Raw genomic sequence first — 57,671 nt, 5'->3', positions numbered from 1 at the left:
CGATTTTCTTTGCGAAGGAACCTTCCGTTTACAACAACCTTGGACAGGCACATCTGTATGCCGAAGCATACGCCGAAGCGGTCGCCAACTTTAAAAAAGCGATTGAGATGGCACCCGATATAGCCGAAGGTTATATCAACTTGACAACTGCGTATCTCCGGCAGAATTTGCCTGCCGATGCCCGTGTATCGTGCCTACATGCGCTTCAAACTTTCCCGAAGGCAGCTCTGCTCCACTATAACCTGGCGTGCGCTTATGCCTTAGAGGGTGAGTCCAAAAAAGCAGTAGACTCACTCACACAAGCGGTAGATTTAAACCCGGAACTCAAGTCTCTTGCGCAACAGGAGGACGCTCTTAAAGGAATCGTCTCTGAACTCCCCTGAATCCTGTGTGTTTTCAATATCGGTTAGGGAATTTGAACAATATATCCACTTATAGATTTAAACCAATTATACGCCTATTTCTACCTATTTGCAACGAAAAATGGGCGAGAATAAATCCCACCCATCTTGGTTATAATAGACAGCGGACATGTGCAATCTACTGCTGTCTCTTCAAATTACCCCACGTCGTTGCCAGTTTTCCGCGGGCGGAGACATCAAGCGTATCGTTGATGATTTTCTGGAGGTCCGCTTTAGAAAGCGCATAGTTGGCTAACATCAACTCATCAATACGTCCTTGAAAGAAACGCGGGCAACACCCGTTATTCTCACCACCGAAGCGTAAAGGTTTATCCGCTCGACTCAAACCAGGTCCCTTCTGTGCGATAGATGTACCGTCGGATTCCCCATTGATATAGAAACCGGCTTTGCTACCATCCCACACAACGGCAACATGGCTCCACTCTTTCGCTTTTATTTTTCCGTCAGAAATATGGTAGCCAGGATTGCTGGTCTCGTAGAAATAGTAGGCAAGCTTCCCTTCACCCGGTTCAATTTGCAGATAATAGGTGTTTTTGTAGAAGATGGTGAATTTGTTCTCCTGTCCACCCCCCGGTAGTTCTTCAGGATAAACCCACGCCATCATCGTAATGGCTTCATCGATATCGAGCTCATCGGAGTGTGCGACTTCTATAAAATCCCCTTTACCGACCTCGCCAGCCATTTCTACCGCACTTCCTGAGATACCTTCAGCCCATTTTATATCGCCAGTAAATTCGCCGACCAAACCGGCAGTTTCATCTTCCGTCTTATTCCCTTTACCTTCATCGAAGTGCCAGACGTATAACGTCTCGCCGTGTTGTTTCACATTACCTTTTCCACCGGCAGCGAATCCTACTTGGCAGATGGCTAAGCTGAGAAAAATGCATAGCATTAGATACACTTGGGCTTTCATCAGTGATTCCTCCTCATAGTCAAAAATCAAAAGTTTGCAAGTTCAAAATTTGCAAGTTCAAAGTTGTAAGAGACTTTTGGTGCATCATAGACCTCTTAACAACTTTCAACTTTAGCTACACTTTCAACTTTACAACTTTAACTTGCCCCACGTTGTGGCAAGTTTGTCATTAGGAGAGACAGCAAAGAAAACGCCGTTTTCCATGTCCTGATTAATTTCATCAACAGTAAGGGCACGGTTGTAAATTGCTACCTCATCGACCAAGCCAATCATCCCTGGCAGTCCTGTTTGTGCCTTACCGATACGGAATACCACCTCAATACTATTAATTTTACCCTTCGGTGGCGCGAATGCGATATCTAATTTGCCGTCAATATATTGGCGAATCATATCGCCATCGAAAGTAGAAGAGACGTGGTGCCATTCTTCTAATCCGGGCTTAATGGTCTGTTTATTCCGTGAACCTTGCCACCCGCCGATGTTAATCCATGTCTCAATTTGCGGGGCACCCGTAAACTGCGCGCTCCATTGGAGACAATAGCCACCGACATTTGCTCCGCTCCTGCGTCCCATCAGGTTAGAGTCACCTTGAGATTCTTCAGGGAAAAACCAAGCCTGAATTGTGAGTTCATCGGTGATGTCGAGTTCGGGAACCGCGTCAACCTCTACAAACTGCTGGTCGTTTTCAAGATGGACAGCACCACCAAGTTTGCCATCTTTCGACCAGACTGCACCTTCAAGAGTGCCTTCGATGTTATTTCCACTCACGTCTTTCACCTTGCCACCATTGTCTTCATCAAAAGTGAAGTACAACATCAATGCCTCGTCATCATTTAATGCCCATGCGTTGGCACAGAGGCTCAGAGCGATGAGCGAGAAAACGGTGATAACAAATTTCATAACAGTGGAACTCCTTTTTTAATAGTTGTCAGTTATTAGTTGTTGGTTAATGGTTAAGTGTTTTGAAGTCTGTGTTCTCTGCGAATTCCGCAAACCTTTTTGTGCAGAGAAGCTGCGGAATTCAAGATAGATGTAAAGACCAGAGCACTTAACCAACAACCAATAACCAACAACCAATTAGAAACTCGAAATCTGAATTTCCTTTGCCGTGATAAACTCAAGCAGTGCGGGTACACCTTCCTGTGTTTTCTGGATCCCGCGTTGGATAGCCGGAATAATCTGATCCGGTGTTTCAACCCGTTCACCGTAGCCACCGAACGCCTTCGCCATGTCTGCGTAGTGACCTGAGATGTCTGTACTACGGAATTTTTCGGTAGAAACGGGCATAATCGGAATCTCAATCGCCATAGAAAAGTTGTTAAATAGCACCGATAAAATTGGGATTCTCTCACGCACAGCAGTCTCGAAATCCATACCTGTAAAGCCGATAGCGGCATCACCCCAGACGTTAACACAGAGATGATCCGGTCTCGCCAGTTTTGCACCCATCGCGAGACCCAAACCATAGCCGAGCTGCGTCGTTTTGCCCCAACCGATATAGGTCAGCGGTGCGACCGACTGCCAGAACGGCGACATTTGGTCGCGTGGACTTCCCGCATCGTGTGTGATGATCGTGTTTTCGACATCGACAGTCTGTAGCAGGTCTCGGATGACGCGGTACGGGGTCATCGGCACTTCATCGGAGGTCAGTTTAGACTTCCACTGTTCGAGCCACTCGGCTTTAACTGCCCTAATTTCTTGCTTAACAGCATCCGCGCGACTCTCAGATGTGCCATTGGTCCGGTCTCGGACGGCTTCTACCAATCCATCTAAAATTAAACCGGCATCGCCAACGAGGGCGGTTTCAACCGGAACGTCTTTGTTAATGTCTGCTGGGTCTAATGTGGCATGAATGACGCGTTTGCCTTCAGGAATCCTGACACCAAAACCCGTCCGCGTGAAGCTGCATCCGATACCGAATATCAGGTCCGTTTTTTGGAGGAAATGATGCACGGGTTTCGGAATCGCGCGCCCACCGGAACCCAATGCTAACGGATGATTTTCAGGAAACGCACTTTTACCACCTAAACTCGTCGTCACAGGTGCACTGAGCAACTCGGCTAATTCTTTCAAAGAGTCCCACGCTTGAGCGTAGTGGACACCTTGTCCGGCGTAAAGGACAGGACACTCAGCATCGAGGAGTGCCGCTGCAGCGGCTTCAATTGAAGCGCTATCAGGTCCGTAACGCACAGTAGGTACTGGTTTTGGATCAAAAGAATCTGAAATTTCCTCATTAAATAAATCTGATGGGAATTCAACAAGCGCAGGACGCGGTCTGCCGTTCCGGACTTGCGTAAAGGCGCGGCGCATAGCTTCCGGGACAGCTTCGGGCATTGTTACTTGCTCGCACGACTTCGTTACGTGCCGATAATTCAAGGCGGAATTGAAATTCGGTTGAATCTGTGTGATACTTCGGGAATAACCACCCGGCAAAACCACAATCGGAGCAGAGTCCCCGTAGGCTTGCGCGACACCACCGAACGCATTTTCGGAACCGGGTCCGCTCTGCATGCAGAATACGCCAATCTTTTCCCCGGAAGTCATTCGGCTCATCGCGTCCGCCATGTGAAGTCCAATCCGTTCCTGTCTGACGATAATCGGACGGATGTCTAATTTCGCTGCTGCCTCGATTATCGGGTTGACAGGATAGGCGAATAGGTACTCTACCCCTTCGGCTTTAAGGACTTTGGCAACTGCATCAACAACTTTCATATTTTTCTCCAATCCGTAGTTACGATTTTGTGATCGGCTTGTATGTATAAAAAAGATTTATGCGTTAGGATTCGTTGGCACACCCCTATCCATTACAAGTGGAAAATGGTCGCCTGCTAATTTATCGCCGTCATCAACGGTGACAAAAGGTTTCATAACGTGGTTTCCGTTGGCATCGTACTGTGTTTCGCCTGTCATGTAATGCACCGCAATCGCACGGCGGGGATTTCCGCTCGTGTTGTCGTGCGAACCGTGCCACGTTAGGGAGTGATGGTAATGGGCATATCCTTTCGGTACAGGACAGAATTCCTCCTCTAATTCGTTATCTTCAAAATGGTCCGGCATTGAATGGATGTCTTTGATGGAATGCAGAAACGGGATCTGATTACCCCAGTGATAGGAGCCGGGGACCATGCGCATACACCCGTTGCTTTCATCAACATCATCCAACGCAACCCAAGCCGTTACCTGACTCGTTTTTGGCGTAAGAATCGGCCAATACGGCGAATCTTGATGCCACATATTGACACCCCCGACTTTAGGGGGTTTGTATTGGATCTGATCGTGCCAGACGCGCACCTCTGTTGCTGCTGTTAGTTGCCCAATTTCTTCGACAATGACGGGGTTGTGAACGAGTCGGTGATAGGCAGGACTCGCCTCCCAAATATTAACGATTTGCCAGACCGGACTCTCTTCCCTGCCACCGAGATTGACAATGTGAACGGGCTGCGGAATATCGACTTTCTCGTAATCGTCAATAACGCGGGTCAGTTCTGACCGTAGTTCCTCAACCTGTTCATCGCTCAAAACACGGCTTCCAAGAAGGAAGCCTTTTTTTTTAAATGTGTCAACCTGGGTTTGGTTGAGCATACCTCTTCCCTCCTATAAAAAAACTTATATGTTGGGCTTCGTCGGTTTTCCAGCATCCATCACAAGTGGAAAATGGTGCCCCGCTAATCTATTACCGTCATTGACAGTAACGAAACGTTTCATGATGTGGCTACCACTTTCGTCGTAGACAGTTTCGCCCGTCATATAATGCACCGCAATCGCGCGCCGCGGATCGCTGCTGGTGTTGTCATGCGAACCGTGCCACGTTAAGGCGTGATGATAATGGACATGCCCCTTCGACACAGGACAGAGTTCTACGTCTAATTCTTTCCCTTCAAAGTGGTCCGGCAATGAATCGATGTTCTCGACCTCACGCAGAAACGGCATCTGGCTGCCCCAATGATAAGATCCAGGGACCATGCGCATACACCCGTTGCTTTCATCAACATCGTCCAACGCAACCCAAGCCGTTACTTGACTCGTTTTCGGCATGAGAATCCCCCACAACGGTGAATCTTGATGCCAACGGTTCACGCCACCAACTTGTGGTGGTTTGTATTGGATTTGGTCGTGCCAGACGCGCACCTCTGTTGCTGCTGTCAGTTGCCCAATTTCTTCGACAATGGTCGGATTGTGAACAAGTCGGTGATAGGCAGAACTCGCCTCCCAAATATTAACGATTTGCCAGACCGGACTCTCTTCTTTACCACCAAGGTTCGCAATACGTACCGGCTGTGGAACCTCAGGTTTTTCATAATTATCAATGACGCGCGCCAACTCCGAACGCAATTCGTCAACTTGTTCATCGCTTAAGACGCGGTTTCCGAGGAGAAACCCTTTTTTTTGAAAGGTGTCAACTTGGGTTTGGTTGAGCATATCTTTTTGCTGTTCCTTGTGGTTTGTTTGAACGGATTGTCGGGACTCTGACTTTAGGGACCGACGATCCTATTTTTCAGTTCCACCCACTCTTCATCGCTGAGTTTCGGGGGCCACGCAATCCGCTTGCCGATGAGTGCAGAGCGATATGCCGCCATAATTAGGTCGAAACCGAGCAGTGCGAATTCTAATCTGTTGCGGTGGGGTTGATTTTCATCATCCAACCAAGTCGCGATGGCTTGTGTAAAGTCACGCTGTCCGAATTTGTCATCTTCACCGAAGTGGGTTTTCTCGACGAAGTGTTCTGCCATACCATCAAATTGGTATCCCCATGAGCCGTTTTCTCGCCACCACATTCTGCCTTTCGTTCCCCAGAAATCGAGGTTGCACCGTGGATTACTACTGGGAAAGTCGATGGTTCCGAATGCTGTCCGTGCGGATTCAAAGTGGACGCGCGCGCCGTTCTCAAATGTATAAATCGCCATTAAATCTTCAGGGCATTGCCGGTACGGAATGTGATAGGTTTCTGCACCCTGAACGGCACCCCAGACGTGTGTGATCGGAATGTCTTTAAGGGCAAAAAGCACGACATCCATTAGATGGGTATCCATGTCAGTGATGTCGCCTTCGGTGCAAGCACGAATGAAATGTATATCGCCGAGGCTATCGTTCTCAAAGAACTCCAGCAGTTTTTCGGCAAAAGGCAGATACCGCCGTTGATGATTAACGATAATCTTCAACCCTGTTTTCTCGTATGCGGCGGCGAGTGCCTCTGCTTCACTGGGTCTGAGTGCGAGCGGTTTCTCTATCACCAACGCCTTAACACCGGCTTCGGCGGCAGGCTCTACCCAGATATGTCGTGGGACTGTTGGCTCTGTTACGGCGTGGACGATATCGGGTTTTTCCTTTTCTAACATCTCGACGTAATCTGTATACCCCGGGATGTTGAGTTCTTCTACCGCTGTTTGTAGTCGTTCCTCGTCAATCTCGCAGATGGCAATTACCTTCATATTTTCGATGCCTTCATAACGTCGGGCGTGGTGGACACCCCGCCTTCCGCCAACAATTCCAGTTCGATACATCGCCATAATGTGCCTCCTCATTGAAGCGTGCAATTGCGGATTTCCCAAACTTGCCATTATATTAACATGCTCGCGAATTTGTGTCAACTGTTTGGGTTGTAGAAAAGGTTGTTGTCAAATTCGTCCCCTTCTGATACAATGCAACGGACTAAGTTAAGGCACTTCTAACTGGAGGGATATATGAAGATTGATAAAATTGAGTCGTTTTTTATTGGGAACGGCTATGTAATTCGGATTCATACGGATACGGGTATCAGCGGTGTTGGACAAACCGCTTGCTGGGGCTATCCAGAGGCTGTTGATAGCATTGTGAGTACGTTTAAGAAATATCTCATCGGGCAGAATCCGCTGCGGATTGAGCATCATTGGCAGTACCTCTACCGTATGGGACCCTTCCGTGGGACCGCGCTGAGTGGTGCTATCAGTGCAGTAGATATTGCGCTGTGGGACATCAAGGGCAAACATTTTGGTGTACCCATCTGGGAACTGTTAGGCGGAAATTGCCGTGACAAAATCCGGCTGCACCTCCTTGGTGGCGGAAGCACACCCGAAACAATGTATGAAGCAGCGAAAGCGGCTGTTGAAGAGGGTTTCACGGCACTCAAGTTTGATCCCTTGGTCGGCGGCTTCCAAGATATGGGAGTCGATCGGCTCGTCAAGACGGCACGCGATATCGTTGCCGCTGCGCGTGAAGGTGGTGGACCCGACCTTGATCTAATTGTTGAAGTACATCGGAAACTGACACCGATGAATAGTATTGTCTTAGAATCGGCGTTGGCACCGTTTAATCTCTATTTCATTGAAGACCCGATTCAGATAGACACTATCGCAACGCAAGCGGAATTAGCGAAACGGATGACAACACCCCTTGCTGTCGGTGAACGCAATGTAAGTATCTGGGAATTCCGTGAACTTCTTGAAGCAGGTGGACCACAATACGTGCGTCCGGATGTCGGTCTGGCAGGCGGTATAACACAGTGCAAGAAAATCGCCGCACTTGCTGAGGCATATCACAGCGCAGTTGTTACACATAACTTCTTGGGACCGCTCATTACTGCTGCGTCGCTGCATTTAGATACGAGTATCCCGAACTTCATCACACAAGAATATACGAAGGCAGATGAATCTGAGAAATTCGCTGTCTATAAAGTAGCGTATCAGCGAGAAGGCGGTTATATTCCGATCCCTGAAGCTCCAGGTCTGGGTATTGAGTTGGACGATAGTTTAATCGAGGAAACCCCATATCAGCCGATGAATACCGGCACGACACTTTTGCGTGAGGACGGCTCTGTCGCTTACGCTGTGTAGTAGTGGTAGGTGCGGTTTCCAACCGCACGAACCTTATTTGATGAAACAAGGTGGAGGAAATCGAACATGAACGCTGAGGAAAAATATCTATTTGATCTGAACGGTTACCTTGTTATCAAGAATGTGCTAACACCCGAAGAGGTAGCCCTCGCCAACGCAGCAATTGACAAACACAGTGATCAGGGGCGTGTCCGTCCCCGCGATCAGGCACTTGATGGCGGTTCGCCAGAATTAAAAGGTGAGCAAGGGAGAGGCGAACTCGGCGGTATGCTCCACTGGGAAGAACCGTGGTGCAACCCCTTCCGACACATGCTCGCACACCCGACACTCATCCCGTATCTGAATGTAATATTGGGCAAAGGGTTTCGGATGGATCATCAGATGTTCCTACTTTCAATGGACAAGGGGGCGGAGGGGCATACTTTTCATGGTTCCTCTGGACCCGGTTTTGACCCGAATCAGTATTATATCTTTCGTGATGGACGCATGCATAATGGTTTGACTGTCGTTACGTTCCAGTTAACCGACGTGCCGCCGGGAGCAGGTGGGTTAATCGTAATTCCAGGGAGCCATAAGAGCAACTATCCGTGTCCTCGGGAGATGCGACTTTATCAGAAGCATCAGGAGCATATCCGACAGGTTGTCTGTGAAGCCGGTGATGTGGCGATCTTCACGGAGGCAGTAACGCACGGGACACTGCGGTGGACTGCCGAGCATCCGAGACGTTCAATCTTGACGCGCTACACAGCAGGCAATATGGCGTATGTTCCCGCCTATCCGGTCCCCGAATGGGCAAACGAACGTCAACGCGCCGTGATGGAGCCACCCTATCATTCTCGCCTAAATCGTCCCGTATTAGAGACATAGGTGTGATTCCAACCTTGGCCAAAGCCAGTAGCACTGCAACAACGGCGCAGTGCAGTTCTGGAAGTGTCACCCACAACGCTACATAAAACCTTATCACACGCTTGTCACCAGTTTAAAAAAAGGAATATCCGATATGTCTACTTCAACGAGTGCAATCTTGGGTCTAATTTTTTTAGGACTCGCGAATGCCTCTGTTTTTTTAATGTTTAAGTTATGGGGCTACCCGTTCGATAAAGAGACACATACCAGTGAGGCTCCACCTTCATTGATGCTGCTCCATCGACTCATCGGTTATGCGTATGCGATCCTTTATGTATTTATGATGTGGCACATGGTGCCGCGTTTGTGGAACTACCAAGTCGAACTACCGCCGCGCACCGTTGCACACCTAATGCTTGGTATTACAATTGGTGTGTTGATTCTCGTCAAGATTGCTATCCTCCGATTTTTCCGACATTTTGAGGAATCCATGCCCTATATTGGCACGTGTCTGCTGATCTGTACCTATCTGTTAATCGGGCTGTCGGTGCCGTTCACGTTTCGTGAGGCAGCGTTGCGGACGCAGACAGGGGCATTCAGCGAAGAAGGCATCGCGCGAACCCGCAGATTACTCGAAAATGCCGGATTGCCAGCAGAGGCTCCGCTTGATCAGCTCGCATCGAAACGGAAATTACGCGAGGGGCAGCACGTCTTACAACGCAAGTGCGTCGTCTGCCACGATTTACGCACTATCCTCGTGAAACCACGCACACCCACAGACTGGGTACGTCTGGTGAATCGTATGGCGATAAAACCGATGATTGGTGAACCTATTTATCAAGAAGAAGAGTGGACGGTCTCAGCGTATCTTATCGCGATTACGCCGGATATCCAAGTTTCCGTACGGGAACAGCGACAAGAAGAGATGCGCGCAGTGGAAGCGAAAGAGGCTGTTCAGATAGCGACAGGCGCTATGGAGGCGGAAGCGACAACAGGTATACCAGCAGTCGCTTACGATGAGGTAGAAGCGAAAGTCCTCTTTGAGGACAAATGCTCGCAATGCCACCCCATCACCGATATTGAAGACTATCCACCTCGTTCTGAGGAGGAGACAACTGAGGTGATAGCACGAATGATAGAGCATGGACTCTATCTCGAAGAGGAAGAAATTGAGATCATTACGCGTTATGTCAATGAAAATTATCTCGAAGAGTAAGTTAGGAGGATGGACTCACTGGGCATAGCTGTAGTTGCTTTCTTTTCTCTACACTCTTCTTATAGAATTCGTAGTGTAGCGCGTTGTGCCTCGGACAAGTCCTAAGAAAATGACAAAAACAAAGATCGCTGACCTCAGCGAACTCAATGACCGCGAACCGGCTTATGCCTTGGTTGCAAATGTTGACCTCGTCGTTATCCAATATGACGACGAGGTTTCTGTCCTCTATGGTAGATGTCATCACCGTGGGGCATTGCTGGCAGACGGTTATATTGATGGAGAGAATCTGATATGTGGTGTTCACTATTGGGATTACCGCTACGATACGGGTATTAGCGAATATCACAACGAGGAACGCCTTGCTAAATTTACAGCGTGGATAGAAGACGATGCTGTCTATGTTGATGAAGACGAGATTCGAGAGTGGGAACACCGGAACCCGCAACCCTACCGTCGTGATGCGTATCAGGGTACCTATCAAGACATCTATGGCACATCCGAAGAACCTTACGTCGCTCAAATTCGGGAATTGGCAAGCCACGGGCTGAGTAAAGTCGGACACCACGGGCAGACCGAAGCAATGGGAGTGCTACGAGAGGAACTACCGAATTGGGACGCGCTTCAGTTTGTAGTTGCGCAGCTTCACAAAACGCCACATCTTGACGACGCACCGGTTGGGACTGAATTGGTTATCGGTCCGCGGGCGAAAAAATCGCTGAAACTGGAAATTCCGATTTTTGTCTCCGATATGAGTTTCGGTGCCTTGTCAGCCGAGGCGAAGATCGCACTCGCGAAGGGGGCAGAAATGGCAGGGACGGGGATCTGCTCCGGGGAAGGCGGAACGTTATTGGCGGAAGCGGAATCAAACAGTCGTTACTTTTATGAACTCGCTTCAGCACAGTTCGGATTCGCTTATGATATACTCGAACACGCCCAAGCGTTCCACTTCAAGGGTGGACAAGGCGCGAAAACAGGAACGGGTGGACACCTCCCGGGGAACAAGGTAACAGCGGAGATCGCAGCGGTGCGTGGGTTGCGTCCGGGGGAACCCGCGATTTCACCGGCACGATTCCCCGATTGGGAAACGCTTGACGATTTCGCCAAATTTGCGGAACGGGTGCGGAAGGAGACCGGCGGTGTTCCGATTGGGTTTAAACTCTCAGCACAGCACATTGAAAAAGACATCGAAGCCGCACTTCACGTCGGCGTGGATTATATCATCCTTGATGGCAGAGGCGGCGGGACAGGGGCTGCACCGCTTCTGTTTAGGGACAACATATCCGTGCCAACGATGCCCGCGTTGGCACGTGCCAGAAAATATCTTGATGAGACAGGAAACAGCGATGTCACGCTCATTGTTACCGGCGGTTTGAGAACCGCAGCAGATTTTGCCAAGGCGTTGGCACTCGGTGCCGACGGTGTCGCGATTGCAAACTCAGCGATGCAAGCCATCGGGTGTATCGGGATGCGGGCATGTCATACGAATAACTGCCCCGTCGGCATTGCAACCCAGAAGGCGCATCTGCGCTCTCGACTACAGGTACAGGTCGCCGCACAACGTCTGAATCGCTTTCTCGGTGCTTCTGTGTCGCTGATGCAAGTATTAGCGCGCGCTTGCGGACATACCCATCTGAATCAGTTCAATCCTGACGATCTGACAACGTGGGCGCGCGATGTCGCCTATTTGACAGGTGTTAAATACGCTGGCGTTTTGCCGTTGTGAGTAAGTGTTAATGATGAACCGGCGCGGTTGGGAAACCGCGCCTACCAATTGACGGAAGACTATAACCGAATTTTCTTGAATTCTTCAATCTGTGCCGTGATTGCACGCTCTGTCGGGAGACGTTCAGCACTTGATGCCCCGTAGAATCCGACAACACCTTCAGTATTTTCCAGAACGTATGTTGCATCTTCGGGTTCCGCAATGGGACCGCCGTGGCAGATAACAAGAATCTCTGGATTGACCGCTTTCGCTGCGTCGTGAATGGCTTGCACCCGTTCAGCGGCAGCTGCAAGCGTGAGAGCAGTTTGTGCACCGATAGAACCTTTCGTCGTCAGTCCCATGTGTGCGACGAGGATATCTGCCCCGGCATCCGCCATTTGTTCCGCTTCGGTTTCGTTGAAGGCGTAAGGGGTCGTGAGCATGCCCATCTGACTCGCTGTCCGAATCATCTCTACCTCAGGCCCGTATCCCATATCGGTCTCCTCAAGCAGTTGACGGAACGTCCCATCAATCAGTCCTACCGTCGGGAAGTTCTGAACCCCGGAAAACCCGATTGCGTCTATCTGTTTCAAGAAGACATCCATCAAACGAAACGGATCCGTGCCACAGACTCCCGCGAGAACGGGTGTATCTGGAACAACGGGTAGTACTTCGCTCGCCATTTCGACAACAATCTGGTTTGCGTCGCCGTAGGGCATCATGCCAGCGAGTGAGCCTCTCCCCGCCATTCTGAATCTGCCGGAGTTGTAGATAATAATCAGGTCAATCCCACCAGCTGCCTCGCATTTCGCGGAGATCCCTGTGCCTGCACCCGCTCCAATAATGGGTTTACCAGCGTCAATATTGGTACGCAATTGGGCTAAAATTGCTTCGCGTTTAAATTTCATCTTTTATATCCTTTTGAATCAAAAATCTCTGTCTATCAATGTTGGTAGATATGCGAATTATACCAGTATTTTAGATTTTCTGTCATTTTATTTTTTTCTCGCCAGCGGAGTGAAACCTTTTGAATTTGACACTCTGTCTATAATGTGGTATACTCTCACGAAACTTTGCCTGCTTGGTCTTTGCGTCGAAATGGATATTATTAAGTCGAAATGGATACAGTGTTATTTGATAGCAATTTTGCTTACAGGCTCCGCCTACGCGCCGGCAGCGGCTTACATAGAAGGTCCTTGGCTGTGGATGATTGCAAAAGGCGCGAATATTAAGACCGACTACCTCGCCATAACCAGCCAAGGCGCGATTACCGAACGTTATGTTGCTGAACACGGTATTAATGAACACGATACCGTGGGACAATTGCGATGGACACGCGGACGCATCCGCCCGACTGTCGATTGTCTGTTCTGGATTTTGGGATGCTATGCTAACAATGTCAACGAAGTCGTCAATGAGATAGGCCTGAGTGCGGAGCGGAATTTGGACTACCATACGGCGTACGCCTTGATTAACGTTATTTCGCCTCGCAACCAGACGAGCGTTCAGATGGGTGTAGGGAGTGATGACGCCGTCAAAGTCTGGCTCAATGGCGAAGTCGTCCATATCAACGATGTTGACAGAGGCACGACAGGAATTCAGGACTTCTTCCGTGTGAATCTCAACGCCGGGGATAACCTCCTCTTGGTCAAGGTCAGTGATAATGAGCGGAATTGGGGGATGTTCTTTGAGATTTATCTGAACACCACGCATTTCACGACAACGCTCCCGAGACGCCGTAGCACCCCGCCGACTGTCTATCCGAAGGTCACCCTTGCAACACAGCTGTTCGATAGGTACGGACAAACGTTTCAACAACCGGAAGTTCAAGGTGTGCTGCCGAATATCCTTGCGTGGCTTGAGCCCCCTGAAAATCGTGCGCGCTTGACCCCCGAATTCGTTGAAATTATGGTTGATAATCCACAACTCCTCAGAGCCTTCGGCGTAGATGCCGAGTCTGTCAATTATATTAAAGACACACCTGATATTAGAAATTTCTTCAAAGACCCAGACTTCCAAACTTTGATTCAAGATGCAGCAGCCCTCTCAGAATTTGTGATGCTCGTTCGGGAAGGTCCCTCGGTGCAAACACGAAGGCCGGAGGATGTTAACCGTGATGGGGTTGTGAACATCCAGGACCTCACCTTCGTTTCGACGCATTTCGGGAAAACCGGAAAGCGCAGTGCCGATGTCAACGGTGATGGGGTTGTGAATATCATCGATCTGACGTTGGTTGCTGGGGCGATATGAACTTTTAGATGGCAATTTGATATAGTAACGTGAGCTTGAAAATAAAATCGTAGGTCGGGTAGAGCGGTAAATACACACGAAAAACCTTAGAATTTGGACAAATAGGTCGTTTTCTAAGGCATTTTCTGCCTAAACAGCGATAGCGAAACCCGACATTCCACTTTTATCAAACTCACGTTATAGTACGGAAGATATTGATACTGGACCGGAGGTGTCGCAAGATGGATACAATCCAGCTGCTTCGTGCGGTAGAGAAGAGTAATTCTGAAAAAGTAAAGATGCTACTCAAAAAGGGCGCAGATGTCAATACGAAAGGCGATCTGGGTAATACCCTGCTGCACATCGCAGCGTCGTCAGATGCCCGTGAAGTAGCAGAGATATTATTGAAGAATGGCGCAGCTATAGAAGCAAGGAACGATCGCGAGCGAACCCCCTTACACATTGCGGCAGAGGTCAATCCTTCCCGGGTAGCAGCACTCTTGTTAGAACACAATGCAGATATAAACGCAAGAGATAAAAATGGGGATACACCTTTACACGCCGCGACGTTTTTGGAATTGGAATGGGAAGATGGCCCTCGTACGGCAGAAGCGTTGCTCAAATACGGCGCAGACATTAGCGCAAGGAACAATGCTGGTATTACGCCATTGCAGCGGGCGATAGAGCAAGATGCCTCTGAAACGGTGAAGTTGTTGATTAACTACAAGGATAAAATAGGTAAAACTGCGCTGCATCACGCTGCAGCAAAAAATGACGCTGAAACTGTAAAACTCTTATTGGCACACAAGGCAGCTATAAACGCAAAAGATAAATATGGGAACACGCCTTTGCACGATGCCGCACGGCAAAACGCCTCTGATACAGCAGTCATCTTATTGGCACACGGTGCGGATATAGAAGCAAAAGATGAATTATTTGGGAAAACACCTTTACACACTGCGGCATGGGAAAATGATTCTAAGATGGTGGAGGTGTTGCTCAAGTCCGGAGCAGACATCAAGGCACGGGACAATGACAACAGAACCTCTTTGCACCGCGCGGCAATCAGAAATGCAGAAATCGCAAGGATCTTATTAGCACACGGCGCAGATATAAACGCGAAGGATAAATATGGGGAGACACCTTTACACCGTGCTGTAGAGCAAAACGCCTCTGATATAGTGGAGGTATTGATTAACTTCAAGGATGAGACGGGTAAAACTGCGCTGCACCACGCTGCAGAAAAAGATGACGCTGAAACTGTAAAACTCTTATCGGCACACGGCGCAGATGTTAACTACAAGGATAGAACCGGTAAAACCGCATTGCATCACGCTGCAGCAAAAGATGACGCTGAAACTGTAGAACTCCTCATCAAAAACGGCATACGTATCGACGCGACAGATTTTGCTGGGGCAACCGCACTGTATATTGCAGCAGAAAATAATGCCAGGGCAACCGCACAGATATTACTGGATAACGGTGCGGATATAAACGCAAAAAGCAATAGGGACATCACACCTTTACACGCTGCAGCACGACAGAATGCCTCTGAAACCGCAGCCATCTTATTAGAACACGGAGCAGATATAAACGCAAAAGATAAAAACGGGAACACATCTTTACAAGAAGCGGCACGGCAAAACGCCTCTGAGACAGTGAAATTATTGGTTAGTTTCACGGATGAAACGCGTAGGACTGCACTGCACCACGCTGCAGCGAAAGATGACGCTGAAATTGTAGAACTCCTCATCAAACACGGCATAGGTATCGACGCAAGGGACTCTGCGAGGGCAACCGCACTGCACCTTGCAGCAAAGAATAATGCAAAGGCAACCGCACAGATATTATTGGATAACGGTGCAGATATAGAAGCAAAAGATAAGGGTGGGAACACGCCTTTACACGTTGCGGCACGGCAAAATGCGTCTGAAATCGCAGCCGTGTTATTGGAACAGGGTGCGGATATAAACGCAGAAGATGAAGATGGGTATACGCCTTTAGACCGAGCCGTAGAGGAAGATGCCTCTGATATAGTGAAGATATTGATTAGTTTCAGAGATAAAACAGGTAAAACCGCACTGCATCGTGCTGCAGCAAAAGATGACGCTGAAACTGTAAAACACCTCATCAAACACGGTATAGGTATCAACGCAACGGATTTTGCTGGAGCAACCGCACTTCACCTCGCAGCAGCGAATAATGCAAAGGCAACCGTACAGATATTATTGGAACATGGTGCGGATATAAACGCAAAAAACAACATTGGTGTCACACCTTTGCACCTCGCTGCACGGCAAAATGCCTCTGATACAGTAAGACTCTTATTGGAACACGAGGGAGATATAGAAGTAAAAGATGAAGAAGGGGACACGCCTTTGCACCACGCTGCACGGCAAAATGCGTCTGATACAGTAGAACTCTTATTGGAATACGGGGCCAATATAAACGCAGAAGCTGAAGATGGGTATACGCCTTTACACCAAGCCGCATGGCAAAATGCCTTTGAAACCACAGTCATCTTATTGGAACATGGTGCGGATGTAAACGCAAAAGATAAATATGCCGATACACCTTTACAAAACGCTGTATGGAAAAATGCCTCTGATATAGTGAAGATATTGATTAGTTTCAGAGATAAAACGGGTAAGACTGCGCTCCATCGTGCTGCAGCAAAAGATGATTCTGAAACTGTAGCAGTGCTAATCAAACACGGTATAAGTATAGACGCGACGGATGCTGCTGGGGCAACCGCCCTTCACATAGCAGCAGAAAATAATGCCAGGGCAACCGCACACATATTATTGTCCCACGGTGGGGATATAAACGCAGAAGATAAATGTGCGGAGACACCTTTACACCGCGCGGCACGGCGCAATGCGTCAGAAACGGCAGTGTTCTTATTGTCCCATGGTGCGGATATAAACGCAGAAGATGAAGAGGGGTATACACCGATACACCGAGCGATAGAGGAAAACGCCTCTGAGACAGTGAAGTTATTGATTAGTTTCAAGGATAGAACGGGTAAGACTGCGCTCCATCGTGCTGCAGCAAAAGATGACCGTGAAACTGTAGAAACTCTCATCAAATACAGCATAACTATCAACGCAACGGATTCTGCCGGAGCAACAGCACTGCACCTCGCAGCAGCGAATAATGCAAAGGCAACCGCACAGATATTACTGAAACACGGTGCCAAGATAAACGCAAAAAACAACAGTAATGCCACGCCTTTACACCGAGCCGTAGAGGAAAACGCTTCTGATTCTGATATAGTAGAGTTATTGATTAGTTTCACGGATAAAACGGGTAAGACTGCGCTGCATCAGGCTGTAGAAAAAGATGACGCTGAAACTGTAAAACTCTTATTGGCATACGGTGCGGATATAGAAGCAGAAGATAAATATGGGTATACACCATTGCACCAAGCTGCGTGGCAAAATGCGTCTGATATAGTAAAACTCTTATTGGCACGCGGTGCCAATATAAACGCGAAAAACAACATTGACATCACACCTTTACACAACGCCGCACGGCAAAACGCCTCTGATACAGTAAAACTCTTGTTGGCACAAGGGGCGGATATAAACGCAAAAGATAAATATGGGAACACACCTTTACACAACGCTGCAAGGGAAAATACCTTTAAGACAGCGGAAGTGTTGCTCAAGTCCGGAGCAGACATTAATGCAAGGAACAATCATGGTACTACACCATTGCACCGAGCTGCCCGTCAAAACGCCTCTGATATAGTGGAGTTATTGATTAGCTTCAAGGATGAAACGGGTAAAACCGCACTGCACCACGCTGCAGCAAAAAATGACGCTGAAACAGTAGAAGTCTTATTGGCATACGGTGCGGATATAGAAGCAGAAGATAAATATGGGTTCACACCATTGCACCGAGCTGCGTGGCAAAATGCGTCTGATATAGTAAAACTCTTATTGGAACACAAGGCGAATATAAATGCAAAAACCAACATTAATGCCACTCCTTTACACAACGCCGCACGGCGAAATGCATCTGATACAGCACAGATATTATTAGCACACGGTGCCAATATAAACGCGGAAGATAAATATGGGTATACGCCTTTACACCAAGCCGTGCGTCAAAACGCGTCTGATACAGTGAAAATATTGATTAGTTTTACGGATAAAACGGGTAAGACTGCGCTCCATCGTGCTGCAGCAAAAAATGACACTGAAACTGCAAAACTTCTAATCAAACACGGTATAAGTATAGACGTGCCAGATTCTGCCGGAGCAACAGCACTGCACCTCGCAGCAAAGAATAATGCCAGGGCAACCACACAGATATTATTAGAACACGGAGCCAACATAAACGCGGAAGATGAATATGGATATACACCTTTACACGAAGCCATAGAGAAAAATGCCTCTGATACAGTAGAAGTCTTAATGGAACATGGTGCGGATATAAATGCAAGAAATATATTTGGGTATACGCCTTTAGACCGAGCCGTAGAGGAAAGTGCCCCTGATATAGTGAAGCTATTGATTAACCTCAAGGATGAAGCGGATGAGACTGCACTCCTTCTGGCTGCAGCAAAAAATGACGTTGAAACTGTAGAACTCCTCATCGAAAACGGTATAAGTGTCTACGCGACGGATTCTGATGAAGCAACCGCCCTGCACCTTGCAGCAGAAAATAATGCGGGCGCAACCGCACAGATATTACTGGATAACGGTGCGGATATAGAAGCCAGAAACGATCTTGAGCAAACTCCCTTGCATCGGGCGGCACAAGAAAATTCCTTTGATACAGCAGTCATCTTATTGGACCATGGGGCAGATACAAACCCAAAAGATAAATATGGAGACACGCCTTTGCACGATGCCACATGGCAAAACGCATATTATACAGCAGTCATCTTATTGGAACGTGGTGCGGATATAAACGCAAAAAACAATAGTAATACCACTCCTTTACACCGAGCCGTAGAGAAAGATGCCTTTAATATAGTGGAGCTATTGATTAGTTTCAAGGATGAGACGGGTAAAACCGCACTGCATCAAGCTGCAGCAAAAGATGATGCTGAAATTGTAGAACTCCTAATCAAACACGGCATAACTATCAACGCGATGGATGCTGCTGGGGCAACCGCCCTGCACCTTGCAGCAGAAAATAATGCCAGGGCAACCGCACAGATATTATTGGATAACGGTGCGGATATAGAAGCCAGAAACGATCTTGAGCAAACTCCCTTGCATCGGGCGGCATAGGAAAATTCCTTTGATACAGCAGTCATCTTATTGGACCATGGAGCCGATATAGAAGCAAAAGATAAATATGGAAATGCCCCTTTACACGCCGCGGCACGCAACAATGCCTTTGATACGGCAGAAATATTACTGGACCATGGTGCCGATATAAACGCAAAAGATGAATATGGTAATACGCCATTACAAATAGCGGAAAATAAAAACGCTCAAGAGACAGCAAAAATATTGGTAAACTATAAGGACTGGGAAGGAGAAACACAACTACACTACGCAGCACGGCACAATAATTATAAAGAAGCGAAAATGTTAATCAAGTACGGCGCGAATGTCAACGCAAAAGATGATGTAGGTGATACACCGCTACATATTGCAGCACTGTACAATACGTGCGAAGTTGCGGAGGTATTGCTCAAAAATGGGACAGAGGTCAACACCAAGGATAATGGGGGCGATACACCGCTACATATTGCAGCACAGCAGAATAACTATAAAACTGCAGAAATGTTAATCAAATACGGCGCGAATGTCAACGCAAAAAATGATGTAGGTGATACACCGCTACACGTTGCAGCGTTTTTAAATGCATATAAGACAGCGGAAGTATTGTCTAACAATGGCGCAAATGTGAATATAAAGAACCTTGCTGGCAACACGCCGCAATTTTTTAAAAAGAATGATGGCGACCCTCATTGAATATAAAGAACCGGCAACACGCCCTGGCACATTGGAATCGAGAAAGATGCTTCGGGGACAGTGAAGGTATTGCAAGGATGAAATGGGTAAAACTTCACTACATCGTGCAGTAGAGAACAATAGCAGGAATGTGTAAAAACTGAAACGGCAAAGTTGAGCATCAGCAGCTTTGCTTTGAAACTGTCTTTGCATTCAATGAAACATAGGTTTCGATATCTTTGAAATACTGCTAATTGTTTTTGACAATTGGGTTTTTGCATGATATAATAACTTTGTTGGTTTGCTTATTGGCAAACGTCGTGCTTAACAACCTTGCTTCATGAGACACAGTTCGGACACGAATGCAGAAACGTATCTACATTGAGACGACAATTCCGAGTGCCTACTACACGTTGCGAATGGACGCAGGCTCGCTCGCTCGACAACGGTTAACTCGGCAGTGGTGGGAGGAATATGCAAATCAATTTATTCTGACTTCCAGTATTGCTGTCGCTACCGAACTTAGGCGAGCGAGAAGCAAAGTAACGCAAGAGCGGCTTAAGTTACTTGAAGGTGTTGAACTGTTCGCTAGTACCAACGAGATTCAGCGAATTGCACAAGTCTATATTGATAAGTTAATAATGCCTCAAGATCCGCTTGGAGACGCGCTTCACCTTGCAATTGCCTCGTTTCATAAAATTGACGCATTACTCACATGGAATTTAGCACATATTGCTAACCCGAACAAATTTGATTTCATTACGCAGATTAATCGTGAATTGGGATTACCGATGCCCTTATTAACAACGCCTCTGAATTATTTAGAAGGGACAATCTAAAATGAAGAATGCTCACCTCATCAATAACGAAGAAATGAGCGAGGTCGTTAAGGAGGTTCGCGAAATACGCCATAAAATCTCTGCAGAATGTGGACATGATCTCGAACGGTTAATTGCTTATCACCGAGAAATAGAGAAGGAATTGCGGAAGTCTGGCAAATATAAGTTCGTCGAGTCTTCGAATGATAAACCTGAACCTTTAAAGACTGAAGCCGCGGATTAAGAAAACTGCAAAGTCAATCAACGCCGTGCATGCTGTGATTCCGCAGGCGCGCTATACACAACGTTAAGATGTGGCGTCTCTAAACGGACATGTCCCTCAAGGCGAGAGGTTAGACAACTCTCCAATGCACCGCTCACCAATAACGTCCGTTCCGCGGTATAGGGCGCAATACCCGTTTCAAAGAGCTCCTCAATCTTGGCAATCAGACACGCCGAATAAGTGACATTCGGCGTCGGCGTTAAGAAAAACTGCGTGGACACCGGCACCGATTTGTCCTTCAGTTGTGCAGCGAAGCAGTAATCTCGGACTGCACCGTTGAGCATCAGAAGCGTCGCCTTCAAACCGTCGTTATATTCAATAAAATAGGCAGACGGATTTTCAACGAGTCGGTAGATTTCGCCATTAGCAATCATATCCTGCGTTCTGCCGTCTTCATCTGTTAAACCACACGGCGTATCACTTCTCGAAAGTGCTGCTTCCAATAATTCTATAGACCAGCGTCTGTCTTTCCCCGCCTCCCAGACAGCGTCACCCTCAATCAACTGCACCGCAGCGACTCCAGTTTCGCCGCCCTTTCGGCGTTCTACCATACACTGCATCGCCTCCAAGGCGTGATAGTCCATCGGATCCGAACCGCCAACGCCTACCATAAGTGCCTCTTCTATTTCACATTCCAAGGGCAATTCAACATCCGGCAACCGCCACGTGACGGGCAACGATGAACCTGCCAAAACCCCAAAAACGAGACGATGTCCATCGTCCACCATCTCTTTTGCTTTCTCAAAGCTGTAGGAGAGATGTTTATCGTTGTAGATAGGCACGGCACGTCCATCTTCCTCAAAAACCTTGACGCACGCTTTGAAGAATTCATACCGTGGATAGAGGACTTGATCTTTCTCATTGCGTGGATATTCGCCGTGTTCACCGATGAGTAGCACGGCATCCACCGCAAGTTCATCACCCCCACATCGGAGTGCTTCAGCAATCGTAGGATAGACGGAGAAACCGAATTCTCTGGCACGGTCAAGGCTCTGATCGCCTTCTGGTTTCTGGTCAACAAACAGAGAGACAACTTTCATATTCGGACGGTGCCATCTACCCTCGGTTGGGTAGCCGACGAGAAACCGGTCGGCGAAGTGTTGCGCGTGCGATAGATAACGATAAATCGTAGCAATAACTGCAATGCGTTTCATGCGCTTAGGTCCTCCAAAAGGTTGACGTTTCGGTGGATTGATAGGCGATGTCTAAATGGAGTGTCTCCTGTCGTGTGCCTTCGGCAAAGAGGCTGTCAACGCCTGCTGCGACGAGTCCCGTTGTCAATAGCGTCCGTTCAACCGGATAGGTCGCTTCGCCTGTCAGGAACATCTGTTCGATGTTGTGAACCAGTGGCGAAAAGAAGTTCGCCAACGTCGTCCGTGCGGGCGGCATCGGGAGATACATCTGTGTTGAAAGGATCTCATCGTCCGACCCGATATAGGCGGCAAAGTTGAAGTCCTGCACCAATCCGTTCATCAGAATCATCGTAGATTTCAAGCCATCGTTGTGTTCATATTGATAGGCGATCGGATCTTTCACAATCTCCTTCAATTCGTCGATATTTGGAAACGGATTGTTAAAACCGGGACGCGAAGGTGTAAGTGTATGGCTCCGACAGAGTGCACTCTCAAAAAGTTCACGTGACCAGCGTTCAGTGTGGTGTGCTTCCCAGAACGCATCGCCGCGGTATGCCTGCAGCCATTTGACACCGCTCTCGCCGCCTTCGCGCCGTTCCACCATACACTGTAAAGTCTCCAGGGCGTGGAAATCGTAACTATCCACGCCACCGTAACCAACGCATACCGCTTCGGATACCGATACACCAAGCGGCATGTCGATAGACGGCGTGCGCCACGTAACCGGTAGTGAGGAACCTGCCATGAATGCGAAGTCCATGTTTTGAGAGATGTCGTACATCTCTCTCGCCCACTCCCAATTCCATGAGAGGTGTTTATCATTGAAGGCTGGCACCCCGCGCCCACTCCGTTCAAACACTTCAGCCATCTGCTTGAAATGCTCATAGCGCGGATAGAGGCGTTGTCCTTTTTCGTTGGTTGGATATTCACCGTGTTCACCAATGAGTAGCACACCGTCAACAGCCAATTCCTCGCCGCCAAGGGTGAGTGCTTCCGCTATTGTCGGATACCCCTTTACGGATGGGAAACGCTCCAACCGGTCGCGGCTGAGGTCATTGTCGTTGATCTGTTCGACGTGGAGGGAGACGAGATCCATCGACGGATAGTGGTGTCGGCTGTTCCACCCGTAGCCTTCCAAGAATCGGTCGACGATGTGCTGCGCATGTGCGTATTTGTGATAGATCGTCGCAATCGCTGCGATTTTAGGACGTGTGGTCATTCTTCCCCCTTGGACTTCATAGTGATTCAGTGCTCTTTCTGCAATCCGAACAAAAGCATCACCAAATTTTTACAAGTTTTCCAACTATTTGCAAAACTTGAATTATCGTTGCATCTGGCATGTCACCTGCGTACTTGGCGCGTCTTTCCCACCAATCCAGACTCTTAATGTGATCGGCTTGGATGACTCCGGTGAGTTCAAGAATACCGGTATTATCCCTGTTGCGAATTTCTACCCCTGGGGGGATTGACACATCAAGGTCTACACGATAAGGCTTCCGACTCGTTGTAATGGGACACATGATCGCCAACCACAATCTGCGATTGTAGAGTTCTTCAGATACGACAAGGGCCGGACGCTCTTTTGCTTGCTCGTGTCCTGCTTGTGGATTGAAGTCAATCCACACTACGTCACCATGTCGTGGAACGTACATAGTTAATCTCACCATACTTCTTTGCCTACTGGCGGTCCCGTATTGACTTCAGCGGAGGCACAGGGTTCTGGTTCTCTGGTTGTAGGTTCTGGTACTTTAGCTAAGAGTTCCTCTAATGTATAATTCGGAGGCGGCACGGGTCCCCGCCGTTCTTTCTTGGGTGGAATGTTGCTGTTTGGTGTTTCAACCTTATCGCTCCATAGGTCGAGTTTTGGCTCCTTGCTTGTAATTTTCGCGGGTGGACAATTCGATTTTTTCATGAGTTAGCCCCTTTCCCATCCTCTGGCGGCGTGCTATTGTTTTGCAGTGAGAATAAATATGTCGCAACTTGTGTTGTAGTATAACAATATCACAATTCTGAAGGAAAACGCAATATTTTTCGGTTTTCGGTTGATTGTTGGTGTTCAGGTCATTGTGCTTTCAGCGGTCAATGGATAGTATCCAAACTTACGAACTTTGACAAGGACGGACTTTCCTCCCTCACCTGAGGACATGGACTTCCAGTCCGTAAATTTTATAATAATGCGGCACAAGAATCTGCCTACGGCGACGGTATTATTGAATCGACATTTAGCGGCTTCTCAATGAGTACAACCGGTGCTTGGCAACAGTCGCAATCCCCCGGTGCAACGGCGCGGATGTAGCACGTATCGCAGTAGTAGTAGAGCTCATGTACAACGCCATCCTTAATGGAAGAGAATCGGATAACCTCCAGCAGTTGCGTATTTGGAAAGACGCGCCCGTTAATGATTAAGTCTTTCTCATGCAGTCGCTCGTCAACAAAGAATGCCTCAGCTAACGATGTACGCAAAAGCGTGTAGTATTTGCCTGCCTCCGTCTTGACCCCATATAAATGCGGATGGGTTTTAAAGAGTTCGACATTGTAGTGCGCGTGCATCTCTTCCGCTAAGCAGACAATATTTCCTCGGAGTTCAACTTCCTTTGGTTTTTGCTCTTCCGTTGGCGGTGTGGCTCCGCTCATCAATAGACTCAAGATGATGAGAAAGGGAACCAATATTTGAAAATTACGCATCGTTTGCCTCCTTCTTTGCCCAGCGATTTGGACCCGGTCCGGGTTGATGTTCGTCGCGAATGCGTTTAAATTCTTCAGGTGTGGTGACAACGTCTTCTGGATGTCTTTTGCTCCGTGCGAGAAAACCTGCTTCCGGTTGATAACCGGTCGGTTTCGCAGCGTCCTGATAGCGCGAATCTACACTCCATCGAACCTGATGGCTAACGTTTGGAATGGAGCGATGGGGGGTGAGGTTGGTAAGCAGGAGGACACTGCCGAACTTGACAGGAACCACAACCGGATTGACTTCGGGTAATGCATCATCCGGTATTTCAAGATAAAAACGTTCAGAATGACGATGTCGGAACACGCCGTCCCGATGAGCGTGCGGGATGACTTCCATGCATCCGTTTTCAACAGTCGCATCTATCAACGGAATCCAGATTGTGAGTTGTAAAACCGAGTCACATTTAGGCTCCATATAACCCGCGTCCTGATGCCATGGGACGAGCGTGCGATCGTGTTCAGGGAGTTTCGGACGCACTCGGTATGCCGGATGACACATAATCTCGGGTCCGACAAGCGATTCGGCAATGTCCAGCAGTTTTGGATTGATGAGTAGGTCGAAGAGTGCTGGACCTGTGTGTGCACCGCTGAACACTTTCTGAAACACAGTCGAAGATTGTGCCGTAATTTTTGCCAAACGCGTATCAAAGCCTTCTGTTTTGAATTCGGAGTCGATTTCACCTGCAGCATACAGTTCTGCTGCGCCGGTATCGACAATTTCTTCAAACTCGGCAATGAGTGGATTTAAATCGTCGGGTGCAAGGGCACCTTCAAGTAACAGATAGCCGTTTTCGTTAAAATCGTGGATTTGAGAGTCAGTTAGTACTTTCATAATCTATCTTATATTTCGACGAGTTCAATCAGGATGCCGTCTGGATCCTTTGCGCATGCGACACCTACCGCATCAGGCGCGCTTATGGGTTCGGATAAGAATTCGACACCCTTCTGTTTTAGGTTTTCAATGGTCTGTTGAATATCGTTAACGAAAAAGGTGAGCCAACGGACACCTGCGGAGAATGCGCCTGTCGGTGTCGGTGGTGATGATTCGATGTCCATCAGTTTTATGAGTGTGTTGCCTGCCTTAAGACGCACCTGACGAAAGCCTGTCGGTGCGAGCCCTACGTCGCGCGCGAGAGCCTCTGGAATCTCCAATTCCAATACAATCTCAAGTCCCAACTTGTTGTGATAGAAGTCCAGCGATTCGCTGAAATTGCTACAGGTAATAGCGATGTCAATAGTCGGATGCGATAAATTTAGCACAGATTTTTAACCTCCTACAAGAACGAAGATTGCTTCTCGGAATTGACCGAGCGGACGCGCGTTATAAGTGAGGTCTACGGGGATGACAATTCTTCCCAATGCTTCACAGTGCCGTGGAATCGGAATTGAGAAGTCGATGTGTCCATCTGTTTTCGGTGGGATAGTTGTGTGTGCAGGGTCAATTCCCACATCCCACGCTGGCGGCAGCATCGGTTGAGCAGTTGCTGTACGCGGTTCAGATGAGTGGTTCGTTATCTCCACGCGTAACTGTGCCGTTTCCCCGGGTGTGATTTCCTGTTCATAAGGATAGCAGCGGACCCAATGTTCGTCCATACCGTAGTTGGCATGGTCCCACGGAAAGAGGACAGTGTAGCATTTTTCACGTTCAGCGAGTGTGTCCAACATACATTCAATTTCGGCATCAGTAAAATCGAACGCAGGATTGACATGGCAGTTGAAAATATGCGTGGGTTTGAGTTGCTGAATCAGGCGTATACATTTTTCATAGCCGACATCCTCACCGAGTAGGTTCCGGTTGCCGGAACAGTAGTCGTCAATTCCCGACATTGTGAAGGAGTCACCACCAAAGAACATCCGTACGCCGTGTCCCTCAACGAGTAGACCGGCGTGATAATAGGTCTGTCCCGGAAAATGGTAGGCGGTCATCGTGAACTCGTTCCACTGCCACGCATCGCCGTCGTGGGTGATGCGATCAACTCGCGTGACGGCAGGTGAAATGCAGGGGAGGCGGAATCCTATTGGATTTGTGATAACCTCTGCGACGACTGAATCTGTTATCGTTTCACAAGGAAAAGTCGCTTGGAATTCGGGAATAGCGTCAACATGGTCATCGTGATAGTGCGTTACCCAAAACTGTGTGACCTCTGAAATGTCGCCACCTGTTTGCAACTGCTGGATCTGTTTGATGACATTCGGTGAACCGCAATCCATCACGAACGCCTCGCCGGTTTCGGAGATGATGAGCCACGTCGTCCCGAAGTGACGCAAAAATTCGGGAGGCGGCTTACCTTCTCGGATAGGCATGTGTCCGGTGCGTCCCTCGAACTCACTAAAGAGTTTCGGAAAGTAGTGCCGAAGTGCGGAAATCGCGACGTATCTATCGTAGCAGTCTGCTAATCGATGAAGAAGTACGTCAATTGCCTTATCGGGATCTCTCATAACAACGCCGTGTGTCGGAATGAGTGCTGTCGGCGATGCGTCGCGAATCTTTTCAAGGCTCTCCGTTAGTTCATTTCTCGCGCCGAGAAACCCGTGATAATCGCTCGTCTGTTGTCCCTTTTGCAAACTGTAGAGTTCCCACAATTGCCCTTCGTCGTAAATGAGATCGCCAGAGAACGCGAAACGTTCACCGTCAACAGCGATAAGGTAGGTGACACTTCCATCAGTATGTCCGGGTGTCTCAAGGACTTTCAATGAGGCTGCCCCCCACTGAATCTCTGTCCCTTCGATGTATGTATCGGCTACACGGATGGCGTTGGCGAGCATGAGATTGTGTGGATGGTAGTTGTAGAGGTGCCATCGGTATTGCGGATCGTTCCAAAAAGTCTTGACCTCGCTGAACCACGCCGCCTCTTTCGCTGGGATGCCGACACGGGTGTTATCAGGTATCGAAAACCCTGATGTGTTATCACGATGGTGGTGAGTGAAAAGCACCTGATCAATACCGGTGATACCGAGTTCTGTGAGTGTCGTGTGGAGGGTTGTACCACTTGGGTCAATGAGGAGTGCCCGATTTCCGTCGCGGAGAATGCCTGTGTTGACATGTCCGTGATGGACGTATAGGTGATAGCTAAGTTGGGAAAATTGGGTCTCCATTGGGTATCCTCATTCTCGGAACCGATCTCATAGAAACACTGCCGGTGAGACTTTAAAAGTCTCTGCTAAAGTGTGAATGTGCGTGACTGTCAAATCCCGTTCACCTTTAAGAATCTCCTTGACAGCATCAGGAGAACCGAGTGCAGGCAGGTCTGAGGGTTCAAGTTGGTGTTCTTCCATTAAAAACTTAAGCACTTCAACACCACTACACTCAGGGATTGGATGATGTTTCTCCTCGTAGGCGTCGACAATTGTGCCGAGTGTATCAAGGAGTTCATAAAGTGGGTGTTGCTCGTCGGTCCCCACTTCATCAATCAACGCGTCTAATGTGGCAATAGCTTTATCATATTCTTTTTCATCACGAATCGAAAAGAGAGGTTGAACGATACGCCAGTGTATCTGAATATCTTCTGCAATAACGCTCATGTTTTCCATTCTCCTCTGTTATATTCATCATGTGTTAGCACATGGCGAACATAGACTTTTCCGCGATTGAAATGAATGGAGACAATCAATCGATATTTATTGCCGCCGATGTTAAACACAGCCAAATTGTCAACAAAATCTACGCTTGGAAACACTGCGCGCAATTCAATAAAATTTCCAAACGAACTCTTGGTGATAAGTGTGAACCAACGCCTAAGCGGCGTTTGACTGTTAGGATGTTTTTCCCAGAATTCGCGCAGTGCCTTTTTGCTAATAACGTGCATCCTTTTTCCAAAGGTTACGCCTCTGCGAATTGCGGTCTGCCGAGGGCATCCGTTCTACCTTGTCGTTTGTAGTGCGGCAAGTGTCCATTCGCATCGGCTAAAATCCGCTCTTTCGCAAGCGCGATCCGATCAGCACCTTGGTCAACGATATTGTGTTGACACGCTACATCTGCCTCAAGGTCAAACAGTCGGACATCGTCCTGGAAGTCAACGCTGGAGAAATACCAGCTCCTCGCGTCTTTATACCAAACGGAGTTGACATAGCGACAGGTGAGGTACTCACGAGATTCCCAGCCGTTTTTTCCTTCTACGAGTGATAATAGGTTCTGCCCTTGTATTTCACCGGCAGGTTCAACTTGGCTGGCTGCCATCACAGTAGCAGGCACATCGAGCGTATAGACGAATTCATCGCAGGTCGTACCGGCATTGACACCTGACGGATGGCTAACCATCATCGGAATATCCATTGTGCCCGGATACATGAAGTTAGCGGGTTTTCCTGTGGCTTTGTCTGGATTCTCTGCAAAGTTTGTCCCATGGTCTGCAAGGAAAATGATGAGTGTGTTCTCGCGCAATCCAAGACGATCAATGGTATCCACCAATTTTCCGAACCATGTATCCACGAGCGTTACCAAACCGGCGTAATTGGCTTTAACGCTTGGGAGTCTATCTTCAAGTTCCTTATCGTTGAGTGAACCGTAGGGAAGATTGAGACAGATAGGCTCGCGATCTTCGCGTTTGCCGTAGAGATCGTAGTAGTGGATGGGTGCTTCCCATGTCTCGTGCGGTGTGAAACTATCGACATAGAGATAAAATGGCGTATTTTTATGGTTGTGTTCGACGAATTCGATGGCGGAGCGGAATAACCTCGCGGCGTGCCACGTCTCCTCCGGACGTTCGGGTTGGACGTTCACAATATGGGCGCGAATGCGTTCTGGATTTCCACGGTAACGAGAGATGAGCGCGGGATCAGCGTGTGCAGCGCCCCGATACCTATCCTCGGCTTGACCCCGGACGAATTCCCACTGCTGGAAGCCTCGCGTAAAGTTCATACCCGGCACGAAATAGTGCGGGACATCGGCAAAGAAGCCGGTGTGATACCCGTTTCGGACAAGTGATTCAGCGATTGCGGGTTCGTCAGCAGACATGGGTTGCCAGCCGGGGGTATAAACGTTGTCCCACGGCACGGGTGTATAAGTGCTGAAGGGATAGGCACGTCTACCGGTATGTAGTGTACGGCGCGTCGGGATTGTCGGTAAACATTCCGGATGCGCGTTTGTAAATCTGACGCTCTGTTCGGCAAACTGTGCCAAATTCGGTGTATGAATCCAATCGTTGCCATAAGGACTGAGATATGCTGTTCGCAGTGTATCCGAAACAACCACTACTATGTTCCAACTCATCTATTAACCTCCACGGGATAAGAAATGAAGTGTCTCTTAAATCTTGGCCAGTGCCAGCAGCCACGCAACAACGGCGCGTGGCGAACCGTACCCCCGCCCAGGGCACTTGAACGACACTTGGTGCTAATTTAAAAAACCGAGTAATCGAAAACGAGAACATCCTCAACGAGCGGACGAATATGTTCGCTTGCTATCTGACGGTGAAAAGGATGTGGTAGATAGGCATCGCGTGCCGCTTCGTCTGTAAAACGGACGATAAAACCGTACGTATACCCTTGACTTTTCCCTTCAGGACTGTTGTTTGTGCCAGCAGTTATGGATTCAATACCCGGAATTTCGTCAGCCATTCCTAAGAGGGCATCGGACAAGGTCTCCAACTGCGCTTCGGTAACCTCCAATTTTAGTTTCAGTAAGACGATGTGTTCAACCATTATGGTTTCCTTGTTTCTGTAGCGAAAATTTGTTTTGGTAAATTGAAGAAAATTGTTGTATAATCAATAAGTATGACATAAATGTTGTTTTTTTTCAAGTTTTCCACGAGGTTTGCAAACGAAATTACGGAGGAATATCAAAGATGAGACGTGCTTATGTTTGTGTAGCTGTTTTGTTCATCGCGACTTCGTTAACTGTATTCGCGCAGCAAGTGGTGGTAACGGAGATAGAGGACAATAAAGGGGGTATCTATAAAGCCGTCGAGTTAGAGGAAGGCGGAAAATTTTTCCACGATCGCGACTATACGATTACGCATATCCCGAAAGAGTTTCTCGGATTCACGCAGGTTTCCACGTCAGCGGACTGCCCGGGCGGACAGGACTATCAGTTGACGTTTAACATCGACCGACCGGCGTACGTCTATCAAGCTTGGGATAGCCGACACACACGTCCGGAAGACCGCGGGCAAGACCCGAAAGGCTGGTTTACAGACGGGTATACCGATACAGGCGAAATACTGATGCTTGACGCACCGCATGCGCCAACCGAGTACTTTATCTACAAATCCAATGAACCCTACGATGGAACAGTCGAGTTGCTCGGTATTGACGAAGTCATCGGGGATCCAGTCCTCATGTGGACTATTTTCCTTGAAGAGACTGTACTTCCTGTGGACCCAGAAGGGAATCTAACAACGACTTGGGGTGAAATTAAGGCGGATTAACAGGGATCAGTTGTTGGTTATAATCAACGGTATGAATGCCGCATGGCATTCCCTGGGTTATTGGTTGTCGGTTAAACTTCCTTGTAGATGCTTAGTGTTTGCATGCCACAAAAGTTCTGTACCGACAACCATTAACCCTTTAGAGCGCGCTAATAGATAATACATGCCCCACCCGCACAGACGCTTCCGGCTTGTTGGGTTACATCACCGGCGACATTATCCACTTCGCTCGCTTCAAATTCAGCGACAATCGACATTGTTTTCTCTGTTGGTTCTGATAAACTGAGCTGGAGACTGTCGTTCTGCGTGAAGGACACAGTGCACCCTGAAAACACAGCTGCAACACAGAAGAGAATCAGTATGGAAAATAGACTCACTCGTTTATATTTCATTTTACACCTCAATGCTCTGAAGATCCGCTTGATCAAGTGTATTTGTACCTAAACCGAGCGCGCTTGCTGTACTGATATGATTGGAAAATTTAGACACAGAGTCTAACTCCATTTCCTCGCGTTTTTGGTTAACGGTCTGGAGAACCAGGACATCGAGGATGACAGGATCTGCACTCACAAAAAGCGTTCCATATTTCCACGTACTTTCAGCGTGATAGGTAGGTCCTTTGTCGAATGATGCGGCTAAGCCGTCAACAATGTTGAGAACCAGTTTCTCTCGGATCACCTTATGTTCCAGAATCTCACCGATCGCTGGATTGCAGTAAAGCGGTTTACCGTGAAATCTGCGTGTGTTATCAACACTCCCGAACGCCAGATTCTTTAAACATCCGCTTATTCCTGCCATTTCATGGTGTTTCAAAACGGGAACGTTAATCAGCACATCGACCATCTCGGTGACGATTCGGGAGTATCGAGAAAAAGTGCTCCCGTTCTCTCGACGCGTGATACTGTCCTTTTCGCTCTCATAGAACACCTCATCGTCGTATCCAATCCCTTCCGTGTCGGAAGCGACGGTTCGGACCTCAGTATCATCTCGTCTGATCGGGTAACCGGCGTTCAAGAGGTGCTCTTCAAACCGATCCCAGATGATAACCTGTTTGCGGAGGACACCTGCACTGTATAATCCCTCAACGATTTTGTCAACGATGATGGCGTGTGTGCTAAGTTCGGGACCACCGAGCGGGTTGATTTTTATGCCGACAATATCATCAGGGAGGACGATATCCCGCCATGCCTCTTTAGCAGAGGAACGTCCGGTGAGTTTCATCATCGCCTGATCGACCAGTTCACTCGCTGCATCTTCATCGAGTTGGTCGTCTTTCCAGACCTCTTTACCGACTGCTTCAACGACTGGGGTGAGCGGAATTGTCTGTGTGTTTTCAGGTTGTAATTGTCCGCTGCGGGTCTGGGCAAGTGCTGGGAGCGTGCTGAGCGTACCAATGCTGCCAACACCTGCAGCGAGCCTTAAGAACTCTCGGCGGTTCAGTTTGTCTCGGTCGTGTTTCACCTCTTGGCTGTCGGCGATGATATTTGCGATAACGAGATCGTGAGGTTTCATCAAAGTTTACCTAATTCTTGGAGGATTTGTGCCACTGGGACTTTATCAGCCTTATTGTGAATGGACTTCCAAGTGATGGTTCCATCCTGCTTGAGAACATAGTAGGACGTACGAGCTATTCTCGGATTGAAGAGATCGACGACGTTATAGTCAGAAATGGTCGTCACGTCTGGATCGGACAAGAGCGGGAACTTGACCCCTTGGTTTTGAGCGTTTTGCTTAGTTGCGGCTTCGCCATCAGAACTGATTGCGATGACTTCTGCACCAGCGGCTTGAATCGCTGCATAGTTCTTTTGCAACTCAACGAGTTGATCTCTACAGAAGGGTCACCAGACACCGCGGAAGAAGCCGATCATTACGTTTGTATTGCCGATATAATCGCCGAGCGTGTGCAGTTTGCCGTTGCCATCAGGTAATTCAAAATCGGGTGCTTGGCTTCCAATGCTCAGACCTTGACCGGGATCCAATTCCTCTACTTCCGGCAGCGGGATGAGTTTGAGGTCGAGTTCAAACGTCTCAGCTTCAGATATCGGTTGCACAGCCACTTCGGTGTTTTCGTAATCCGCGTGTTCAATTTTCAAAGTGAAGGCTTGTTCCACAGGGAGATTTTCAAAGGTAAAAACGCCCGCTGCTGTCGTGAGTGCTTCGTAGGTTTTACCGGTTTTATCGGTGAGTTGGAGATGTACGTCGGAGATCGGCGCGCCGCTTGCTACATCGGTTAGCATTCCGCGTAGGTGTGAGACGGGAGTCGCCAACGCCACAAGTGTTACCTTATCTACGGAAACAGTTTGTCCAGCGATGGCTGTGACATTAATCTCTGTGGTTTCGTAGCCTTTCGCTGATATTTGCAAAGTATAATTCCCGGCTTCAAGCGATCCAAGTTCGTAGGTTGCCTCGGTCTCAGTTTGCGTCAAGAGTTGTCCGTCTTTTAGTAAACGTACCTGAATCGCTACGCCTTCAATGGATTGTACCTCTCCACGTAATATGCCTGTCGGTGTTTCGACCGTGGCGGGGTCTACTGTTTCCTCAACGGGGTTTTCTGTCCCGCAATTCAATCCCGCGAATAGCAGGAGTGCTAAAGCGAGACATACGTGTATCTGTTTCATTGTTTTTCCTCTATTGGCGTTTAATTCTGCTCCACGTCGTCGCCAATTTGTTTACAGGGTCAACTGCGGCAGCGGTTTCAACGCCATTGTTCATGATGGCTTCCATATCTTCTTCTGATAAAGCGACGTTAAAGAGGGCGACATCGTCAATGATGCCAGCAGTAAACCGTTCATAATGCCGTCCGATGTGGAACACGCCATCACTGGTGCCATAACCGTCTTTTTCGTTAAAATCTGCTTCGGCTTCCATTGTGCCATCTATCCATATTGAGGATTTACCTGTGTCGGCATCGGCGCGACCCACGATGAAGTGCCATTTGTCGTCGCCAATAACGGTTGTGCCATCTGCTCGGAAACTCGTTGAGGCACTATCACGCAGATAGAGCGTTACCTTATTGTTGGTGCCATTGTCCCAGAGTAAATACCAGGGGAGTGCTTGTGATGTATCTTCATAGTTCTTTCCAACGAGTGCGCCACCCACTTTCGTGCCTTTGTAATGGAGGGTGATTGTAAATGATACGCCTGCTTTGAAGCCGACGGTTTGCGAATGCGGCACCTCAACCCAATTGTCAACACCATCCAATTCGAGTGCCTTGCCGAATTTTCCGTCTACCCATTTCGCGCCGTGAATTTCGCCATCGTTTCCTTGATCTGACGAATCGACGGCAACGCCGCCTTTCCCCTCGTCAAAAAGCCACATCCCCATAATATTTTCCGGGTCAATCTCGGCGAGGGTCGGCAGTGCTATCAACAAAAAGACCGTTATAAAACTTGCGAGCGTTACGCGTACACTATTAAATACAAACATTACAGTTCCTCCTCAAAATCGCTGTCAGTTCACACTACAGATAAGCAATTTCTGTGCCATCTATTTTTCTTTCTCAAACGTGAGATTTTGCACGAAATCGAACAATTCTCGTACCAGCTCGCACGAAAACGGGCAGTTACGAGTGGCTGAAATATCGAATGCACATTTTTGTTTTATAGTATACCACGTATAATACGCACCTGTCAAATGGAACATTAGTTGAGGGTGTGTAAATGTTTTGGCGGCGCATTGTCAGAATGAGGTTTTATAGGATTATACAAACGTGAATATGGTGTTAACTTAGCAGGATGTTTTTCAGGTGATCCACCTTAAAAATGTTACACCAGTGTAACATTTGGTGTGTAGCGTGTAACGTTAAATAACATAGTGGCCGTAAGGGTTTGTTGATGTTTAATTTTTTCTTCTGAAAAAATTAATTTGGCGAAAAGTGTAACATTTTTTCGTTAGCGGTCAGCGATCAGCAGTTAATAAGAAACTTCTATAGTCCGCTGAAAACACTTGTGTCGGTTTCCGCGCCAGCACTTTGTAGATTGATACAATATTCACCTCTTTGGAAAATCTTATACTATATTATACTATTTTTACCAACTGATGTCAAGTGAAAAATCGATTTTTAGTGATTAGTAGTCTGTCAACCTTCAAATGATGGGGAAACCCCGGTTCGTAGTAGTGCGATTTATCGCACGTCAGGAACGGGCAATGAATGGTTTCCCTACTACAAACTGCCTCTCAGTTTAGATGTGACAGACTATTAGTGTTCTGTCAACTTTCAAATGATGGGAAACCCCAGTTCGTAGTAGTGCGATTTATCGCACGTCAGAAACGGGCAATGAATGGTTTCCCTACTACGAACGACCTGTCAGTTTAGATGTGACAGACTATTAGTGATATATTGGCAAGGTTGTTGATGGTAGCGTTTAGGATTGATGTGAATTTCCGCAGATTGACAATGCCGTTATCTTGTGTTAAAGTAATTTCTACTTTACCAATGTCTAAAATTTCTGGAGACAGACACACGAAAAACGCGGCGCACTCTTCTCATTCTGTTAGTGGACTTTACCGGAGCCTTCTGTTCACATTAATTTTTCTGTTGATCGGAACGGCTAACGCTGCATTTGAGAATATTGAACTCATGGCAGGACCGATGGGAATGGGGGGTGCTTATGCAGCGGTGACAGATGATACCAGCGCACTGATATGGAATCCAGCGGGGCTGGCACGACTACCGGCTCGGGAAATTGGTATCGGCTATCTTGATCTGTACGGTCTGCTCAATTATAGTTTCATAGGTGTCGCGCATCCAATTCAGAACGGACAGACCCTCGGCGCAGCAATCCTCAGCTCCAGCGATACAGAAGGTCTTTCTTATGAACGGATTATGCTCCTGTCGGCTGCGACTCGCCTGTGGAAAGCATTGAACATTGGGGTGAGTGCTAAATATTTTACCACATCGATTAATCTTGAACGGATGCCGTTGGGACAGGGCAGCGGTTGGGGTGTAGACTTCGGTGTCCAGTCGGCTTTTATGAGGGACAGAGTTCGGGTTGGCGTGATATTTCCGAACCTACTTTCAAATGTGTCGTATCGCCGACTTGAAGAAGCTGCCTACACCGAATCCATCTTACGTGAATGGCGTATCGGGGCTGCTGTAGAGATTGACGTACCAAACAGAGAATCGGATACTGTATTGGCGGCTTTTGAGGTAGCTAACGGGATGCCGCTTATCGGCGGTGAATACCGCTATGATACAAAGCAAGGCGCATTTGCCGTTCGGTTGGGTTGGCGGTTTATCAGTGGACTTACCGCAGGGTTCGGCTATCAACGCGGCAATATCGGGTTAGACTATGCCTTTGTGAGTAGGAGACACGTAGGTTCGCAGTCTTCGCTGTTTTCAGTTCGGGTTTTCTATTAAAAAACGCCTTGACATTCTCCAAAATTTCGTGTAATCTGTTAAGTATACAGACTTCATAGAAATAAGGACAATACGTTAATGTCTGAATCAAACGCAACAAATGAAGCACTTAATACCCTCCGCGAGAAACTCCGTGATATGTTTCACTTCGCCCATAACGACCTCGACTTCGGTATTTTCCGTATTCTTAAAATTAAGCGCGATGAGGTCAATCAATTCATTGACGAAAAGTTGCCCAGCATAGTCAACGAAGCACTTGAGGAAGTTGCCGATACACTTTATGAGAACCAACTTACCGAGGTTAGGGAATATGTCTCTGAGGAAGGCGGACGTAGACAGAGGGAATGGCTTGAGAATATCAAGGAAAATTCCCAGCTGCTGATAGACTTCCTCCAGACTGAAGATAAAGAAGAACTCATTGCTCCATTGGAAACAAACTTAGACGAACTCAAATCTAAACTTGCCTTCCGCGTCTATAACCATGTCCACAGTTTTTTTGAAGGCTACTACCGAGACGGTGACTTCGGCTATAACGATAGAAGTACTGCACTCTATAAGGTGGATTACCCCGACGAAGCAGACTACAACGGAGCAGACACACTTTTCCACTGGAAATGTCGTGATAGTTACTACGTCAAAACAGCAACGGGCTTCAATAGCGTTCCCTTTGAGATTGAAGGGAAACGGATTGAATATCGGTTGGAGGGAAGGGCAAGTTCCAGTATTGCACAGAACAATAACCGCGACGATTTCAAACACTTTCGCTTTGATAGGATTGATCCTCCCAAACCTGACGATACTGAGCCAACATGGCGCGTTATCCTTCACTTGGCAGAGACTTCAACACCAAAAGTTGAGATATACCGTGAAATGAGCGCACAGATTTTTAATGAAACGAACGATGTGGATATTTATCTCCACGAATCTGTCAAGAGAGGTGCGGGACTGGGTAAACCGATCTTTAAGGACCTCGCAAACACTTACGACAAAGTGAACGATGGCAGATTACAAGGCATCAAAGCGTTGCACATCAACTTAGAAAATTATGCCGATAAGTTAGCAAGCCATCCTGACTTTAAAGCACTTGGAAAAAACAAAGCAGAACGGCAGGCAAAACTTAAAATCAGCCCTAAAGTCCAAAGGTTTTTCACGCTCGATAAAAACCTAAATACTTTCTTCGTCGGTATGGATTCCGATTACTTTATCCACAAGGATTTGGATAGATTCCTGAAAACCGAGCAACGCCGTTATATCCAGAATACCATACTTGGTGATTTGGATACGCTTTTGAACCTGAGTCCTGAAAACCCCGCGTTCGCTATAGCAAAAGCATTTCGCAGCGTCAGTAATGAAGTGATTGCACTGCTCGTTGCTGTTGAGACTTTTCAGAAACAACTGTTTCTTATGAAGAAAAAGGTGGTCTCTACGGACTATCTCATCTCTGTAGGTAAAATCTCAGAGGCAACAAAAAATAACACTGTCCAACGCGAGGCACTCGTCTCACAAATTCTGGAAAACGAAGCACAACTCACAGACTGGCGTGAAACCTTCGGCATTGACATTACAGAGCAGCTGCCGTTGCTCGAAGGATTGTATCCGACATTACCGTTAGATACACGATATTTTAATGAAACCTTTGTTGACGAACTTCTTGCACTTTTTGACGATTTAGAATCACAAATTGGTGGTGTGTTACTCAACAGTGAAAACTTTCAAGCGTTAGACCTACTGCTGGAGAAATACCGTGGTACCATAAGATGTATCCACATCGACCCACCCTATAACACGAACACAAGCGGTTTCCTTTACAAAAATGATTATCAGCATTCCAGTTGGTTAACAATGATGCAAAGTCGATTGTCCCTTGCCGAGCAGTTGATGGCATCCGATAGCTGCATTCTCTGCCATATTGATGAAAACGAATATGAAAATCTATTTCAAATATTCAGTACCCTACCCATGAAGAACCAAGGAACTATTGTTTGGGATAAAAGGAACCCTGTCTTCGGAACAAACACGATAGCCACACAGCATGAATATGTTGTATGCTATTCTAAAGGAACTGTAAAACTCAGAGCTATACCCACTAACCGCGAAGCGATTCTTAGAAAGGCTGCCTCATTAATAAAACAGCATAGCGGTGTCACGGAAGATTGCCGCAAAGAATTTAGAGCTTGGATTTCAAACAAGCCTGAGTTGAGTGGTGGAGAGAGGGCTTATTCAAAAATTGACGATGCGGGACAGGTTTTTTCGGATGTTAGTATAGGAGCCCCGGCTTTGCTGACCGACCCTAAATTCCACGAACCATTGATTCATCCAATCACTCGTAAACCTTGTCCTGTTCCAGCGACTGGGTGGAGTAGAACTCCGGAAAACATGCAGAAATTTTTGGATGAAGGTCGCATTGTTTTCGGTTCCGATGAAACCAAACAACCCAGACTCAAAATTTATTTGAAAAACTATCTGGTCGGAGAGTTATCCTCAGTCTTACCTACAGGTGAAAGAGGTAAAATGCAACTGGACGCATTAGGGTTAAATTTCCCATACTCTCATCCTATTGACTTATATGAAAAACTCGTTTATGCAGTTACAAATGATGGTAAAGGAGTCGCGCTTGACTTTTTTGCAGGTAGCGGTACAACAGGACACGCTGTCCTTAATCTCAACAAAACTGATAATGGTAACCGTAAATTTATCCTTGTTGAGTTGGGTGACTACTTTGACAGCACCTTGAAAGAACGGATTCGTCGCGTTATGTTCTCTGAAAATTGGAAAGCTGGTAAACCGGACGGAAAAAAGAAGATTGATGGCACCGTCGGCATCGTCAAGTATCAGAGGGTGGAACAGTATGAAGACATCCTTGACAACCTCACTACTTCGCCTCCAGATTACGACGCTAAAACAGAACTCCCAGTTAAATATCTCTATCGTCCCGAAGAACAGCATGTCCGCCTGATGATGGATATGCGTTCCCCATTTTCCAATCGAATCACTTACGGAAAAGATAGCACAGAAGGTTTTGTAGATGTTTTGGAAACCTATTGCTATCTCAAGGGACTCCCAATTCAGCATCGTCTGCGTTTTGATTTTGGGGACCAAACCTATCGGGTTATTCAAAGTGGTAAGCGAGCAGTTGTATTCCGCAACGTTATTGAGGATATGGATGATACACCACAGTTGTTAGAAATTCTTGCAGATGAACGGTTACCGGGTGTCACGCAGTTAGATATTAACTACGATACAAATCAAAGCGCATTGCTTGAAGGTTCGGACTTACGACAGATTCATATTATCACGACTGCGGATTTTGACACAGGCGCGGTGTGGGATACTGTTGAAACGTAAACAGCATTCAGCAATTTTGAAAGGAACTAAAATGTATGAATTCACAGAACTTGAACTTTGCCAAGAAGAATTCAACAACTTACTTTTCATGAATCCTCCAAGAGAGTGGCATGCGGAAGAATGCCCGGAACTGCCTTTTGAAGAAGAACACGAATTTCTCTTTGATCTCTGCTCTAAACCTCTTCAGGAGGTTGTCAAAAAGGTTATAGAAAGGTCGGGGATTAAGGGGCCAAGAATAGACCCTACTGAAGTTTTTGAAAGTATGCAGGATGTAAAAGCCAGAAACGAGGATGTCCCATGGTTTGAATTTCATGCACTTCTCAGCAAACATTTTAACAAAAAATTGATGGACAAACTTTGGATTCGGAATCTAACCCATTGGCAAAACGAAAGTGGTGAATGGATAGGCGAAAAAACTGAGAATACCAAATGTTCATTCTACATCACAGATGGCAATCATCGCGCGCTTGTCTATGCTATGCACATAGCATGTTCTAAAGACACTTATGAACCTGTCAAGGCTCTGCACGCAATGTCATGGGACATTGCAAGCGGCTTCCTCGGTTGGCAACCCCAACCAGCACACGCTTTAGAGCACAATGGAAAACTTAAAAGAAAAGGAAAAAGTCACTATTACAAAGACCAACTCCACATGCATATCAGATTATTAGGCAGCTCTTAACTTTACGAAATTTTGCCCCTAATAAGCCTTGACAATTCAACCTATCGGAAAGGGAAAATTGAAACTGAGATTGAAAAGGGAGGTAAACTATAATGAAAATTGACATAGATATGAAATCAGACGATTTTCAACAACTTGAGGCGAGCATAGTAGCTAAGTACGCGAGCGTTAGCCAAAAGGCAACTCCGAAAAAGGCTGTTAAGATTGATAAACAGATTCAGGATTTTGCGATCAATTTTAGTTCAGCGTATCAAAAATTTAAGGAACTGTTTCTCATAGCGCATTATCAGCGTGGTATGTACTTAGCATTTGCGAACATAAAACCTGATAACCTTACTTATTTTGCCGCCGAAGATGATTTAAGTAAGTCTTATAACGAACTTGTTGATCTTGATCGACCTCTGTGGATACATCTAACATTATCAATTTTCGATGCTTTATTAGTGAACTTACGAAAATTAATAATAGATAAATCTTCGGGAGCTGGAAAAGCTATTTCTATGAAAAACATCGTAACCCAAATACGTAACCTGCATACGAATATCAAAGCAGACTCCGAAGAGTTTAAACTCTTTTTACAACGTCTTGATTCGCATATAGATAGGGCAGAGTCACCGCAAATGCAAAATCTATGGGATTATACCTATTCTAATGTCGTCCATCTTGATGACAAATATAAATATGATGACTCTAACTCTTTTATTATTTCTAATTTAAGAACTTTGATAGACACTGTGAACGATTTTATGGTTGATATATGTGAGTTTTATAATTATAGTGAATCTGGACATCTCCTAAACACAAGTTATGGTGACGCAGTCCGCTGGATGTGTGCCCTTGGATTTTTTATTGAGAATTCCCTGCGGAATGTGAAAGATGATATTAATGCTATTGCTTTCGCTTACTATTTGCATCCTGATTATATCAATCTAACGCCCGAAGAAGCAAGTTCTAAGATACTCAAGAAAGCAATTCCTTCGGATGAGTTTCTGTCGCTAAGAATGAGCATAGAATTAGAACTTACACAGCGTATCGCAGAATTGAGAGATGAATTTTTAAGGCAAAATACTGGGAATAGATTTCCTAATAACTGAAACTGCACGCTGGAGACAGCCGAACTTATGAGGCATAGTCAGGCAGTAGAAACGAGCTCTGAATTGCATCTTTACTTGAAATCCCACCAAAACGCGTGGAAGCACACATGGGAGTAAAACGATGACACCAAAAGAGCGGGCTATCCAAAGTTTTCAGGAGAATCAAAATCTCATCTCCGCTATCAATACTTTGTCAATTCATATCAAATTAAAGATAGCGGGGCATTCCGATTTGAATACGGAAGAGAAAATACAAAAGTCGAGGGAAGAGTTATGCGCGTTTTTGAAAGAACTGAATCCACAGGTGCAGCGCGCTGAAGTAGATAATAAGCCCCTTTTAGGCGTTGATCCGCGTCGGCGGCAATTCGTCAGGCACCTGGTTGCCGCAAAGCATAACTCCCGAATCAGTTCACCATTTCTTCTTAATAAGCTTGAGGAAAGTAGGCAACTTTTGCACTCTGATGTGGAAACTGACAAACAGGCTATTCTGCTCTTTTTGGAAGAACTTCGGATGCTCCTTGAAGAACATATAGCCAGCGATACAGAAATTCTCTTAGGAAGAATTTAAAGGACTTATGGCACTTTATCAAGATTACGAGACAAAAATCCTAACCGAAAACGGGATTGACATTCAAAATGACGGGACAAAGCGGGACATTGAGTTGTACGACCCGGACCAAACGTTACAACTGCCTGTCGAGCCGTTAGAACGGATTCAGGATTTCTTAGACGATTACAATTATCTGACGGGACAGACCTTTAAACTCCGTTACTATCAGGTGTTGGCTCTACTTTTCACTGAATGCTTTTTTGCCAACCAACAATCGGATGGATATAATGAAAATAGGGGACAAGAGACACAACGGATGCTGGCGTATTGGATGGCGACAGGCAGCGGGAAAACGCTCGTCATGCATCTCAATATCCTCCAATATCTGCATCACTTCTGTAAAAGAGACAATACCTGTCTTCAAATCTTCCTAACGACCCCCTTGGCAAATCTTATCAAACAGCATGAACGTGAATTGAAACCCTACGTTGATAAACTCAATGAAACCTATAATAACCGGATTGAACTCATAATTAACACGACACAAGGGCTTTTGCAGAAAGAAGACGACTATTTCCATTTGCCAGATGAAGGAGAGATTCGCCGGCTCATTTTAGTAGATGAAGCACACATCGGCTTGACAAGCCAGCAATCTGGTAAATTCAGAGAACTTCGGCGGAACCGTCTTAATGTAGGAAATTCTTTCCTATTTGAATATTCCGCCACTTTCCACAACCTCGCTACAGAATTGCAGCCCGAATATGATAGCGCAATCATCTATCGATACGATTATGCTCGCTTCTATAACGATGGATACGGCAAAGACCACTTCTTCAAACCTATAGCAACGGATGCGGTGGCTGCCGACGAATCCGAGAAACAAATTAAAGACAACTTAGACGAATGTCTTCGAGTAATGGAGGAAAAGTTACAGGTCTTTAATAGCGTCCAAAAGGATGAACAATATGACGATGACCTGACTGCACATCGTCCCTTGATGGCGTTTATGGGGCATACGGTCGAAAACCCAAAAAAGGAAGGCAAAGACGATGAAGTCTCTGACATCCAGAAAGTTCTTGATTACCTTGCATCGCTAAGCGAGGCGGAACGCCAAAAATTCCGATCCATTTTTGGCGGTGACATTATCGGTCCCCTGACTGTTGCACGTAATCCAGCCAACAATAGCGAACTACTTCTCTCTTACGGAGATGGGGAAAAATGGGGGATGATTAACGTCGGGGATGCTACGAGTTTTTACAATAGCATTGAAAACAACCGTATTGAAACGCGCGTTGAGGCGATTGAAAATCCAAACCTTCACTTTGAAAATCTTGATAACGAAACCAGCCCGATAAATGTGTTGATTGGGAGTCGCAAGTTTGCAGAAGGTTGGAACTCTTACCGTCTTTCTGTAATTGATCTGATTAACTTGGGAAGTGCCAAGGGTAACTTGATTATACAGATTTTTGGGCGCGGGGTTCGGCTGCAAGGAAAAGGGGGCAATGGAAAACGTCGGTACATTGAACACAATCCTAATTACTATCTTTTACGAAAAAAAGATAAACAGGATGATATTCGGCGGTTGGAAACGTTAACCATTTTTAGTTTACGGCGAAGCTACCTTGAACATTTCCTTAAGGAGGTCCACGCTGGTGGTATTCCACTTCTGCATACTTTTCAGATTGAGGTAAATCCGATGTTTTTTGAAGTAGATGGCAATACATCAGTTCACTTTAAGGATTATGCCTACAAATTACCCATCTTTAAACAGGGTGACACAAAGGGCAGCGGCATCAAGCAGGTTATCCTTAACGGAGAACAAATCCATTATTCTTACCTCGATGATGGGACCGAAAGGTCTGGTAGCATCAATAATTGGCGGAAATTAACGTTAGACTACCGAACAGATAAAGAAAAAAATGCTCCGAATGTTTACGAAAACCTTCGGGAAAATAATGAAAGATATAGTTCCTATCTGAATAGGGCAAAGCTTGCTACTGTTATTCATCGTGAAGCAGCGGCGAATCATCTACAACTTTATAGCAAAGAGAATTGTGAACCTACTATTGTTGATTTCCTATCACTCGTCGGGGAAATTCGTTATCGGAAACAGGATCAAGACCCAATTGCATGGACAGATCGCCTCAATCGGCAAATTGTGATTGATGTCAGTCGTAAATTGCAGGGCCGTATAAACGCTCATATCAATCGGGCAAACTATATCTATGAGCCACTGAATCAGGATGACTTTATCTACGAGTACACAGTAACAAAAGAATTTAAGGATTCTCAGAAATACGATGAGTTTCTTGCGAAAATCAAGGAAGCGGAAAAGGAAAATGACCCATCAAAGGCAGCGCGTATAGACCCAGAAGCATCGATTAGGCGAGAATTGGGACGTTTGTTAAAACCCGGACATCGACATATTTACAAACCGCTTATACGTCCTCAAGAAGAGGTGGAAAGCGAGTACCGCGATGTAAAAGTATTACCGGATAGACTAAACGCTGGAGAACGTAAATTTGTTGAGGACCTCACAGATTATATCAAGGTAAACTATCGGCGGAATGAAAGATACGAATTCTATCTGATGCGGAACGCGCAGAAGATCGGTATCTATCTGGAAAGTGACGCAGGGAGTTATTATCCCGACTTTGTGCTATGGGTACTTGATAAACAGCAGGATATAACGCATATTCTCTTTGTTGATCCAAAAGGGGAACGTGCGATTATTGGCGGAACAAAAGGTGATTATAAGAGCCATCCCAAAGTCAAACTCGCTCAAAAATTTGAGGATAAGACGCTCGTCACACTCGAAAAGCAACTGGAGGCTAAAGAAGGTCGGACATTTCGTCTCAATTCGTTTCTACTACTGAGAGATAGTTCTGAGTTAGGGAAAGACCAATCCCATGAGTGGGTCCAAGAAAATATGCTTGCATATAACATCTTCCGGTTGGACTGGCACGAAAAAACAGAAGATGGCTCCACCAGCCGACTTTTCAGAGGGCAGAAATCGTATCTGGATTTGATGTTTGAGAAAGCCGGAATTCGGTAGTTTTAACGTTGATTTTCTCGGACAACCTATGATAAAATTTCGGCAAGAGATCATTGATAGGGGTAGAAACAACGCTACTGTAATCAAAAAGGAGGCAACACAATAGACAATTCGACGACTATCCAAGAAATTGTAGAGCGGTTAGAAAAACTTACACTTGGACAACAGCGACAAGTTTTAGATTTTACATTAGAGTTGTCTGGGGAATCTCCAGAAGGTATACCCCTTCAGGAACTGCTTGAATTTACAGCAGGTCTATTCCCGCCTGAGGACTTGGAAGAAATAAAACAGGCGATTGAGGAAGGCTGTGGAATGGCATCGTTATCTCAAGGACAGCATACCAAAAAGCGTTGATTTCTCATACGACCTATGATAGAATCTTTTTAAGGGATCAGTAGGTACAAAAACACCATCCCTTAATCAAAAAGGGGGCAATATGATGGATAATTTAAAGATGGAACTTTTAGAACAGATAGAAAAACTCACACCTTTGCAACAGAAACAAGTTTTGGATTTTGCCTTGGAACTTTCGGGCGAACTGTCAAAGCGTTATCCTGGAGAAAAATTGCTTAAACTTGTAGGCACAATTTCGCCTGAAGACCTTGAAATTATGAAACAGGCAATTGAAGAAGGGTGTGAGCAGGTCAATGAATCTGATTGGTAAATATCTGCTTGATACAAACATTACCATTGCGTTTTTTGCCGGTGATCCAGGGGTCCAAGAAAAAGTGAGAACTGCCGAGTATATAGCCGTGGCTCCCCCTATCATTGGTGAGCTCTGCTTTGGTGCACAGAAATCTAATGAAGTTACAGAAAATCTCCATAAAATAGACATATTAGTTCAACAAAGCCTTGTTTTTTCTTGTGATTTGGAAACAGCACAGTGGTACGGAATCATCAAAGAACGGCTGGAAAGAAAAGGCCGCCTTATCCCAAACAACGACATCTGGATTGCGGCAATTGCGATGCAACATGATTTGATTCTCGTCACACGAGACACACATTTTGATGAAGTCGAAGCCCTACAGACAGAGCGTTGGTGAACACTATACCAACAGAAGATACGGATCTTGAATATAGCCAGCAACCGTCTGCAGGAACTGCGCTGCAGGCGCACCATCTATCACACGGTGGTCAAACGTCAGACTGAGCGTCAGCATACTCCGAATAGCAATCTCATCTTCGTGAACAACCGGCTTCTTCAGAATCCGTCCTACCCCAAGAATAGCACTCTCCGGTGGATTGATGATAGGCGTGAACGCATCAATCCCGAAATTTCCGAGATTTGTAATCGTAAAAGTCCCGCCTTGGAGTTCTCCGGGTGTCAGTTGATTGCTCCGTGCCCCTTCAGCAAAATCTCTCACCTGTGTCGAAATCTCTGATAACCTTCCTTTATCTGCGTTCCTGACAACTGGGACCACCAGACCGTCTTCCAGAGCGACTGCCACCCCAATGTTAATTTCCGATAATAAATGAATCCCGTCATCTGTGAGTGTGGCGTTGAGGCGCGGATGTTCCTGCAGCGCATTTGCCACGACTTTCACGAGCAGATCTGTATAGGTAAGGCTTACCTCTCGCGCTTGTAGTTTATCGTTAAGCATCTGGCGTAGTTCGACAAGGCCTGTTGCGTCAACCTCCGTGTGGAGCGTGACACTGGCGTTCGTCTGGACACTCAGCGTCATCCGTTCTGCGATGATTTCACGGATACCGCTCATAGAGATAACTTCCGTTGCTTGTTTCGGTGTTGCTGTCTCTACCACAGGCGCGGTCGGAGTCGGCACTGCACTGGCTGCTTGCAACACATCATCGCGAACGATTCTGCCATCAGGACCAGAACCCATAATTGAACTCAGATCGAGTCCGTGTTCTTTCGCTAAGCGGCGTGCGAGCGGCGATGCCTTAAGGCGTGAGGTTTCGGCAACAGGTGCTTCTCCTCTCAAGTCGATATACCGCTGTACGTCGCTTTCAAGGATACGTCCACCGGGTCCAGAGGCTTTGACCTCTGTGAGATCGATAGCGAGTTTTTCAGCGAGTTGACGTGCTGCTGGCGAGGCTTTTAGCGCAGGAACGGGGTCGTCCCGCCTTTCCGTTGTTGTTGAGGGGGTTGCTTTGGGTTGTTCGGGTTGTGTTGGCGTTGGTTGTGCTGTGGTGGTGCCTACTTCAACGCGTGCCACCTCTTCACCCGGTGCCCCAATAATTGCTAAAATGGCGTTGACAGGGACGTTGGCGCCCTCTTCAGCAAGCAGCTGGGCAATCACACCGTCGGTGGGAGATTCTTGTTCGTGGACGACCTTATCGGTTTCAATCTCAAGTAAGGGTTGTCCTTGCGCGACGGTGTCGCCTTCCTTGACGAGCCATTTACCGATTTTTCCCTTCGTCATTGTCTGATCCATCTGAAGCATTCGCAATTCAATTGCCATATTTTTAATTTTCCTTGCGGTTCGATAAGGTTGGTTTTGCGTGAACGATTCTCTCCGTATATCCAGCCCGGCGCGATGCTTGGGCTTCCGCGTGCTTTTTAATGCTTACGTCGAGTTAATGGAGGACCACCGACAGCCATTTTGGTCAATAAGACGATTATGAGTGTGCCTCAATCAATTCAATCAGCAGCTCGACATTCGCGTCCTTTTCAAGGATAAGTGCGAATTTCTGGTATTCGTCTCCTTTGAAGATTGCCTGAATAAACGGACTGAATCCGATCAGAAGTTGACTGCCCAAGAAGTTAAGCGGTTTGCCGGTCTCTAAGAAGAGAATTGCGGGTGTCGTCAAACCGCGGCGCACAATCCATGTCGCTACCTTCTCAAGGAGCGCGCGTTGTTCAGATTCAGGAATATCCTCAAGGACGACGGGTATTTCGTTATTTGGGTTGAGCATGATTTATGTCTGTTGAGGCACAGTCTGACTGCGGGTCTTAAAGTTCCAAGTCGCTAAGGTAATCAGCAATCTGTTTCGGCTGCCCATCAAGCGTTGTCTCCATCGCAGCGATGACCAGAACGAAACTTTTGATGTTATCCTCAATCCGTGTGTCGGAGGGTTCACCACCGTCAAGCCAATTCAGGAATTCGTCAAACAGATGCTGATGTGCTTGATAAGGGATTGCGGGTGCTTCGTAGACTTCCGCTTCACCACCGACGCGATGGATCGTCATCTGATTTCCACCGGCGATTTCAACGGCACCCTCTTCAAACTCAGCGCGATAGTGTTCATGGTTCCAACAGTTGACGATGCCCGCCGATGAACTATTACCTTCGTAAGAGGTGTGTACACCGTTGTCCATCCGCATTATATAGAAACCGCTGGAGTAGTGTTTGAAGCTCGACCATTCTGGATTCCATCCGAATCCTATCAGAGTTTCACAGTCTCCGCCAGAGAGAAACCGAAGCATGTCTAAATGGTGGACAGAACCTTCAAACAGGAGCCCGAAGTCCATATCGTGTCGCCATGCTTTGCCCCACGAGAGATAGCGGCGGTAATCGCAGGCGTATCTGCCGACAATGTGCTGCAGCCGTCCCAATCTACCTTCGTCACGGATGCGGATTAATTCCTGTTTATTGTCGGCGTAGCGATAGTTTTGGATGATGCCACACGGCAATCCGGTCTTCTGCGCCGTGTGCACCATTGCTTTCGCTGCCTCCAGTGTGTCGGCGATCGGCTTTTCGCAGATAACAGGCATCCCGTTTTCCATAGCCGCAATCGCGGCAGGGCTGTGGAATTGCGGTGGAACAGCGATACCACAGAAATCGGCTTTCACAGTCGCACACGCTTCATTGAAGTCTGTGAAAAGTTGTGATTTGCTGAGTCCCAATGTTTCGCCTTGTGCTGCGAGTACATCTGTGTTCACATCTGCTAAGCCGACGATGTCGATTCGGTCGCTGAAATTGCTTGTGAAATTGTGAATCCAGCCACCTGCCATACCACTGCCACCAATCATCAAACATGTTCGTTTTGCCATTTTTTTACCGATTGCTCCTGGGCGTTGCCTCCGTTGTCGGCAACGATCTAAAATTAGTAAAGAACCTATTTTAGGTTATGAACAGTTTTTTTAAAGATTCAAAATCTGCAAGGACAACGGACACAGCAGCTCATATTGAATCGTTTAGAGATTTTTGCATCAGGCTGCCGCGCAAGACATAATCGTCTTTCCCACGTCGAACGCGTTCAAGTTCGGCTTCCGTGACCTCACGTCGCACTTTTGCAGGGACTCCCATTGCGATGGATCCGGGTGGAATTTCTTGCCCTTCGCGTACGAGCGTGCCAGCGGCGATAATGGCACGCTCGCCAATGACCGAGCCTGTTAAAAGAATCGCGCCCATACCGATGAGTGCCTCGTTGCCGATGGTGCAGCTATGGAGAATCGCACCATGCCCGATTGTGACATCATCACCGATAAGGCACGGAATTTCTTTGTCCATGTGTATCACCGCACCGTCTTGAACGTTGGTACGGCACCCAATTCGGATTGGCTCTAAGTCGCCACGGAGGGTAGTGTTGAACCAGATGCTCGATGCTTCACCAATTGTCACATCGCCGATAATCATCGCCCCCGGCGCGACAAAAACAGATGGATGTACATTCGGTGTTATGCCTTCATACGCTATTAACATTTTGTCTACTTTCTGTTGCATAGATTGACTATTGTGCGACTAACAATTTACCGAGATTGCTTATACCCCATTTGTAAGACAGCGCGAACGCACTCGCGAGGAGGAGTATCAGGGCAATAAGCACGATTAGATTTTGTGTATACCACGCTATTATAGGTGTGATGATGAGTATTATATCAACAATGAGTGTTACAGTGAAGGTTAAAATTCGCAAGAACGGTTTCGGCGGCTGTGTCAGTTCTGCCATCCACGAGAATGTGCCAATCATTGTATTCACTGCGCAGCCTGCTGGAAGTGTTATGATAGGGATGAGTAGCACCGGTATCCAATTGTCCCGTGGAATTTGGAGTAGGTAGATGACGATTAGGGACCAGAATTCCGCATAAATTAGGGCACAGAGAAGTGCTGTCAGGAATTTACTTGTGAATACCAGTCTCGGTGTGACAGGAGCAGATTTCAGCATCCACCATGTTTTTGCTTCGTCCCGAAGTCCGTTGCAACTGATACCGAAGGTGATAAGAATGCTATAAAGGACGATTTGAACGGTAAGAATCTCGGCTGCGTTTGCTTCTGCGCCACCGCCGCGGACGAATAAGATACCGATGTGAACGACCAAATAGAGCGTGAGCATTCCGATCGCAATCAGGCGTCCGCTATGTCTGACGAAGATGAGAAAATCTTTTAGCATCATGGCGCGTATCTTGCCGCGTCCAAGTATCAGTGCTGTTCCTTTTAAGTTCGAGGTTGTGGCATCCGAATCGCTTCGTGCAGGTTTCCGCTTGGCTTTCAGTTGCCGGATGTTTTCCCAGCCGCGCTGATAAATTTGTTGTGCAATAAGCGTTGCGAACCCGACAGAGGCGAAACTCACCGCGCATCCACCCAGGACCCATCGCAATCGGGTTCCGATTGTGGATTCAGGGGTCCAACTCAACAAAACCCTTCCCATCCATTCGTGTGGATACCATATAGCAGCCGTGTCCGTTGTTCCAGCAGAAGCCCAATTGAGCAAATATTGTTTGACTGGTATTGACTCAAGTCCGGTGAACAATACTAACGATATGAGGAAACCCATCGTCACGCCTATCGCAGTACCGAGGACCTTAAGTGTGGCGATTAGACCACCCGATGAAAAAAAACGGGCAATCACCATCATGCTAATTGTGACGTAGCTTGCACTGATTATCAGCAGACACAGGCATGTTGGAAAGAGTCCTATGTAAAAGTGCCACGGGAGTCCAAAGATAACGCCGAACGCAATCCAGGGTGGTCCTAAGAAGCAGAGGATGCTGAGGAGGCGTGTGATGATGAGGTAAATGAACTTGTAACCGAAGGTTGCGACCGGTTGGATTGGCGCAGCGTGTAAGAGTGCTGTTTCTGGTGCTTCATACAAGATTTTTAGCGAACTTTCCATCAACTCCTTTGCGACAATGATAACGCCGAAGGTCATGAATCCATTAATTACACCCAACACGAGTGTCGGTTCAGCCTCGGTCAACCGCAGGTGGCTGAAAAGCGAGCCACCCAGCACCGATAATGCAACGACGAGGACGAGGTAGCCGATGCCTTTCAAAATACCCTTACGCCATGCCTCTCGACTGTGTTTAAGACTATTCAACCACCCTTGGCAATCCGCTTTTAAGAGGATTTTAATATCTTTTAACATCTAAATCTGGGCACCGTTCCATTTCATTCGTTAGAAAAATCTGATGTGAGGTCAAGAAAAATGTCTTCGAGTGTCTCGGTGTGGTGCTGATTTGTGTCTATCGGTTGTGCGTGTAGTTCCCGTTGTTTCTGCTGTAATTCTGCGAGCGTTCCGACGGCGATCAGCTGACCCTTACTGATGATACCGACCCGATCGCATAAGCGTTCAGCGATTTCGAGGATATGTGTCGTCATAAAGACGGTACACCCTTGCTCACAGCGTTCTCGTAAAATTTCTCTGACAGTGCGCGCGCTTCTGGGATCTAATCCGCTGGTGGGTTCATCGAGAAAAAGGATCTGTGGGTGATGCACAAGGAGCGAGATAAGCAGAATTTTCTTCTGCATACCGTAAGAGTAAGCCTTGATCTGGTCATCAGCGGCATCGGCAAGTTCAAGTTGGTCGAGCAGAGATTCCATCTCATTTTCGGCTTTTTCCGGCGGCACTTCATATAAATTCGCGACCATGCGGACGAACTGTCGACCCGTTAGGGCTTCGTAGAGTTGTGGTGTGTCCGGCATCAATCCGAGAATTGCTTTTGCTTGTAAACTCTGTTTCTGAATGTCGTACCCACCGAGCAGAGCGGTGCCAGATGTAGGACGGAGTAGACCTGTGAGCATATTGATGGTTGTTGTTTTTCCTGCTCCATTAGGTCCCAGAAACCCAAATATTTCACCGGAGTTTACCTGCAATGTCAGAGCATCTACAGCACACAATTTGCCGAAATATTTCGTCAGGTTCGAGGTCTCAATCATTTTTCTTACTACCCAAGATGTCTTCTTTGAGTTTTGCGAGTTCCTCGTCCAGATTGAAGGCATCACCTTTTGTTTTCTGCTGGGTTTCAATTTGGCGGTTCTGTTTTTCCCAAAGTTCTGCTGCTGCTTCAGTCTTTTTTATTTTCTGTTCAGTCTGTTTGAAGGTGTTGGACAGATGGGGTTCTATTTCAGCGATCAATTTGTGGAGTTTAAGGCGCGTCTCTGCCTGTTTTTGATGGTGATGTAGCGTTTCAGCTCGCTGGACTGTGTTTTGGAACTGTTGATAAAAGTCGTTCAACGCCGTTTTGAGAGAATCAATGATTGTGTGTTGGGTCTGGATTTGGCGTTCATAGTCGTCTGCACGTTGCAATTGTTGTTGTTTACGTTGTTGTGCATCTCGCGCTGCTTCCATGTCTCCATTTTGTAAAGCAGCGTCTGCCTTTTTAGCCCATACCTCGGCGGTATCAACTGCCTTTTGGCAGGCTTGTTTGAGTCTTTGCTCTTCAGCGATTGCTGCGGCGACAAGTTCCTTTGCCACGGCAATCCGCTTTTTCATATCGACAACGGTTTTCTCAAGTACCGATGCGCCACCATCAGATTCCTCTACGAATTGCGTGATGCTGTCTCGAATCTGTTCCGAAATTTCCTTGAGTTTTTTCATTTTCTGTGCCTCCGTCCGTCTATTATACACGGTTTTTCGGTGCGAATCAAGCCAATGGGTGCCTTTTTTAGGAGCCATTTAATTTCCTATACGGAGGTTCCGAATCCCGTCTCTTCTTGTAGGAGCGAGCTCCTGCTCGCGACTTTTCCCTCACGCTTATAGAGACTTCGCTTCTGTAAAAGATAGGAGAGAAGTGCTATTTTGATTTTTTCCTGAGTGGGCGGAATTGGATGTGTCTACAGAGCCTCGTAATTAGCATTGACAAGTTTGATGTCATAAAGTGCTAACCTATCCATGATGTGTCTGATTGCGGGTATATTGTTGTCAATTAAAATTGATGATCGGTTGTGCAATGCTGCGGACTCGCCGAGTGTTCCACTACCAGCAAAAAAGTCTAAAAGCGTGTCCTCTGGGGATGAATGTACATTGACGATGCGATTCAAAATTCCGAGCGGCTTTTGCGTTGGATACCCCGTCTTTTCACTGCCGTTTGTGCTGACGATCGTATGCCACCAGACATCCGTTGGGGTTTTACCGCGAGCCGCTTTTTCTTTACCGACCAAACCCGGTGCCATATAAGGAATCCTATCCATCTCATCGAAGTTGAAAGTATAATGCTTAGGTGTTTTGGCGTACCATAAAATGTTGTCGTGCTTAGCTGACCATCTCGACTTTGATCTGCCCCCGTAGTCGTAAGCCCAGATAATCTCGTTCATAAACGATTCACGCCCGAAAATCTCATCGAGCATCACCTTACAATAATGCACCTCTCGGTAGTCAATATGGAGGAAAAAGCTGCCGTATGGATGTAGCACACGATATGCTTCTTCAAAACGAGGACGCAAAAACTGCAAATAAGCGTCTGAACTTTCAAACTTATCGGCATAGTACGTAGTCTTGCCTTTGTGGGTTCGGTATGTTTTGCCTTGGAAACCGACTCGATCACCTTGCGCATCGGATTTGACATGAATTTCCGTACGCTGTTGGAATTTACCAGTGTTAAACGGCGGATCGATGTAAATTAGATTGATGCTCTCGTCAGGAATATAGTCTTGGAGAATTACGAAATTATCGCCATAATAGAGGTGGTGTTTGGGCATACTGAGATCCTGCTCCTATTCAGATAGCGCGTGCGCGATTGCTTTTTGTCGGAAGCGAAAGGGTAATGTATCTGGGTTTTCTCATAAGATTATAGCAGACTTATGTTAATTTATCAAGTTTCGGAGATTTTAGCGCGGAGGCATTTAATTTTTAGTTGTCTGAATCAGGATTGTGGGACGACAGGACAGGCGAGGGCCCTGCCTTCACTGTATCACTCGTGCCGTCAAAAATGATGTGTATAATCCGTTGTTTTATTACCCATGCGATCCGTCCCCAAGCCCCCTTTTTCTTATTAAGATCCTGAAAAGAATCTCTTTCTCCTGTACCCAACGAGACTAAGAGCACTTGCGTGCCTGGGTATTGAGTTCTGGCTTCGACAAAAGCACACATTGCGGGGTGATTGGCATAGAGACCGCCATCGACAAACTTCCCTTCAGATATCTTCCCTTCCTCCAACATGACAGACTTTATTTTGTGAGGTCTAAAATAAGTGGGAGCTGCCGAAGTTGCGAGTGCCACATCTGCCATTAAAAAGTCATGCGTCTTTTTCTCTTTAGCCTTTCTTCCACTCTTGCAGTCTTCCAGCCTTGTAAGCAAGCGATAAGGTTTTGTGTAAGTCCTATTTGATTTATGAGCCACCCTTGCTTTTAATTTTAAAGACACAATTTTTGACGGGAAAGGTGCATAACGATGGTTTGCATTTTTATTTTTGCTTCTGTGTGAAGACGAAAAATTTACTGGCGTTCGCATGTTTTTTAAATTATGCACCCTCTTTCGGAAAATTTGGTGTCTTTAATTTTGAGAGCACAATTACAAACAATGAAAAGATTGGAGGAAAAGTGTTTAATTTCCCAAGAACTTTACACCCGATTTACCTATTTGAAGAGGATGCTGTATTTTATGCTGCAGACCTTGAAAAAGCGAGCGTTGTCGAAATCTCTGCTGTAATGGTTGACATCTTAAAACTGGCAGAAAAGCAGACGAGCAAGGAAATTGTCCGAGTTCTGAAAGCCAGTTATGCAGAGGACGAGATTTATGAGGCGTTTGAGAGATTCGCGGAATTTGAACAGGAAGGTTTGTTATTCAATCGCGGTGAGGATCTCAAGCAGATTGTCTCAGTAGAGACGGATCGGCGAAAATTGCTCGTTGCGATACCTGGTATCAATGTTGACTCGTATTTTGATATTGAAACGTTATATGCCGGGACGAACATGGCACTCTCTTATCTGTTTGAACATCTTACCAAATATGTGGACCTCCATTTTGTTGGTAAGCGAAATCGAAGGTTAGCTGATAATGTCTATGAAGTTGATATCAGTGTGGCAGACCTCGGCAGGTTAAGCCGAAAGATTAATGAAACCTACTTCGGCATTCTGACCTTGCACCTTGACGAAGAAACATGGCTCCTTCCACTTTACGAGCATACAGAGCTCCCACCGATTCTGGTTCAGTGTCATGCTCCGCGTGGGCATGGAGGTGCAGCGATAAACTCCATTCTACGCCATTATGCGGCAATGCGAGACTTTGATGCTTTTACGGCACCCTCGGATTATGTCCGTGATTTCTATTCGGATTACGTCTGGGACACAAGTTTCTTTAACACACTCCCCAACGGTGTAGACTCAGTGTTGTTCCGCCCGATGGACAAACAAAAAGCCAAACAAGAGCTTGCTGAACATGTTGGAGACGGGCGCATTGTAACGACTCCGACGGTTGGCTATCTTTCTCGAGTAGACTCTGAAAAAGGCGCATCGGTCTACCTAAAACTGGCTGAACTCAATCCGCATCTGTTGTTTTTGATTGCTGGTCCGAGTCTCGGCAGGTATACGTTGAGAGAGCTTCCTGATAACCTCGTCTACGCTGGATTCCATCCGCGTGAGAGATTACCACTCGTCTACAACGCTTTTGACGTTTATTGCTTCCTTTCAATGTCGGGGGAAGAGACCTTTGGCTTAACTGTTCTTGAAGCGATGGCGTGTGGCGTTCCGCCGATTGTACCAAATTTCGACGGTGTGCCATCGGTTGTTGGAGATGCCGGTCTGATTGCGGAGGCTAATAATTTTGAACAGGATATAGCAACAATTGTCAGTTACCCTTCGCCGATAGATTTTTCGGAGAAAATTAACTTGCTGTTGAATGACGACGGAATGCGACAGGAACTTTCCCGAAGAGCAAGAGAACGAGCACTGTCATTCACTTGGGACAAGACTGCACGACGGATATTACGCTGTTTTGAAAGACTCCATGAAAAGAGACAACTCGTCAGTCCAAATAGACTCCTAAATATGTTTGTGCCAACATCCCCAGAGACATCTCGCAATTTAAAAGGAGAAGGATTAACACATCGAGACCGAGATCGGTTCAAATACCAGTCGATTGTATTGGGAATGAATCAACATTATGAGCGTTGCTTGATAAGGGAGGCAGCGTATTCCGTGCATGTTGAGGAGGGTCTCGTGTTGAGTCTTTTGAAGAATCACACTGTGAGAGAGGCAGAGGCACTTCTCACTGCCGTGGTTGCGGACGAAACACACGCAAAGGCGACCCTGAAAAGAGTTCACGGCTTAATACAGGCGACTGCCTAAAAGAAACAGGACTTACGCAAAATTAGGAAATCGCGTCCATTCCTCCGCGGTAGGTGCGGTTTCCTAACCGCACCGATCACGGAAGTGCGTAAGTCCTAAGAAAAAAGGAGTATTAATGGGGTATCGTTTAAACCGACACCATAAATTTGAACAAGACGACTGCAAATACGTTGCTGACCTTGAAACCAACGACATTATTGAAATAAACGATGTAGAATGGGATATTCTCAGTCGCTATGAGACTCAAACAGAGTATCAAATTGTTGAAGGGTTGAAGGAAAAATACAAGGTGGCATCTGTCTTTGAGGGTATTACGCGGTTGAAGTCGCTTGGTAAACGCGGTCAACTCCTAACGCAAATTCCCGAATCAGCGGGTGAACTCGACACTTTCCAACCTATATCCAGCGAACTCAAATTATTGGTTCCGTTTGGTTTTAGGAGAGACGAGGCATCCATTGACTACATTACAAATTTGAATCGGTATCAACTGTTATCTTCTCTTGCGCAGAGTGCTAAGTTAGAGACCCTCGCTTTTTCGCAGGTCACGGATGGCGGTGTGCTGCCCGATGAAGGTAAAAACTTTGGAAAGATCCGAATCCGAGAGATAAAAAATGAGGCGGGCGATACCCTCGCACCTGCCTGGTATGCCAGAGACGGATACGACGGTATTTTGCTCTTGTCCCAATTTCTTACAGACGATCTGTTATACTATCAGGTGCCTGATATCCCAATCCTTCATTTCTTACTATAGTTTGGACAATTTTAAAATTTTAGTGTGAAAAAGCAGAAAAGCAGGT

At 46.8% G+C, this 57,671-nt stretch carries 52 protein-coding genes and 2 pseudogenes (1 of these 54 running past the window's edge); 21 read left to right on the top strand and 33 right to left on the bottom strand.

Features of this window, described 5'->3' with window-relative positions; all coding sequences use genetic code 11:
- On the top strand, positions 1–383 hold the 3' portion of the coding sequence (locus OXN25_07780; GenBank protein ID MDE0424749.1) for a tetratricopeptide repeat protein. 250 nt of this gene lie to the left of the window's left edge; only the last 383 of its 633 coding nucleotides appear in the window; its start codon lies beyond the left edge, outside the window; it ends in the stop codon at positions 381–383.
- Between the two features lie 157 nt (positions 384–540).
- Here OXN25_07780 and OXN25_07775 read toward each other — a convergent pair whose 3' ends face one another.
- From OXN25_07775 to OXN25_07750, 6 genes are all read right to left on the bottom strand, one after another.
- Positions 541–1,335 carry a LamG domain-containing protein gene (locus tag OXN25_07775; protein ID MDE0424748.1) on the bottom strand — a complete coding sequence of 265 codons (795 nt, stop codon included), beginning with the start codon at positions 1,333–1,335 and terminating at the stop codon, positions 541–543.
- A gap of 129 nt (positions 1,336–1,464) precedes the next feature.
- Positions 1,465–2,235: a LamG domain-containing protein gene (locus tag OXN25_07770; protein MDE0424747.1), complete on the bottom strand. Its 771-nt coding sequence runs from the start codon at positions 2,233–2,235 to the stop codon at positions 1,465–1,467.
- 177 nt (positions 2,236–2,412) lie between these two features.
- The gene (locus OXN25_07765) at positions 2,413–4,059 is read right to left on the bottom strand and encodes a thiamine pyrophosphate-requiring protein (protein ID MDE0424746.1); all 1,647 of its coding nucleotides are present in this window, start codon (positions 4,057–4,059) and stop codon (positions 2,413–2,415) included.
- Between the two features lie 45 nt (positions 4,060–4,104).
- Positions 4,105–4,917: a phytanoyl-CoA dioxygenase family protein gene (locus OXN25_07760; GenBank protein MDE0424745.1), complete on the bottom strand. Its 813-nt coding sequence runs from the start codon at positions 4,915–4,917 to the stop codon at positions 4,105–4,107.
- A gap of 24 nt (positions 4,918–4,941) precedes the next feature.
- On the bottom strand, positions 4,942–5,754 hold the full coding sequence (locus OXN25_07755) for a phytanoyl-CoA dioxygenase family protein (protein ID MDE0424744.1): 813 nt from the start codon (positions 5,752–5,754) through the stop codon (positions 4,942–4,944).
- Between the two features lie 53 nt (positions 5,755–5,807).
- Positions 5,808–6,842 carry a Gfo/Idh/MocA family oxidoreductase gene (locus OXN25_07750; protein MDE0424743.1) on the bottom strand — a complete coding sequence of 345 codons (1,035 nt, stop codon included), beginning with the start codon at positions 6,840–6,842 and terminating at the stop codon, positions 5,808–5,810.
- 174 nt (positions 6,843–7,016) lie between these two features.
- On the opposite strand from OXN25_07750, the gene OXN25_07745 reads away from it, so the two are divergent.
- The 4 genes from OXN25_07745 to OXN25_07730 all read left to right on the top strand — a co-directional run bounded on the left by OXN25_07745 (position 7,017) and on the right by OXN25_07730 (position 11,929).
- Positions 7,017–8,144: a mandelate racemase/muconate lactonizing enzyme family protein gene (locus OXN25_07745; protein ID MDE0424742.1), complete on the top strand. Its 1,128-nt coding sequence runs from the start codon at positions 7,017–7,019 to the stop codon at positions 8,142–8,144.
- A gap of 66 nt (positions 8,145–8,210) precedes the next feature.
- A complete protein-coding gene (locus OXN25_07740) occupies positions 8,211–9,011 on the top strand; it encodes a phytanoyl-CoA dioxygenase family protein (protein ID MDE0424741.1) in 801 nt (266 codons plus the stop codon).
- Positions 9,012–9,144: 133 nt separating this feature from the next.
- Positions 9,145–10,206, top strand: a complete 1,062-nt coding sequence (locus tag OXN25_07735) for a hypothetical protein (protein ID MDE0424740.1) — start codon at positions 9,145–9,147, stop codon at positions 10,204–10,206.
- Between the two features lie 109 nt (positions 10,207–10,315).
- Positions 10,316–11,929 carry a glutamate synthase-related protein gene (locus OXN25_07730; GenBank protein MDE0424739.1) on the top strand — a complete coding sequence of 538 codons (1,614 nt, stop codon included), beginning with the start codon at positions 10,316–10,318 and terminating at the stop codon, positions 11,927–11,929.
- 59 nt (positions 11,930–11,988) lie between these two features.
- On the opposite strand, the gene OXN25_07725 is transcribed toward OXN25_07730, so the two are convergent.
- Complete coding sequence (locus OXN25_07725) at positions 11,989–12,816, bottom strand: phosphoenolpyruvate hydrolase family protein (GenBank protein ID MDE0424738.1); 828 nt, start codon at positions 12,814–12,816, stop codon at positions 11,989–11,991.
- A gap of 226 nt (positions 12,817–13,042) precedes the next feature.
- Here OXN25_07725 and OXN25_07720 point away from each other — a divergent pair, with 226 nt between their 5' ends.
- From OXN25_07720 to OXN25_07700, 5 genes and pseudogenes are all read left to right on the top strand, one after another.
- Complete coding sequence (locus tag OXN25_07720) at positions 13,043–14,158, top strand: dockerin type I domain-containing protein (GenBank protein ID MDE0424737.1); 1,116 nt, start codon at positions 13,043–13,045, stop codon at positions 14,156–14,158.
- A gap of 173 nt (positions 14,159–14,331) precedes the next feature.
- Positions 14,332–19,383: pseudogene (locus OXN25_07715) on the top strand (ankyrin repeat domain-containing protein).
- Between the two features lie 30 nt (positions 19,384–19,413).
- The gene (locus OXN25_07710; GenBank protein MDE0424736.1) at positions 19,414–20,076 is read left to right on the top strand and encodes an ankyrin repeat domain-containing protein; all 663 of its coding nucleotides are present in this window, start codon (positions 19,414–19,416) and stop codon (positions 20,074–20,076) included.
- Positions 20,077–20,417: 341 nt separating this feature from the next.
- Positions 20,418–20,894, top strand: a complete 477-nt coding sequence (locus OXN25_07705; protein MDE0424735.1) for a type II toxin-antitoxin system VapC family toxin — start codon at positions 20,418–20,420, stop codon at positions 20,892–20,894.
- Position 20,895: 1 nt separating this feature from the next.
- Positions 20,896–21,117: a hypothetical protein gene (locus OXN25_07700; protein ID MDE0424734.1), complete on the top strand. Its 222-nt coding sequence runs from the start codon at positions 20,896–20,898 to the stop codon at positions 21,115–21,117.
- Between the two features lie 17 nt (positions 21,118–21,134).
- On the opposite strand, the gene OXN25_07695 is transcribed toward OXN25_07700, so the two are convergent.
- The 12 genes from OXN25_07695 to OXN25_07640 form a co-directional block, all read right to left on the bottom strand.
- Positions 21,135–22,310 carry a hypothetical protein gene (locus tag OXN25_07695; GenBank protein MDE0424733.1) on the bottom strand — a complete coding sequence of 392 codons (1,176 nt, stop codon included), beginning with the start codon at positions 22,308–22,310 and terminating at the stop codon, positions 21,135–21,137.
- A 4-nt stretch (positions 22,311–22,314) separates the two neighbouring features.
- Positions 22,315–23,508 carry a hypothetical protein gene (locus tag OXN25_07690; protein MDE0424732.1) on the bottom strand — a complete coding sequence of 398 codons (1,194 nt, stop codon included), beginning with the start codon at positions 23,506–23,508 and terminating at the stop codon, positions 22,315–22,317.
- A 58-nt stretch (positions 23,509–23,566) separates the two neighbouring features.
- Positions 23,567–23,941: a type II toxin-antitoxin system PemK/MazF family toxin gene (locus tag OXN25_07685; GenBank protein MDE0424731.1), complete on the bottom strand. Its 375-nt coding sequence runs from the start codon at positions 23,939–23,941 to the stop codon at positions 23,567–23,569.
- Between the two features lie 8 nt (positions 23,942–23,949).
- The gene (locus OXN25_07680) at positions 23,950–24,201 is read right to left on the bottom strand and encodes a hypothetical protein (GenBank protein ID MDE0424730.1); all 252 of its coding nucleotides are present in this window, start codon (positions 24,199–24,201) and stop codon (positions 23,950–23,952) included.
- 281 nt (positions 24,202–24,482) lie between these two features.
- Positions 24,483–24,974, bottom strand: a complete 492-nt coding sequence (locus OXN25_07675; protein ID MDE0424729.1) for a hypothetical protein — start codon at positions 24,972–24,974, stop codon at positions 24,483–24,485.
- A complete protein-coding gene (locus OXN25_07670; GenBank protein ID MDE0424728.1) occupies positions 24,967–25,851 on the bottom strand; it encodes a phytanoyl-CoA dioxygenase family protein in 885 nt (294 codons plus the stop codon). Before OXN25_07670 ends, OXN25_07675 begins: the two co-directional genes overlap by 8 nt.
- A gap of 8 nt (positions 25,852–25,859) precedes the next feature.
- Positions 25,860–26,279: a VOC family protein gene (locus tag OXN25_07665; protein MDE0424727.1), complete on the bottom strand. Its 420-nt coding sequence runs from the start codon at positions 26,277–26,279 to the stop codon at positions 25,860–25,862.
- A 6-nt stretch (positions 26,280–26,285) separates the two neighbouring features.
- Positions 26,286–28,115 carry an MBL fold metallo-hydrolase gene (locus tag OXN25_07660; protein MDE0424726.1) on the bottom strand — a complete coding sequence of 610 codons (1,830 nt, stop codon included), beginning with the start codon at positions 28,113–28,115 and terminating at the stop codon, positions 26,286–26,288.
- Between the two features lie 27 nt (positions 28,116–28,142).
- Entirely contained in the window at positions 28,143–28,541 is a 399-nt protein-coding gene (locus OXN25_07655; GenBank protein ID MDE0424725.1) for a transcriptional regulator, read from the bottom strand.
- Positions 28,538–28,825 carry a type II toxin-antitoxin system HigB family toxin gene (locus OXN25_07650; GenBank protein MDE0424724.1) on the bottom strand — a complete coding sequence of 96 codons (288 nt, stop codon included), beginning with the start codon at positions 28,823–28,825 and terminating at the stop codon, positions 28,538–28,540. The genes OXN25_07655 and OXN25_07650 overlap by 4 nt, the downstream gene beginning before the upstream one ends.
- A 14-nt stretch (positions 28,826–28,839) precedes the next feature.
- Entirely contained in the window at positions 28,840–30,228 is a 1,389-nt protein-coding gene (locus OXN25_07645) for a sulfatase (GenBank protein MDE0424723.1), read from the bottom strand.
- A 128-nt stretch (positions 30,229–30,356) separates the two neighbouring features.
- Complete coding sequence (locus tag OXN25_07640) at positions 30,357–30,659, bottom strand: Dabb family protein (GenBank protein ID MDE0424722.1); 303 nt, start codon at positions 30,657–30,659, stop codon at positions 30,357–30,359.
- A 143-nt stretch (positions 30,660–30,802) separates the two neighbouring features.
- On the opposite strand from OXN25_07640, the gene OXN25_07635 reads away from it, so the two are divergent.
- On the top strand, positions 30,803–31,384 hold the full coding sequence (locus tag OXN25_07635; GenBank protein MDE0424721.1) for a hypothetical protein: 582 nt from the start codon (positions 30,803–30,805) through the stop codon (positions 31,382–31,384).
- Positions 31,385–31,533: 149 nt separating this feature from the next.
- Here the strand turns inward: OXN25_07635 and OXN25_07630 are convergent, their stop codons facing one another.
- From OXN25_07630 to OXN25_07610, 5 genes and pseudogenes are all read right to left on the bottom strand, one after another.
- The gene (locus OXN25_07630; GenBank protein MDE0424720.1) at positions 31,534–31,776 is read right to left on the bottom strand and encodes a hypothetical protein; all 243 of its coding nucleotides are present in this window, start codon (positions 31,774–31,776) and stop codon (positions 31,534–31,536) included.
- Position 31,777: 1 nt separating this feature from the next.
- Positions 31,778–32,896 carry a DUF362 domain-containing protein gene (locus tag OXN25_07625; GenBank protein MDE0424719.1) on the bottom strand — a complete coding sequence of 373 codons (1,119 nt, stop codon included), beginning with the start codon at positions 32,894–32,896 and terminating at the stop codon, positions 31,778–31,780.
- Positions 32,896–33,204: pseudogene (locus tag OXN25_07620) on the bottom strand (redoxin domain-containing protein). Before OXN25_07620 ends, OXN25_07625 begins: the two are co-directional and overlap by 1 nt.
- Positions 33,205–33,222: 18 nt before the next feature.
- Entirely contained in the window at positions 33,223–34,002 is a 780-nt protein-coding gene (locus OXN25_07615; protein MDE0424718.1) for a carboxypeptidase regulatory-like domain-containing protein, read from the bottom strand.
- 10 nt (positions 34,003–34,012) lie between these two features.
- On the bottom strand, positions 34,013–34,810 hold the full coding sequence (locus OXN25_07610) for a LamG domain-containing protein (GenBank protein ID MDE0424717.1): 798 nt from the start codon (positions 34,808–34,810) through the stop codon (positions 34,013–34,015).
- A gap of 1,009 nt (positions 34,811–35,819) precedes the next feature.
- Between OXN25_07610 and OXN25_07605 the strand changes: the two genes are divergently transcribed.
- From OXN25_07605 to OXN25_07570, 8 genes are all read left to right on the top strand, one after another.
- On the top strand, positions 35,820–36,743 hold the full coding sequence (locus OXN25_07605; GenBank protein ID MDE0424716.1) for a hypothetical protein: 924 nt from the start codon (positions 35,820–35,822) through the stop codon (positions 36,741–36,743).
- A gap of 78 nt (positions 36,744–36,821) precedes the next feature.
- Entirely contained in the window at positions 36,822–40,088 is a 3,267-nt protein-coding gene (locus tag OXN25_07600) for a site-specific DNA-methyltransferase (GenBank protein ID MDE0424715.1), read from the top strand.
- A 31-nt stretch (positions 40,089–40,119) separates the two neighbouring features.
- Entirely contained in the window at positions 40,120–40,770 is a 651-nt protein-coding gene (locus tag OXN25_07595; protein MDE0424714.1) for a hypothetical protein, read from the top strand.
- A 92-nt stretch (positions 40,771–40,862) separates the two neighbouring features.
- Complete coding sequence (locus OXN25_07590; GenBank protein ID MDE0424713.1) at positions 40,863–41,864, top strand: hypothetical protein; 1,002 nt, start codon at positions 40,863–40,865, stop codon at positions 41,862–41,864.
- Between the two features lie 121 nt (positions 41,865–41,985).
- Positions 41,986–42,432: a hypothetical protein gene (locus tag OXN25_07585; protein ID MDE0424712.1), complete on the top strand. Its 447-nt coding sequence runs from the start codon at positions 41,986–41,988 to the stop codon at positions 42,430–42,432.
- A 7-nt stretch (positions 42,433–42,439) separates the two neighbouring features.
- Positions 42,440–45,469, top strand: a complete 3,030-nt coding sequence (locus tag OXN25_07580) for a DEAD/DEAH box helicase family protein (GenBank protein MDE0424711.1) — start codon at positions 42,440–42,442, stop codon at positions 45,467–45,469.
- A 436-nt stretch (positions 45,470–45,905) separates the two neighbouring features.
- Positions 45,906–46,133, top strand: coding sequence for a hypothetical protein (locus OXN25_07575; protein ID MDE0424710.1), 228 nt, complete (start codon positions 45,906–45,908; stop codon positions 46,131–46,133).
- On the top strand, positions 46,123–46,512 hold the full coding sequence (locus OXN25_07570; protein ID MDE0424709.1) for a type II toxin-antitoxin system VapC family toxin: 390 nt from the start codon (positions 46,123–46,125) through the stop codon (positions 46,510–46,512). The genes OXN25_07575 and OXN25_07570 overlap by 11 nt, the downstream gene beginning before the upstream one ends.
- Positions 46,513–46,515: 3 nt before the next feature.
- On the opposite strand, the gene OXN25_07565 is transcribed toward OXN25_07570, so the two are convergent.
- The 9 genes from OXN25_07565 to OXN25_07525 all read right to left on the bottom strand — a co-directional run bounded on the left by OXN25_07565 (position 46,516) and on the right by OXN25_07525 (position 55,057).
- Positions 46,516–47,889 carry a dihydrolipoamide acetyltransferase family protein gene (locus OXN25_07565; GenBank protein MDE0424708.1) on the bottom strand — a complete coding sequence of 458 codons (1,374 nt, stop codon included), beginning with the start codon at positions 47,887–47,889 and terminating at the stop codon, positions 46,516–46,518.
- Between the two features lie 157 nt (positions 47,890–48,046).
- Complete coding sequence (locus tag OXN25_07560; protein MDE0424707.1) at positions 48,047–48,343, bottom strand: hypothetical protein; 297 nt, start codon at positions 48,341–48,343, stop codon at positions 48,047–48,049.
- A gap of 37 nt (positions 48,344–48,380) precedes the next feature.
- Positions 48,381–49,421, bottom strand: a complete 1,041-nt coding sequence (locus tag OXN25_07555) for a Gfo/Idh/MocA family oxidoreductase (GenBank protein MDE0424706.1) — start codon at positions 49,419–49,421, stop codon at positions 48,381–48,383.
- Between the two features lie 130 nt (positions 49,422–49,551).
- Positions 49,552–50,073, bottom strand: a complete 522-nt coding sequence (locus OXN25_07550) for a gamma carbonic anhydrase family protein (protein MDE0424705.1) — start codon at positions 50,071–50,073, stop codon at positions 49,552–49,554.
- A 28-nt stretch (positions 50,074–50,101) separates the two neighbouring features.
- Complete coding sequence (locus OXN25_07545) at positions 50,102–51,736, bottom strand: hypothetical protein (protein MDE0424704.1); 1,635 nt, start codon at positions 51,734–51,736, stop codon at positions 50,102–50,104.
- Between the two features lie 23 nt (positions 51,737–51,759).
- On the bottom strand, positions 51,760–52,527 hold the full coding sequence (locus tag OXN25_07540; protein ID MDE0424703.1) for an ABC transporter ATP-binding protein: 768 nt from the start codon (positions 52,525–52,527) through the stop codon (positions 51,760–51,762).
- On the bottom strand, positions 52,520–53,266 hold the full coding sequence (locus OXN25_07535) for a PspA/IM30 family protein (GenBank protein MDE0424702.1): 747 nt from the start codon (positions 53,264–53,266) through the stop codon (positions 52,520–52,522). Before OXN25_07535 ends, OXN25_07540 begins: the two co-directional genes overlap by 8 nt.
- 158 nt (positions 53,267–53,424) lie before the next feature.
- A complete protein-coding gene (locus OXN25_07530; protein MDE0424701.1) occupies positions 53,425–54,288 on the bottom strand; it encodes a site-specific DNA-methyltransferase in 864 nt (287 codons plus the stop codon).
- A gap of 151 nt (positions 54,289–54,439) precedes the next feature.
- Positions 54,440–55,057: a patatin-like phospholipase family protein gene (locus OXN25_07525; protein ID MDE0424700.1), complete on the bottom strand. Its 618-nt coding sequence runs from the start codon at positions 55,055–55,057 to the stop codon at positions 54,440–54,442.
- A 71-nt stretch (positions 55,058–55,128) separates the two neighbouring features.
- Here OXN25_07525 and OXN25_07520 point away from each other — a divergent pair, with 71 nt between their 5' ends.
- Both OXN25_07520 and OXN25_07515 read left to right on the top strand, forming a co-directional pair.
- Positions 55,129–56,874, top strand: coding sequence for a glycosyltransferase family 4 protein (locus tag OXN25_07520; protein MDE0424699.1), 1,746 nt, complete (start codon positions 55,129–55,131; stop codon positions 56,872–56,874).
- A 115-nt stretch (positions 56,875–56,989) separates the two neighbouring features.
- Complete coding sequence (locus OXN25_07515) at positions 56,990–57,625, top strand: hypothetical protein (protein ID MDE0424698.1); 636 nt, start codon at positions 56,990–56,992, stop codon at positions 57,623–57,625.
- The last annotated feature ends 46 nt before the right edge of the window (positions 57,626–57,671 follow it).

This window comes from Candidatus Poribacteria bacterium (genome assembly GCA_028820845.1).
Classification (GTDB): domain Bacteria; phylum Poribacteria; class WGA-4E; order WGA-4E; family WGA-3G; genus WGA-3G.
Note: the sequence above shows the minus strand (reverse complement) of the source record. Positions and strands in the feature narration are given on the sequence as shown.

Coding starts and splice junctions, on each gene's coding strand:
- OXN25_07775 (MDE0424748.1), bottom strand. CDS start 1,335: ATGAAAGCCCAAGTGTATCTAATGCTATGCATTTTTCTCAGCTTAGCC.
- OXN25_07770 (MDE0424747.1), bottom strand. CDS start 2,235: ATGAAATTTGTTATCACCGTTTTCTCGCTCATCGCTCTGAGCCTCTGT.
- OXN25_07760 (MDE0424745.1), bottom strand. CDS start 4,917: ATGCTCAACCAAACCCAGGTTGACACATTTAAAAAAAAAGGCTTCCTT.
- OXN25_07755 (MDE0424744.1), bottom strand. CDS start 5,754: ATGCTCAACCAAACCCAAGTTGACACCTTTCAAAAAAAAGGGTTTCTC.
- OXN25_07750 (MDE0424743.1), bottom strand. CDS start 6,842: ATGGCGATGTATCGAACTGGAATTGTTGGCGGAAGGCGGGGTGTCCAC.
- OXN25_07745 (MDE0424742.1), top strand. CDS start 7,017: ATGAAGATTGATAAAATTGAGTCGTTTTTTATTGGGAACGGCTATGTA.
- OXN25_07740 (MDE0424741.1), top strand. CDS start 8,211: ATGAACGCTGAGGAAAAATATCTATTTGATCTGAACGGTTACCTTGTT.
- OXN25_07735 (MDE0424740.1), top strand. CDS start 9,145: ATGTCTACTTCAACGAGTGCAATCTTGGGTCTAATTTTTTTAGGACTC.
- OXN25_07730 (MDE0424739.1), top strand. CDS start 10,316: ATGACAAAAACAAAGATCGCTGACCTCAGCGAACTCAATGACCGCGAA.
- OXN25_07725 (MDE0424738.1), bottom strand. CDS start 12,816: ATGAAATTTAAACGCGAAGCAATTTTAGCCCAATTGCGTACCAATATT.
- OXN25_07705 (MDE0424735.1), top strand. CDS start 20,418: ATGCAGAAACGTATCTACATTGAGACGACAATTCCGAGTGCCTACTAC.
- OXN25_07700 (MDE0424734.1), top strand. CDS start 20,896: ATGAAGAATGCTCACCTCATCAATAACGAAGAAATGAGCGAGGTCGTT.
- OXN25_07695 (MDE0424733.1), bottom strand. CDS start 22,310: ATGAAACGCATTGCAGTTATTGCTACGATTTATCGTTATCTATCGCAC.
- OXN25_07690 (MDE0424732.1), bottom strand. CDS start 23,508: ATGACCACACGTCCTAAAATCGCAGCGATTGCGACGATCTATCACAAA.
- OXN25_07685 (MDE0424731.1), bottom strand. CDS start 23,941: ATGTACGTTCCACGACATGGTGACGTAGTGTGGATTGACTTCAATCCA.
- OXN25_07680 (MDE0424730.1), bottom strand. CDS start 24,201: ATGAAAAAATCGAATTGTCCACCCGCGAAAATTACAAGCAAGGAGCCA.
- OXN25_07675 (MDE0424729.1), bottom strand. CDS start 24,974: ATGCGTAATTTTCAAATATTGGTTCCCTTTCTCATCATCTTGAGTCTA.
- OXN25_07670 (MDE0424728.1), bottom strand. CDS start 25,851: ATGAAAGTACTAACTGACTCTCAAATCCACGATTTTAACGAAAACGGC.
- OXN25_07660 (MDE0424726.1), bottom strand. CDS start 28,115: ATGGAGACCCAATTTTCCCAACTTAGCTATCACCTATACGTCCATCAC.
- OXN25_07655 (MDE0424725.1), bottom strand. CDS start 28,541: ATGAGCGTTATTGCAGAAGATATTCAGATACACTGGCGTATCGTTCAA.
- OXN25_07650 (MDE0424724.1), bottom strand. CDS start 28,825: ATGCACGTTATTAGCAAAAAGGCACTGCGCGAATTCTGGGAAAAACAT.
- OXN25_07645 (MDE0424723.1), bottom strand. CDS start 30,228: ATGAGTTGGAACATAGTAGTGGTTGTTTCGGATACACTGCGAACAGCA.
- OXN25_07640 (MDE0424722.1), bottom strand. CDS start 30,659: ATGGTTGAACACATCGTCTTACTGAAACTAAAATTGGAGGTTACCGAA.
- OXN25_07635 (MDE0424721.1), top strand. CDS start 30,803: ATGAGACGTGCTTATGTTTGTGTAGCTGTTTTGTTCATCGCGACTTCG.
- OXN25_07630 (MDE0424720.1), bottom strand. CDS start 31,776: ATGAAATATAAACGAGTGAGTCTATTTTCCATACTGATTCTCTTCTGT.
- OXN25_07625 (MDE0424719.1), bottom strand. CDS start 32,896: ATGAAACCTCACGATCTCGTTATCGCAAATATCATCGCCGACAGCCAA.
- OXN25_07615 (MDE0424718.1), bottom strand. CDS start 34,002: ATGAAACAGATACACGTATGTCTCGCTTTAGCACTCCTGCTATTCGCG.
- OXN25_07610 (MDE0424717.1), bottom strand. CDS start 34,810: ATGTTTGTATTTAATAGTGTACGCGTAACGCTCGCAAGTTTTATAACG.
- OXN25_07605 (MDE0424716.1), top strand. CDS start 35,820: ATGTCTAAAATTTCTGGAGACAGACACACGAAAAACGCGGCGCACTCT.
- OXN25_07600 (MDE0424715.1), top strand. CDS start 36,822: ATGTCTGAATCAAACGCAACAAATGAAGCACTTAATACCCTCCGCGAG.
- OXN25_07595 (MDE0424714.1), top strand. CDS start 40,120: ATGTATGAATTCACAGAACTTGAACTTTGCCAAGAAGAATTCAACAAC.
- OXN25_07590 (MDE0424713.1), top strand. CDS start 40,863: ATGAAAATTGACATAGATATGAAATCAGACGATTTTCAACAACTTGAG.
- OXN25_07585 (MDE0424712.1), top strand. CDS start 41,986: ATGACACCAAAAGAGCGGGCTATCCAAAGTTTTCAGGAGAATCAAAAT.
- OXN25_07580 (MDE0424711.1), top strand. CDS start 42,440: ATGGCACTTTATCAAGATTACGAGACAAAAATCCTAACCGAAAACGGG.
- OXN25_07575 (MDE0424710.1), top strand. CDS start 45,906: ATGATGGATAATTTAAAGATGGAACTTTTAGAACAGATAGAAAAACTC.
- OXN25_07565 (MDE0424708.1), bottom strand. CDS start 47,889: ATGGCAATTGAATTGCGAATGCTTCAGATGGATCAGACAATGACGAAG.
- OXN25_07560 (MDE0424707.1), bottom strand. CDS start 48,343: ATGCTCAACCCAAATAACGAAATACCCGTCGTCCTTGAGGATATTCCT.
- OXN25_07555 (MDE0424706.1), bottom strand. CDS start 49,421: ATGGCAAAACGAACATGTTTGATGATTGGTGGCAGTGGTATGGCAGGT.
- OXN25_07550 (MDE0424705.1), bottom strand. CDS start 50,073: ATGTTAATAGCGTATGAAGGCATAACACCGAATGTACATCCATCTGTT.
- OXN25_07545 (MDE0424704.1), bottom strand. CDS start 51,736: ATGTTAAAAGATATTAAAATCCTCTTAAAAGCGGATTGCCAAGGGTGG.
- OXN25_07540 (MDE0424703.1), bottom strand. CDS start 52,527: ATGATTGAGACCTCGAACCTGACGAAATATTTCGGCAAATTGTGTGCT.
- OXN25_07535 (MDE0424702.1), bottom strand. CDS start 53,266: ATGGCTCCTAAAAAAGGCACCCATTGGCTTGATTCGCACCGAAAAACC.
- OXN25_07530 (MDE0424701.1), bottom strand. CDS start 54,288: ATGCCCAAACACCACCTCTATTATGGCGATAATTTCGTAATTCTCCAA.
- OXN25_07515 (MDE0424698.1), top strand. CDS start 56,990: ATGGGGTATCGTTTAAACCGACACCATAAATTTGAACAAGACGACTGC.